Origin of the sequence: Halomonas saccharevitans (assembly GCF_032333995.1) — a bacterium.
GTDB classification, from domain to species: Bacteria; Pseudomonadota; Gammaproteobacteria; order Pseudomonadales; family Halomonadaceae; genus Halomonas; species Halomonas saccharevitans.
In genome coordinates, this window is sequence record NZ_JAVXUR010000004.1 from 112,215 (window position 1) to 169,885 (window position 57,671).

At 67.9% G+C, this 57,671-nt stretch carries 47 protein-coding genes (1 of these 47 only partly in view); 27 read left to right on the plus strand and 20 right to left on the minus strand.

Annotated elements, in window-relative coordinates; genetic code table 11:
- Window positions 1–201 precede the first annotated feature (201 nt).
- Entirely contained in the window at window positions 202–1,155 is a 954-nt protein-coding gene (gene accA / locus RSO68_RS11005; protein ID WP_089850286.1) for an acetyl-CoA carboxylase carboxyl transferase subunit alpha, read from the plus strand.
- A 7-nt stretch (window positions 1,156–1,162) separates the two neighbouring features.
- Window positions 1,163–2,470, plus strand: a complete 1,308-nt coding sequence (tilS, locus tag RSO68_RS11010; protein WP_315586626.1) for a tRNA lysidine(34) synthetase TilS — start codon at window positions 1,163–1,165, stop codon at window positions 2,468–2,470.
- Here the strand turns inward: tilS and ppx are convergent.
- Window positions 2,459–3,997 carry an exopolyphosphatase gene (gene ppx, locus RSO68_RS11015; protein WP_315586627.1) on the minus strand — a complete coding sequence of 513 codons (1,539 nt, stop codon included), beginning with the start codon at window positions 3,995–3,997 and terminating at the stop codon, window positions 2,459–2,461. The genes tilS and ppx overlap by 12 nt on opposite strands.
- 451 nt (window positions 3,998–4,448) lie before the next feature.
- Between ppx and rho the strand changes: the two genes are divergently transcribed.
- The 10 genes from rho (at window position 4,449) to RSO68_RS11065 (ending at window position 15,438) form a co-directional block, all read left to right on the plus strand.
- The gene (rho, locus tag RSO68_RS11020) at window positions 4,449–5,708 is read left to right on the plus strand and encodes a transcription termination factor Rho (protein ID WP_089850291.1); all 1,260 of its coding nucleotides are present in this window, start codon (window positions 4,449–4,451) and stop codon (window positions 5,706–5,708) included.
- An 87-nt stretch (window positions 5,709–5,795) separates the two neighbouring features.
- Entirely contained in the window at window positions 5,796–7,292 is a 1,497-nt protein-coding gene (ubiD, locus tag RSO68_RS11025) for a 4-hydroxy-3-polyprenylbenzoate decarboxylase (RefSeq protein WP_089850293.1), read from the plus strand.
- Window positions 7,289–8,068 (plus strand): NAD(P)H-flavin reductase, encoded by a 780-nt coding sequence (locus RSO68_RS11030; protein ID WP_315586628.1) that lies wholly within the window; start codon window positions 7,289–7,291, stop codon window positions 8,066–8,068. Before ubiD ends, RSO68_RS11030 begins: the two co-directional genes overlap by 4 nt.
- Complete coding sequence (folM, locus tag RSO68_RS11035) at window positions 8,065–8,778, plus strand: dihydromonapterin reductase (RefSeq protein WP_089850298.1); 714 nt, start codon at window positions 8,065–8,067, stop codon at window positions 8,776–8,778. The genes RSO68_RS11030 and folM overlap by 4 nt, the downstream gene beginning before the upstream one ends.
- A gap of 43 nt (window positions 8,779–8,821) precedes the next feature.
- Window positions 8,822–8,950: a hypothetical protein gene (locus tag RSO68_RS11040; RefSeq protein ID WP_281245187.1), complete on the plus strand. Its 129-nt coding sequence runs from the start codon at window positions 8,822–8,824 to the stop codon at window positions 8,948–8,950.
- Window positions 8,951–9,023: 73 nt separating this feature from the next.
- The gene (locus tag RSO68_RS11045; protein ID WP_315586629.1) at window positions 9,024–9,182 is read left to right on the plus strand and encodes a hypothetical protein; all 159 of its coding nucleotides are present in this window, start codon (window positions 9,024–9,026) and stop codon (window positions 9,180–9,182) included.
- Between the two features lie 298 nt (window positions 9,183–9,480).
- A complete protein-coding gene (locus RSO68_RS11050; protein ID WP_315586630.1) occupies window positions 9,481–10,572 on the plus strand; it encodes a 3-deoxy-7-phosphoheptulonate synthase in 1,092 nt (363 codons plus the stop codon).
- Window positions 10,573–10,676: 104 nt separating this feature from the next.
- On the plus strand, window positions 10,677–11,189 hold the full coding sequence (locus tag RSO68_RS11055; RefSeq protein ID WP_089850300.1) for a DUF3087 family protein: 513 nt from the start codon (window positions 10,677–10,679) through the stop codon (window positions 11,187–11,189).
- A gap of 100 nt (window positions 11,190–11,289) precedes the next feature.
- Window positions 11,290–13,413 (plus strand): PhoX family protein, encoded by a 2,124-nt coding sequence (locus RSO68_RS11060; RefSeq protein WP_315586631.1) that lies wholly within the window; start codon window positions 11,290–11,292, stop codon window positions 13,411–13,413.
- Between the two features lie 222 nt (window positions 13,414–13,635).
- On the plus strand, window positions 13,636–15,438 hold the full coding sequence (locus RSO68_RS11065) for a hypothetical protein (RefSeq protein ID WP_315586632.1): 1,803 nt from the start codon (window positions 13,636–13,638) through the stop codon (window positions 15,436–15,438).
- A gap of 237 nt (window positions 15,439–15,675) precedes the next feature.
- Here RSO68_RS11065 and ppk1 read toward each other — a convergent pair whose 3' ends face one another.
- Both ppk1 and hemB read right to left on the minus strand, forming a co-directional pair.
- Window positions 15,676–17,880: a polyphosphate kinase 1 gene (gene ppk1 / locus RSO68_RS11070; protein ID WP_315586633.1), complete on the minus strand. Its 2,205-nt coding sequence runs from the start codon at window positions 17,878–17,880 to the stop codon at window positions 15,676–15,678.
- 46 nt (window positions 17,881–17,926) lie between these two features.
- Window positions 17,927–18,925: a porphobilinogen synthase gene (hemB, locus tag RSO68_RS11075; protein WP_390882404.1), complete on the minus strand. Its 999-nt coding sequence runs from the start codon at window positions 18,923–18,925 to the stop codon at window positions 17,927–17,929.
- Between the two features lie 224 nt (window positions 18,926–19,149).
- On the opposite strand from hemB, the gene elbB reads away from it, so the two are divergent.
- Window positions 19,150–19,812 carry an isoprenoid biosynthesis glyoxalase ElbB gene (gene elbB, locus RSO68_RS11080; RefSeq protein ID WP_315586634.1) on the plus strand — a complete coding sequence of 221 codons (663 nt, stop codon included), beginning with the start codon at window positions 19,150–19,152 and terminating at the stop codon, window positions 19,810–19,812.
- Between the two features lie 108 nt (window positions 19,813–19,920).
- On the opposite strand, the gene tatC is transcribed toward elbB, so the two are convergent.
- From tatC to RSO68_RS11145, 13 genes are all read right to left on the minus strand, one after another.
- Window positions 19,921–20,691, minus strand: coding sequence for a twin-arginine translocase subunit TatC (gene tatC, locus RSO68_RS11085; RefSeq protein ID WP_315586635.1), 771 nt, complete (start codon window positions 20,689–20,691; stop codon window positions 19,921–19,923).
- Entirely contained in the window at window positions 20,688–21,107 is a 420-nt protein-coding gene (gene tatB / locus RSO68_RS11090) for a Sec-independent protein translocase protein TatB (RefSeq protein WP_089850313.1), read from the minus strand. The genes tatC and tatB overlap by 4 nt, the downstream gene beginning before the upstream one ends.
- Window positions 21,108–21,113: 6 nt before the next feature.
- Window positions 21,114–21,386 (minus strand): Sec-independent protein translocase subunit TatA, encoded by a 273-nt coding sequence (gene tatA / locus RSO68_RS11095; RefSeq protein WP_315586636.1) that lies wholly within the window; start codon window positions 21,384–21,386, stop codon window positions 21,114–21,116.
- Between the two features lie 53 nt (window positions 21,387–21,439).
- Window positions 21,440–21,775: a phosphoribosyl-ATP diphosphatase gene (locus tag RSO68_RS11100; protein WP_089850317.1), complete on the minus strand. Its 336-nt coding sequence runs from the start codon at window positions 21,773–21,775 to the stop codon at window positions 21,440–21,442.
- Window positions 21,776–21,799: 24 nt separating this feature from the next.
- Entirely contained in the window at window positions 21,800–23,422 is a 1,623-nt protein-coding gene (gene ubiB / locus RSO68_RS11105) for a ubiquinone biosynthesis regulatory protein kinase UbiB (RefSeq protein ID WP_315586637.1), read from the minus strand.
- Entirely contained in the window at window positions 23,419–24,090 is a 672-nt protein-coding gene (locus RSO68_RS11110; RefSeq protein WP_089850320.1) for a ubiquinone biosynthesis accessory factor UbiJ, read from the minus strand. Before RSO68_RS11110 ends, ubiB begins: the two co-directional genes overlap by 4 nt.
- A gap of 7 nt (window positions 24,091–24,097) precedes the next feature.
- Window positions 24,098–24,853, minus strand: a complete 756-nt coding sequence (gene ubiE, locus RSO68_RS11115) for a bifunctional demethylmenaquinone methyltransferase/2-methoxy-6-polyprenyl-1,4-benzoquinol methylase UbiE (protein ID WP_089850332.1) — start codon at window positions 24,851–24,853, stop codon at window positions 24,098–24,100.
- A gap of 266 nt (window positions 24,854–25,119) precedes the next feature.
- Window positions 25,120–25,503, minus strand: coding sequence for a DUF971 domain-containing protein (locus RSO68_RS11120; protein ID WP_315586638.1), 384 nt, complete (start codon window positions 25,501–25,503; stop codon window positions 25,120–25,122).
- A gap of 172 nt (window positions 25,504–25,675) precedes the next feature.
- A complete protein-coding gene (hslU, locus tag RSO68_RS11125; RefSeq protein WP_315586639.1) occupies window positions 25,676–26,998 on the minus strand; it encodes an ATP-dependent protease ATPase subunit HslU in 1,323 nt (440 codons plus the stop codon).
- A gap of 2 nt (window positions 26,999–27,000) precedes the next feature.
- Complete coding sequence (gene hslV, locus RSO68_RS11130) at window positions 27,001–27,519, minus strand: ATP-dependent protease subunit HslV (protein ID WP_089848480.1); 519 nt, start codon at window positions 27,517–27,519, stop codon at window positions 27,001–27,003.
- Window positions 27,520–27,660: 141 nt separating this feature from the next.
- Window positions 27,661–28,383 carry an SPOR domain-containing protein gene (locus tag RSO68_RS11135; protein WP_089848481.1) on the minus strand — a complete coding sequence of 241 codons (723 nt, stop codon included), beginning with the start codon at window positions 28,381–28,383 and terminating at the stop codon, window positions 27,661–27,663.
- Window positions 28,384–28,386: 3 nt separating this feature from the next.
- Window positions 28,387–30,072, minus strand: coding sequence for an arginine--tRNA ligase (gene argS / locus RSO68_RS11140; protein WP_315586640.1), 1,686 nt, complete (start codon window positions 30,070–30,072; stop codon window positions 28,387–28,389).
- 103 nt (window positions 30,073–30,175) lie between these two features.
- Complete coding sequence (locus RSO68_RS11145; protein ID WP_315586641.1) at window positions 30,176–32,419, minus strand: primosomal protein N'; 2,244 nt, start codon at window positions 32,417–32,419, stop codon at window positions 30,176–30,178.
- A gap of 147 nt (window positions 32,420–32,566) precedes the next feature.
- On the opposite strand from RSO68_RS11145, the gene rpmE reads away from it, so the two are divergent.
- Together rpmE and RSO68_RS11155 are read left to right on the plus strand one after the other, a co-directional pair.
- A complete protein-coding gene (rpmE, locus tag RSO68_RS11150; protein WP_089848581.1) occupies window positions 32,567–32,779 on the plus strand; it encodes a 50S ribosomal protein L31 in 213 nt (70 codons plus the stop codon).
- A 263-nt stretch (window positions 32,780–33,042) separates the two neighbouring features.
- Window positions 33,043–34,314 (plus strand): malic enzyme-like NAD(P)-binding protein, encoded by a 1,272-nt coding sequence (locus RSO68_RS11155; RefSeq protein ID WP_089848484.1) that lies wholly within the window; start codon window positions 33,043–33,045, stop codon window positions 34,312–34,314.
- An 85-nt stretch (window positions 34,315–34,399) separates the two neighbouring features.
- Here RSO68_RS11155 and RSO68_RS11160 read toward each other — a convergent pair whose 3' ends face one another.
- Both RSO68_RS11160 and RSO68_RS11165 read right to left on the minus strand, forming a co-directional pair.
- Window positions 34,400–35,167 carry a DUF481 domain-containing protein gene (locus RSO68_RS11160; protein WP_315586643.1) on the minus strand — a complete coding sequence of 256 codons (768 nt, stop codon included), beginning with the start codon at window positions 35,165–35,167 and terminating at the stop codon, window positions 34,400–34,402.
- A 105-nt stretch (window positions 35,168–35,272) separates the two neighbouring features.
- The gene (locus tag RSO68_RS11165) at window positions 35,273–37,807 is read right to left on the minus strand and encodes a penicillin-binding protein 1A (protein ID WP_315586644.1); all 2,535 of its coding nucleotides are present in this window, start codon (window positions 37,805–37,807) and stop codon (window positions 35,273–35,275) included.
- Between the two features lie 266 nt (window positions 37,808–38,073).
- Between RSO68_RS11165 and pilM the strand changes: the two genes are divergently transcribed.
- The 12 genes from pilM to eno all read left to right on the plus strand — a co-directional run bounded on the left by pilM (window position 38,074) and on the right by eno (window position 55,224).
- Window positions 38,074–39,135 carry a type IV pilus assembly protein PilM gene (gene pilM, locus RSO68_RS11170; RefSeq protein WP_089848487.1) on the plus strand — a complete coding sequence of 354 codons (1,062 nt, stop codon included), beginning with the start codon at window positions 38,074–38,076 and terminating at the stop codon, window positions 39,133–39,135.
- Complete coding sequence (locus RSO68_RS11175; RefSeq protein ID WP_089848488.1) at window positions 39,132–39,707, plus strand: PilN domain-containing protein; 576 nt, start codon at window positions 39,132–39,134, stop codon at window positions 39,705–39,707. The genes pilM and RSO68_RS11175 overlap by 4 nt, the downstream gene beginning before the upstream one ends.
- A complete protein-coding gene (pilO, locus tag RSO68_RS11180; protein WP_315586645.1) occupies window positions 39,704–40,330 on the plus strand; it encodes a type IV pilus inner membrane component PilO in 627 nt (208 codons plus the stop codon). Before RSO68_RS11175 ends, pilO begins: the two co-directional genes overlap by 4 nt.
- Entirely contained in the window at window positions 40,327–40,857 is a 531-nt protein-coding gene (locus RSO68_RS11185; protein WP_245781478.1) for a pilus assembly protein PilP, read from the plus strand. The genes pilO and RSO68_RS11185 overlap by 4 nt, the downstream gene beginning before the upstream one ends.
- A gap of 60 nt (window positions 40,858–40,917) precedes the next feature.
- On the plus strand, window positions 40,918–42,972 hold the full coding sequence (pilQ, locus tag RSO68_RS11190) for a type IV pilus secretin PilQ (RefSeq protein WP_315586646.1): 2,055 nt from the start codon (window positions 40,918–40,920) through the stop codon (window positions 42,970–42,972).
- Window positions 42,972–43,514 carry a shikimate kinase AroK gene (aroK, locus tag RSO68_RS11195; RefSeq protein ID WP_315586647.1) on the plus strand — a complete coding sequence of 181 codons (543 nt, stop codon included), beginning with the start codon at window positions 42,972–42,974 and terminating at the stop codon, window positions 43,512–43,514. Before pilQ ends, aroK begins: the two co-directional genes overlap by 1 nt.
- 4 nt (window positions 43,515–43,518) lie before the next feature.
- A complete protein-coding gene (gene aroB, locus RSO68_RS11200; RefSeq protein ID WP_315586648.1) occupies window positions 43,519–44,625 on the plus strand; it encodes a 3-dehydroquinate synthase in 1,107 nt (368 codons plus the stop codon).
- Between the two features lie 478 nt (window positions 44,626–45,103).
- Window positions 45,104–49,552 (plus strand): glutamate synthase large subunit, encoded by a 4,449-nt coding sequence (gene gltB / locus RSO68_RS11205; RefSeq protein ID WP_315586649.1) that lies wholly within the window; start codon window positions 45,104–45,106, stop codon window positions 49,550–49,552.
- A 76-nt stretch (window positions 49,553–49,628) separates the two neighbouring features.
- Entirely contained in the window at window positions 49,629–51,050 is a 1,422-nt protein-coding gene (locus RSO68_RS11210) for an FAD-dependent oxidoreductase (RefSeq protein WP_089848494.1), read from the plus strand.
- 318 nt (window positions 51,051–51,368) lie between these two features.
- A complete protein-coding gene (locus RSO68_RS11215; RefSeq protein ID WP_089848495.1) occupies window positions 51,369–53,024 on the plus strand; it encodes a CTP synthase in 1,656 nt (551 codons plus the stop codon).
- A gap of 5 nt (window positions 53,025–53,029) precedes the next feature.
- Window positions 53,030–53,896, plus strand: a complete 867-nt coding sequence (gene kdsA, locus RSO68_RS11220; protein ID WP_315586650.1) for a 3-deoxy-8-phosphooctulonate synthase — start codon at window positions 53,030–53,032, stop codon at window positions 53,894–53,896.
- 35 nt (window positions 53,897–53,931) lie between these two features.
- Window positions 53,932–55,224, plus strand: coding sequence for a phosphopyruvate hydratase (gene eno, locus RSO68_RS11225; RefSeq protein WP_089848497.1), 1,293 nt, complete (start codon window positions 53,932–53,934; stop codon window positions 55,222–55,224).
- Between the two features lie 643 nt (window positions 55,225–55,867).
- On the opposite strand, the gene fdxA is transcribed toward eno, so the two are convergent.
- Window positions 55,868–56,191, minus strand: coding sequence for a ferredoxin FdxA (gene fdxA / locus RSO68_RS11230; RefSeq protein ID WP_089848498.1), 324 nt, complete (start codon window positions 56,189–56,191; stop codon window positions 55,868–55,870).
- A gap of 158 nt (window positions 56,192–56,349) precedes the next feature.
- Window positions 56,350–57,671, minus strand: partial view of a DNA mismatch repair protein MutS gene (gene mutS / locus RSO68_RS11235; protein ID WP_315586651.1) — the 3' portion only. Its footprint extends 1,267 nt past the window's final position; only the last 1,322 of its 2,589 coding nucleotides appear in the window; its start codon lies off the right edge, out of view; its stop codon occupies window positions 56,350–56,352.

Consider the following 57,671-nt stretch of genomic DNA (forward strand, 5'->3'; position numbering starts at 1 on the left):
ATGGCCGAGGTAGCGCCCAGGGAGGGGTTTACAGCGCCTCCACGTAAGCCTGTCGCCGGGTTAGCCCTGAGCCGCGCTTGTACCCGCTCGCTGTTGCCTTGCGCCTTGCGTTGAGGGTGCGATAATGCCTGCCACGCTTATTTTTTTGGCATCGCCCTCCCGCGTGGGAGGGGCGGTGAAACACGACAAGGCGTCTGGCCAATGAATCCGAACTATCTCGACTTCGAACAGCCCATTGCCGAGCTCCAGGCCAAGATCGAGGAGCTGCGGCTGGTCGGCAACGACAGCCAGGTCAATCTCAGCGACGAGATCGGTCGTCTCGAGGAGAAGAGCCGCAAGCTCACCGAGTCGATCTTCAGGGATCTCTCTCCCTGGCAGGTCTCCCAGCTGTCGCGGCATCCCCAGCGGCCCTACACCCTGGACTATCTCGAGCACGTCTTCACCGACTTCGACGAGCTCCACGGCGATCGCCACTTCGCCGACGATGCCGCCATCGTCGGGGGCATCGCGCGGCTGGACGACAAGCCGGTGATGGTCATTGGCCACCAGAAGGGCCGCGACGTGAAGGAGAAGGTGCGCCGCAACTTCGGCATGCCGCGCCCCGAGGGGTATCGCAAGGCGTGCCGGCTGATGGAGATGGCCGAGCGCTTCAAGATGCCGGTGCTGACCTTCATCGACACCCCCGGCGCCTATCCCGGCATCGACGCCGAGGAGCGCGGCCAGTCCGAGGCCATCGCCTACAACCTGGCGGTGATGTCGCGGCTCAAGACGCCGATTCTCGCCACCGTGGTGGGCGAGGGCGGCTCCGGCGGGGCGCTCGCCATCGGCGTCTGCGATGAGCTCGCCATGCTGCAGTACTCCACCTACTCGGTGATCTCCCCCGAGGGCTGCGCCTCCATCCTGTGGAAGAGCGCCGAGAAGGCGCCCGATGCGGCCCAGGCCATGGGCATTACCGCCGAGCGCCTCAAGGAGCTGGGCCTGGTCGATACCCTGATCGCGGAGCCGCTGGGCGGCGCCCACCGCCATCCGGTGACCACCGGCGAACGGATCAAGGCCTCGCTGCTGGCGAGTCTCGAGCGTCTCGAGGCAATGGACACGGAGACGATGCTCGAGCGCCGCTATGAGCGCCTGATGAGCTACGGCGCCCCGGTGTAGGCCCTCGATGCGCGACACAGGCGCGCTGCAGCCCCTGATCGACGACGCCCTGGCGGATACCCCGCCGGGGCGTGGTGTCTGGGTCGCCCTGTCGGGAGGCCTGGACTCCTCGCTGCTGCTGACCCTGGCGGCGGCCGCCTGCCGCCGCCACCCCCGCCCGCTGCATGCGCTGCACGTGCATCACGGCCTGCAGGCCGCCGCCGACGACTTCGAGCGCCACTGCCGACGACTCGCCTCGCGGCTCGGCGTGCCGCTGTGGATCGAGCGCGTCGATGTCGATCCGTCCGCCGGCCAGGGCTGCGAAGCGGCGGCCCGCGAGGCGCGCTATGCGGCCTTCGCCCGGCGCCTGGCGCCGGGTGAGACCCTATGGCTGGCCCAGCACGCGGACGATCAGGCCGAGACCCTGCTGCTCGCCGCCCTGCGAGGCAGCGGGGTGCGCGGCCTGGCCGGCATGCCGGCAGGCCGCGACGGGCGAGGGCATCGCCTGGCGCGTCCGCTGCTCGGCGCATCGCGGGCCACGCTCGAGGCCGAGGCGAGGCGCTGCGGGCTCGCCTGGGTGGAGGATCCCACCAACGCCGACGAGAGCCTGGATCGCAACTTCCTGCGCCACCGCGTGCTGCCGCTGCTCGAGACCCGCTGGACCGCGGCTCATCGGAGCCTCGCGCGCAGCGCGGCGCTGGCCGGCGAGGCCGATGGCCTGCTCGACGAGCTCGCCGCACTGGACCTCGAGCGCCTGGGCGACGACCCCGCCCGATTGCCTGTGGCGGGGCTCTCGGCGCTCTCCGCCCCGCGTCGCCGGCTGCTGATCCGCCATGCCTGCCAATGCCTCGGCCTTGCGACCCCGCCCGCCCGGCGCCTCGCGTCGCTGCTCGATCAGCTCGACGCCCGCGCGGACAGCGAGGTTCGGGTGGCCTGGCCCGGCGCCGAGGCGCGCGTCTGGCGGAGTCATCTCTACCTGCTGACCCCGGTCGAGGAGGGAGCGTCTGACGACGGGCGGGGCGGGTGGTTGCTGGAGTGTCCGGTGGCATGGGACGGGCAGACACCGCTCGCCACGTCGCTGGGCGAATGGGACGTCACGCTGCGTCGGGACGACGGCGCCGCGGTTTCCTTGAGAGTGGCGCCGCGCGGCGGCGGCGAGCGCCTGCGCCTGGCCGGTCGCGGGCGACGCGACCTCAAGCGGCTGCTGCAGGAACTCGACGTGCCGCCCTGGGAGCGCGGGCGGCTGCTGGTGGTCCATCACGGCGAGGAGGCGGTGGCGGTCCTGGCGCCGTCGGATGACTGGCGGCTGGTGGCCGAGGGCTGGTCAGTCGCGTGACAGCGTCAGCGTGAAGCCGGCGGCCGCCTGGTAGTCGACCTCCTGCTCCAGATCGTTGAGCAGCAGGGCCGGGTCCTCCTGGGGGGCGAGCGTCAGATGCAGCGCCTCGCCGTTGGCGTCGAGTCGCGGCACGCCGGGCGGCTGCTCGGGACGCGAGTGATTGATCAGCACGGCCAGGCGCAGCAGGCGGGCCAGCCGCGCGTGGGAGCGCTGCTCGCTCGCGGGCAGCGCCTGCCACTCCTTGACCGGGAACTTGCGCCGATGGGCGCGCACCAGGAAGGCCAGCAGCCGCTGCTCCGGGCGCGAGAAGCCGGCCAGGTCGGAGTGCTCCAGCAGGTAGGCGCCGTGGCGATGAAACTGGCTGTGTGAGACGGCCAGGCCGATCTCGTGGAGCCGGCTCGCCCAGTCGAGGAAACGGACCTCGTCGTCGTCCAGCGCCCATTTTTCGCGGACCTGCTCGCAGAGCGCCTGGGCCGTAGCGGCCACATTCTCGGCCTGGCGTGCGTCCACCCGGTAGTTGCGGGCCAGGCCGTCCAGGGTTTTGAACCGTGAATCCTCGGGGCTGTGGCGGCCCACCATGTCGTAGAGCACGCCCTCGCGCAGGGCGCCGTCGGCGTAGCGCATCTGCTCGAGGTCGAAGGCCTCGAAGATGGCGCCGAGGATCGCGATGCCCGCGGGAAAGATCCGCGAGCGGTCGGCCTTGAGCCCGGGCAGGTCGACCCTGTCCAGCTGCTTGCACTTGATCAGCTGGCGGCGCAGGTTCGCCAGTCCGTCGCGGGTGATCACCCCCTCGGGTCCCTGGCCGGCCGCCGCGATCACCGCGGCGGCGGCCTTGATGGTGCCGCTGGAGCCTACGGGGTCGCTCCAGCCCAGGCGCTGGTAGGGCCGCTGGATGTTGGCCAGCTCCGAGAGGGCGGCCAGTTCCGCGCGGCGCATGCGTTTCTCGCTGATCTCGCCGTCGTCGAAGAAGCGCCGCGTGAAGGTCACGCAGCCCATCCGCAGGCTCTCCAGGGCCAGCGGCTCGAAGTGCTCGCCGATGATGAACTCCGTGGAGCCGCCGCCGATATCGACGATCAGTCGGCGGCCGTCCTCGGCTACCGCATGGGCCGCGCCCAGATAGATCAGGCGCGCCTCCTCGCGGCCGGCGATGATCTCGATACGGCTCCCCAGCAGAGCCTCGGCGCGTTCGATCAGCGCCTGGCTGTTGCGCGCATCGCGCAGGGCATTGGTGCCGACGACGCGCAGGTCACGGCGGGCGATGCCCTCGAGGAAGGGGGCGAAGCGGGCCAGACAGTCCAGTGCCCGGGTCATGGCGTCCTCGCGCAGCACGCCGTCCTCGTCGAGTCCGGCGGCCAGCTGCACCTTCTCGCCCAGCCGGGCGACCACCTGCAGCCGGTCGTCCTGGTAGTTGGCGACCAGCAGGTGGAAGCTGTTGGAGCCGAGGTCGATGGCGGCGAGGCGGCGGGGCTCGGCGGCGGTCGCGGGGTCGCTCGCGGTGGCGGAGAACCGGTCCGTTGGCACTGTCATGGCGCGTCCTGATGGGTGATGGAAAAGAGGTTGCGGGCGGTGTCCGGCGTTGTCAATTGCCCCGTGATGGCCGCCGCGGCAGGGCTTGCGTTTGCTGGCGCCCTTGACTAATATCGAGGCGTTCGCCTGTTCCGAATGCTTCACGACCGTTCCACGGCGTTTCCGTCGCGGTCAGTATCCAAGTCGTCAGACAGCCCACTGCTTCAGCCTGCGATCCCGGCCCCGTGCCCGACATCGCTGATCAGGCGAAAACGAACCTGCTTCCTCGCTTCCGATATCGGCCCGGCACCCCTGTTCAAGGCGGCTGCCCGCCCAGGCCATTCGATGCTTCACGACGAGAGGTAGCCTGTCCGGGCTCTGAACGCATCCACAGGGCGTCATCGTCTCGCCTCCTGTCTTTCCTCACGGCGCACTGCCGCCCGGCTTCCACGAGCAAATTCTGAACACACCGATGAATCTTACCGAACTCAAGCAAAAGCCAGTTCCGGAGCTTCTGGAGCTTGCCCGCGAGATGGGCATCGACAATCTGGCGCGCTCCCGCAAGCAGGACATCATCTTCGCCATCCTCAAGAAGCATGCCAAGAGCGGTGAGCCGATCTTCGGTGATGGCGTGCTGGAGATCCTGCAGGACGGATTTGGCTTCCTGCGCAGCGCCGACAGCTCCTACCTGGCCGGCCCCGATGACATCTATGTCTCGCCGTCGCAGATTCGCCGCTTCAACCTGCGCAAGGGCGACTCCATTTCCGGCAAGATTCGTCCGCCGAAGGAGGGGGAGCGCTACTTCGCGCTGTTGAAGGTCAGCGAGATCAACTTCGACAAGCCGGAGAACGCCAAGCACAAGATCCTCTTCGAGAACCTCACGCCGCTGTTCCCTCAGGAGCGGCTGCGCATGGAGATCGGCAACGGCTCCACCGAGGATCTCACCGCCCGGATCATCGACCTCACTGCACCCATCGGCAAGGGTCAGCGCGGCCTGCTGGTCTCCCCGCCCAAGGCGGGCAAGACCCTGATGCTGCAGAACATCGCCACCTCCATCACCCGCAATAATCCCGAGTGCCACCTGATCGTGCTGCTGATCGACGAGCGCCCCGAGGAGGTGACGGAGATGTCGCGCACGGTGCGCGGCGAGGTGGTGGCCTCGACCTTCGACGAGCCGCCGGCCCGTCACGTGCAGGTGGCCGAGATGGTCATCGAGAAGGCCAAGCGCCTGGTCGAGCACAAGAAGGACGTGGTGATCCTGCTCGACTCCATCACGCGTCTGGCTCGCGCCTACAACACCGTGGTGCCGAGCTCCGGCAAGGTGCTGACCGGCGGCGTCGACGCCCACGCCCTGGAGAAGCCCAAGCGCTTCTTCGGCGCGGCGCGTAACATCGAGGAGGGCGGCAGCCTGACCATCATCGCCACGGCGCTGGTCGACACTGGCTCCAAGATGGATGAGGTGATCTTCGAGGAGTTCAAGGGCACCGGCAACATGGAGGCCCACCTCGACCGCAAGCTGGCCGAGCGTCGCGTCTACCCGGCGATGAACATTCGCCGCAGCGGCACCCGCCGCGAGGACCTGATCGCCTCCGAGGACGAGATGCAGCGCATGTGGATCCTGCGCAAGCTGCTCAATCCCATGGAGGATACGGCCGCCACCGAGTTCCTGATCGACCGCCTGAAGGATACCAAGACCAACCTGGAGTTCTTCGAGGCCATGAAGCGCCGCTGAGGTTGCTCGGACCGAGCGGGCCAGGCGGTATCGGGAAGGGGCAGCATGCTATGCTGCCCCTTCCTCGTTTTGGAGCGGGATATCCTAATGAAGTATCAGGACCTTCGCGAGTTCATCGCGGTGCTCGAGGAGCAGGGCGAGCTCACGCGCGTCACCGCCGAGGTGGACCCCTATCTCGAGATCACCGAGATCTGCGATCGCACCCTGCGGGCCGGCGGGCCGGCCCTGCTGTTCGAGAACGTCAAGGGCCACGACATGCCGCTGCTCGGCAATCTGTTCGGCACGCCGAAGCGGGTGGCCATGGGCATGGGGCAGGACTCGGTGGCCGCGCTGCGCGAGGTAGGCGAACTGCTGGCCTTCCTCAAGGAGCCGGAGCCACCCAAGGGCTTCCGCGATGCCTGGAGCAAGCTGCCGATCTTCAAGCAGATAATGAGCATGGGGCCCAAGACGGTGCGCCGGGCCCCGGTCCAGGCGCTCGTCTATGAGGGCGACGAGGTCGACCTCGATCGCCTGCCGATCCAGCACTGCTGGCCCGGGGATGCCGCGCCGCTGGTCACCTGGCCGCTGGTGATCACCCGCGGCCCCCAGAAGACCCGCCAGAACCTCGGCATCTACCGCCAGCAGAAGCTCGGCAAGAACCGGCTGATCATGCGCTGGCTCTCCCACCGCGGCGGGGCGCTCGATTTCCAGGAGTTCCAGAAGGCGCATCCCGGCGAGCCCTTCCCGGTGGCGGTGGCGCTGGGCGCCGATCCGGCCACCATCCTCGGCGCCGTGACCCCGGTACCGGACAGCCTATCCGAGTACGCCTTCGCCGGGCTCTTGCGCGGCTCGCGCACCGAGCTCGTCAAGTGCGGCCACGCCGACCTGCAGGTGCCGGCCTCCGCCGAGATCATCCTCGAGGGCTTCATCTATCCGGACGACAGGGCGCCCGAGGGGCCCTATGGCGACCACACCGGCTACTACAACGAGGTCGAACAGTTCCCGGTGTTCACGGTGACGCGCATGACCATGCGCGAGAACGCCATCTACCACTCCACCTACACCGGCCGGCCGCCCGACGAGCCGGCGATCCTGGGGCTGGCCCTCAACGAGGTGTTCGTGCCGATCCTGCGTCGCCAGTTCCCCGAGATCGTCGACTTCTACCTGCCGCCCGAGGGCTGCTCCTACCGCATGGCGGTGGTGACCATGAAGAAGCAGTACCCAGGGCATGCCAAGCGGGTGATGATGGGCGTGTGGAGCTTCCTGCGCCAGTTCATGTACACCAAGTTCGTGGTGGTGCTCGACGACGACGTCGACGCCCGCGACTGGAAGGACGTGATCTGGGCCATCACCACCCGCATGGATCCCGCCCGGGACACCGTGATGGTGGAGAACACCCCCATCGACTATCTGGATTTCGCCTCTCCCGTGGCCGGCCTGGGCTCCAAGATGGGCCTGGACGCCACCAACAAGTGGCGCGGCGAGACCGATCGCGAGTGGGGCACGCCCATCGTCATGGACGAGGCCGTCAAGGCCCGCGTCAGCGAGCGCTGGAACGACCTGGGCATCACGCTTTCTCCTGATAACGACACGAGGCATTCATGACGCCAAGGACCCTGACCTGCCTGGTCACCGAGGTCGAGGACCTCACCCCGGACGTCTTCCGCGTCCAGCTCGAGGGCCGCGCCGAGGCCGTGGCCCACGACCCCGGCCAGTACCTGGAGCTCAAACTCGCCGAGGACATCTGGGTGCCGTTCTCCATCGCCAACGCCCACGCCGGCGATGGCACGATCGAGCTGCACATCCAGCACTGGCCGGAGCGCGACAACTCCGCGCGGCTGCGCGAGCTGATGCAGGTCGCCGAGCGGCTGACCGTGCGCCTGCCCGGTGGCGATTGCGTGCTGGACCCGGACAGCACGCGCCCGCTGCTGCTGGTCGCCGCCGGCACCGGCTTCTCGCAGATGAAGGCAATCGCCGAGGCGGCCCTGCACCAGGACCCCGATCGGGAGATCGATCTCTGGTGGGCGGCCCGTGAGCGCCGTGACCTCTACCTGGAGCGCCTGCCCCGCGAGTGGGCGGAGGGGCATGCCAACCTGCGCTTCCACGTCGTGACCGAGGTCCCGCCGGAGCAGGCCATCGAAGGAGCGCACGTTCACGCCCATCATGACCGCATCGATCGGGCGTTGGCGACCGGCCTCGAGGACGTCTCCGGCCACGATGTCTACGTCTCCGGTTCGCCGGGCATGGTCTACGCCTGCGTCGACGTGCTGGCCTCATTGGGCCTCGAGGCCTCGCGAGTCTTCTCGGACGTCTTCGCCTACGCCCCCCGCGATCCCATCGTGCCCACCGCGGGCAGCCTGTTGCGAGAGGGCGGTTCATGAGCGCCTCGCCGATCCTGATTACCGGCGGGGCCCAGCGCCTGGGGCGCCACTGCGCGGAGCGCCTGCGCGACGACGGCCATCCGGTGATCATCAGCTATCGGCGTGAGCGCGAGGAACTCGAGGCGCTGCGCGCCCAGGGCATCGTTACCCTGCCGGCAGACTTCTCGAGCGAGGCGGGCATCATGGATTTCCTCGAGCGGCTCAAGGCCGAGACCTCCTCGCTGCGCGCCATCGTCCACAACGCCAGCGACTGGGCGCCGGACAGCAGCGGCGACGATGCCGGCGCCAACTTCGAGCGGCTGTTTCGCGTGCACATGCTGGCGCCCTACCTGATCAACCTGCACGCCCGCGAGCTGCTCGAGGCGTGCAGCGAGCCCCAGCGCGACATCGTGCACCTGACCGACTACGTGGTGCAGAAGGGCTCTCGCAAGCACGCCGCCTACGCCGCCACCAAGGCGGGGCTGGATAACCTGACGCTCTCCTTTGCGGCCATGTTCGCGCCGAAGGTCCAGGTCAACGCCATCGCCCCGGCGATGATCATGCTCAACCAGGGCGACGACGAGGCCTACGCCGAGAAGGCGCGCGCCAAGTCGGCCATGGAGATGATTCCCGGGCCCGGCGTGATCTATCAGAGCCTGCGCTACCTGCTCGACAACCGCTTCGTGACGGGCATCACCCTGCCAGTCGATGGCGGGCGGCATCTTCGCTAGAATGGCCGACACCCCTGATGACAACCCCGAAGAGGATAACGACATGGCGGGACACGACGAGAACTTCAAGGATGACAGCGGCCTGCTGGCCGTCTTCCTGGGCCTGGCGGTGCTGCTGGGCATGAGCGCTCTGCCGGCCACCATCGGCTGGGTCCAGCTCGCGACCGGCTGATCGCCGTCGCGCGCCGCCCCTTGCCGAGGCCGCCCCGATACGGCACGATGGCAATATCGCTCAGGAGATGACCATGACACCCGCCCCGTACCCGACCCTTCGCTGCCTCGACGACGCCCCGCGTCGCGACGGTGCGTGCGAGGGCGCCCGGGTCGGCGAGGCGGAGCTGCAGGGCTTCCAGGGCTGGTATGGCTACTGGTTTATCACCGGTGTGCCGGTGGCCATGTCCTGAGCCGCACCAAGGACAGCGTCACGAGGCACGCCCACCGGGTTGCCTCCTCCCAGAACCCCCGGACGGCAACCCCGCCCGGGGGTTCTGCGTTTCACGGCATTCGACACCATCGACGACAGACAAGGAGAGAGATCATGACCGCATCCATCGCCATTCGCCTGACCCGGGGCTTCGTGGGCTATTACGGCTATTGGCGATTTAGCGAGCTGCGGTCGGCTCACTCTGCCACGCCCGACCGTAGCGAGATCGGTGGCTCCCGACAGACACGATGTACGATCGCTACCCGGAGTTGATGACCATGAATGCCCCCGTTTCGCTGGACCCCGCCCCGCACCAGGCCGCCCCGACGTCCGATGCCGGGACGCCCGCCGCCTCGCTGCCCACCCCGGGCGAGCTGCGCCACACGCTTCCGCTCGCCCCCGCGCTCGCCGAGCAGGTGGCGGCTCACCGTCGGGCGATCCGCGCCATTCTCGACGGTCACGATGACCGCCTGCTGGTGGTGGTCGGGCCCTGTTCCGTTGACGACCCCGAGGCCGCGCTGGACTATGCGCGCCGCCTGGCCGAGCTGGCGCCGAGGGTCGCCGATCGGCTGCTGATCGTGATGCGCGTCTACGTCGAGAAGCCGCGCACCACCGTGGGCTGGAAGGGGCTCGCCTACGACCCCGACCTGGACGGCAGCGGCGACATGGCGCGTGGCCTGCACGCTTCTCGCAAGCTGATGCGCGACATCGCCGCGCTCGGCCTGCCGGTGGCCACCGAGCTGCTGCAGCCGATGCTGGCGCCCTACCTGGACGACCTGCTCGCCTGGGTGGCGATCGGCGCCCGCACCACCGAGTCGCAGCTGCACCGCGAGGTGTCCAGCGGCCTGGAGGCCGTGGTCGGCTTCAAGAACGGTACCGGCGGTGAGCTGCAGGTCGCCCTGGATGCCATGCAGTCCGCCGCGCATCCCCATCGCCACTTCGCGATGGCCGAGGATGGCCGGCCCATGGTCCGCGAGACCGACGGCAATCCCCACACCCACCTGGTGCTGCGTGGCGGCCATGGCGAGCCCAACTACTCGGCCGCCCATGTCCGCTCGGCGCGGCGCACCCTTGAGGCGGCCGGCCTCGCCCCGCGGATCATGGTCGACTGCAGCCATGCCAACGCCCGCAAGGATCACCGCCGTCAGAGCGAGGTGCTGCTCGACGTGCTGGGTCAGCGCGAGGCCGGCGACGCCTCGCTGGTGGGCCTGATGATCGAGAGCCACCTCCACGAGGGCAAGCAGCCGCTCGCCCCGGGGCGCCAGCGCTACGGCGTCTCGGTGACCGACGCCTGCATCGGCTGGGAGACCACCGAGCACCTGCTGACGACCGCGGCGCAGCGCCTGCGGCGAGCGGCGCCGGGCGAGTAAAGAAAGCCGAGCGGCCCCGGGCGATTGCAAGAAGGGCCGCGCCTGTACCCGGGGAGGCGATGTGCGGATAATCGCCGCATCGTCTCTCTTCGCACAGGTCCTCCATGACGTTTCGCTTCGAACACCATGATCCCGCCACCTACCGCCGCCTCTCCCGCCTGACGGGCCTGGCCATGGCCGGCCAGCTGATCGTCTTCGGGCTGCTGTTCTCGCAGCTGCTCGTCGCGGCCTTCGGCGGCAGCCTCTGGATCAATGCCCTGGGCGTGCTGCTGGGCCTGGCCGCCACCAGCCTGGTCTTTGCCGTGCTGCGACAGCGGCCTTGGATGGCCGGCATCCGCTACGTCTGGCGCCTCAAGCATCATCTGGCGCGGGTCAGCGCCTACCTGCCGGCCCTGCGCCGCGGCATGGGCGAGGGTGACGAGGCGGCGCTGGCGGTGCTGGCCTTCTACCACCAGGGCATGGCCCAGCTCTCCGAGCTCGAGGGGCGCACCCTCGACGACGATGCCGAGCTGCTCGCCGAGCGCGAGGTGGTCCGTCACGCCCGCCGCGAGAGGGGACTTTCCGAGCGCGTCGAGGGCTTCGAGCTCGAGGACCTGAGCGCCTTCCGCAAGGGCTAGGGCGTGGCTGGGGTCATCGCCCTGTCACCTTCTCGATCTAGGCTCGACTCGTCGACCCGAAGGCGCCCGCGGCGCCTCGCCCCCTGACGAGGAGAGCAGCATGAGCAAGGAAATCGAGGAACATCGTGTCTTGAACCCCAGCAGCAATGAGCCCTTTGACGCAGTGCTCGCTCGTCATGTCTCCCGGCGCAGCGTGATGCGCGGCGGCCTGGGGCTGGCGGCCGCCTCGATGTTGGGGTTCGGCGGCGCTGCCCAGGCGCTGGCGTCGGGCGGCGCGAAGAAGACGCCGCTGAGCCTCGCCTTCGAGTCGGTGCGCGGCTCGCGCACCGATGCCGTGGTGGTCCCCGCCGGCTATACCGCCCAGGTGCTGGTGCCCTGGGGCACGCCGCTGCATGATCAGGCGTCGGCGTGGCACGATGGGCTGGCCATGACCCCGAAGCGCCAGGCGGAGAGCGTCGGCATGCACCACGACGGCATGCACGGCTTCGCGCTCGAGTCGTCGAGCGCCTCGCGTCGCTTCGTGCTGGCGCTCAACAACGAGTACATCGATCAGCAGGCGCTCTGGGCGCCTCAGGGTGGGCCCACCAACGCCGAGGAAGGCGCTCGTCCCGCCGACGAGTCGCGCACCGAGATCAACGCCCACGGCGTGACCCTGGTCGAGGTGGTGCGCTCCGCCGATGGCCACTGGAGTCATGTGGCCGACTCGCCCTACAACCGCCGCTTCACCAGCGCGAGCGACATGCAGCTGTCCGGCCCCGTCGCCGGCAGCGACTATGTGCGCACGCCGTTCTCGCCGGAGGGCGTGCTTTGCCGTGGCACCAACAACAACTGCGGTAACGGCTACACCCCATGGGGCACCTACCTGGCCTGCGAGGAGAACTGGCCCAACGTCTTCGTCAACACGGGAACACGCTTCCGCGACGATGCCCGCATCGGCATACCCACCGTGCGGGGCCGTTATGGGTGGGAGACCTCCGCCGGCGATGCCTCCGAACGCGAAGGGGAATTTGCGCGGTTCGACATTACCCCGCGGGGCGCGAGTGCGCTCGATGACTACCGCAACGAGGCGCGCACCTTCGGCTACCAGGTGGAGATCGACCCCTATAGCGGCGAGCGTGCCGTGAAGCGCACTGCCCTGGGGCGCTTTCGTCACGAGGGCTGCTGGCTGGGCAAGCTCGTGCCGGGCAAGCCGGTGGTCTTCTACTCCGGCCACGATGCGCGCAACGAGTACGTCTACAAGTTCGTCTCCGACGCCGCCTGGGCCCCGGCCGATGCCAATCGCCCCGGCGAGGCCTACGATCGCCTGGCCATCGGCGCGAAGTATCTGGACGAAGGCACCCTCTACGCCGCCCGCTTCGAGGCCGACGGCCGCGGCGAATGGCTGCCGCTGACGCCGCAGGCCCGCACGCGCGATGGTCGCTGCCTGCACGAGGCGCTGGGGTTGGCCGCCGATGATCTGGCCGGCATCATCGTCAACACCTGCGACGCCGCCGATCTGATGGGCGCCACGCCCATGGACCGCCCGGAGTGGGCCAGCGTAGACCCGGCCTCCGGCGAGGTTTACCTCACGCTGACCAATAACAGTAAGCGCACCGGCGACGGCAGCACGGCGACCTATACCAACGATGGCGGCTCGCTCGACGAGCCGGGCGTGGGCTTCGCCACCGCGCCGGTGAACGCCGCCAACCCGCGTGCCGAGAACGGTGCCGGGCACATCATCCGCTGGCGAGAGCGTGACGACGTGGCGGCCTTCGACTGGGAGGTGTTCGTCTTCGGCGCGGCGGCCGACGATGCCGACAACCTCTCCGGTCTGACCGAGGCCAACCAGTTCGCCAGCCCCGACGGCCTGTGGTTCGATGACCGCGGCGAGGGCGAGGGCATCCTGTGGATCCAGACCGACAACGGCTATGAAGGCGTCGCCGAGCACACCAACGACCAGGTGCTGGCGGTGGTGCCCGGCGTCCTGGGGGCAGGTGAGGATGCGCCTTCGGTGGTGAATACGGGCAACCAGCAGGGGCTCCAGCGCTTCGCCGTGGGGCCCAACGGCGCCGAGGTGACCGGCATCTTCGCCACCCCGGATCGCACGGCGCTGTTCATTAACATCCAGCACCCGGGCAACTGGCCGGCATCTCAGGACGCGACCGAGCCGGCGTCGGGCAGCGTGCGTCCGCGGGCGGCGACCGTGGTGATCCAGAAACGCGATGGCGGGCCGATCGGCGTCTGATCCTCGCCGCCTCCGTTCGCAAGCAGGCCCCTGCCATCGGCAGGGGCCTTTCTCGTTCAGGGGCCCGCCAGGTCGCTGCCGCGACGCCAGTGCGACATCGCCCACGGCCTCTTTCTCGCTGCCTGCTAATCTGTCAGAGATGATCGGTTGGCGTCGGGGCGGTGGTGCTCCGTGGAGTGCGCTCGCCGAGCATCCCCTCTTGCCAAGCGCCGCGAGGTCATCATGAACCAAACACGCTGTGTTCCTTTGTTGCGTGCCGGCATTGGCGCTGTTCTTCTCTTCGTACTGGAGCCCCATGGCGTCCTTGCTCAGGAGCTCACCGTCACCGATCTCGGTACGCTCGGCGGCAGCGAGTCCTTCGCCGTCGATGTCTCCCAAGGAGGAGCCGTCGTCGTCGGCGATAGCGACACGGGGATGGGGACACGGGCCTTCCGCTGGACGAAAGACGGCATGATGCAGGATCTGGGCACGTTGCCGGGCGGAACGTCCTCCTCGGCAGAAGGGGTCTCTGCCGACGGTGCCGTGATTGTCGGAACGAGCCGGAATGCCGACGGGAGTCAGGCCTTCCGCTGGACGGCTACCGGCGGCCTGGAAGACCTGGGCAGTCTCGGCGGCGATTTCACCGCGGCCAGCGGCGTCTCGGCCGACGGCAGCGTGGTCGTGGGGTTCAGCGGCACACCTGCCAACGTCGACCGCGCGTACCGCTGGACCGCTGCCAGCGGCATGGTGGATCTTGGCACTCTGGGGGGAGCGTTCTCCTTCGCCAACGATGTATCGGCCAACGGCGCCGTGATCGTTGGCCAAAGCGAGCGGGCGAATGGCGATTTCATCGGGTTTCGCTGGACGGCCTCCGAGGGCATGCAAGACCTCGGTTCCCTGGGCGGCAGCTTCTCGTCGGCAACGGCTGTGTCCGGCGACGGCATCGTGATCGTCGGTTTCAGCCTGACGGCCAGCGATGACGATCGCGCTTTCCGCTGGACCGAGGCGCAGGGCATGCAGAGCCTCGGCGTCTTGCCCGGCGACACCGACTCCCTCTCTTTTGGCGTGTCGGACGACGGCGCGGTCATCGTTGGTGAGAGCTTTTCCTCGGGCAGTGATAGCCGCGCCTTTCGTTGGACGGAAGCGGAGGGCATGCAGGATATCGGAACCCTCGGCGGGGATACCGCCGTCGCCAGTGCCGTCTCCGGCGATGGTTCCGTCATCGTTGGCCGCAGCACCACCGCGAGCGGCGACGAGCGTGCCGCGCTGTGGAAGTTCAGCGATGAGCCTCCGGAGTCACCGGTGATCATCGATGTCGCCAGTACGCTCCGAAGCGTAGCGGCGCTGGCGAATGACGCCTTTGCGGTGATGGAGTTGCGCCGGCGTGATCTCAACACGCTGCAAAATAGTTGCCGTGTCTCCCGCGCCGGGGACGTCTGCTATTCGGCGGCGACGGACGTGAGCGGTGTCGACGGCAATACCGATGCGCTAGGCAGCGTGACGGTCGGCTACGGGCTTACGGATCGGCTGTCGGCAGGCGTCACCCTGGGCCATGCCCTGTGGGAGGATCTGCCCAGCAGTGTCGATCGCGGTGACGGCAATATCGGTGGCGGCGTATACGTGCAGTGGCACGACACCGGGGCAGCGGCGGCTCGGTACCTTCGCGGCAGTCTCTCGTCGAACCGTTACGACGTGGACACCGCCCGTCAGGACTTAGGCTTTACCGAAGCCGCGACGGGCGATAGCCGTATCGAAGGCTGGAGCGCCGCCGTTGAGCTTGGTCAGTCGCATCCGCTCGACGGCCGGTCGCACGTTGGCTATTACGGCGGTCTGCGGCATGGCGACCTGAAGATGCGCGCCTTTACCGAGCGCAAGGCGGCGTTTCCGTTTCGCTACGCCGAGACGACGCAAGCGCCTTCGCGGGAGCTCGGTACGCCATGCCGCTGTCAGATGCGGTGCAGTGGTCGGTCGATGCCGAAATCGAGCAGGATCTGGCGCACGATGATCCCACCCTCATCGCCTCCGCGGACTACATCGGCACCGTGACGTTCGACGCGGATACCGAGCAAACGCGAGGCGTGCTATCCACCCGCGTGACCTATGCCGTCAACGATCGCCTCCACCTGTCAGTCACGCCCTATGTGGCGCGCACAGCGTTGGACGATACCGCCGTGGGCAGCGTGTTCGCCATCGAAGGACGGTTCTGATGCGCGATGGGTATCCCTTCGGCCTTAGCCTGCCGCACAGGGGCCCTGTCGGCGTTTGGGCCAGAGGGCGCGGGCATCATGCCCGGGCGGCGTAGGCGAAGAGCAGGGTCTCCTGGGCGCTGATCGGCGCGGCACCGCCGGCCTGCTGCTTGACGTAGAGGCCGTCGCTGCCGAGCAGCCAGCTCTGGCAGTTGTCCACCAGGTAGGTCTCGAGGTCCTTGCGGACCCGGGCGGCGAGTTTATTGTCCAGCAGCGGAAAGCAGGTCTCCACCCGGTGGAACATGTTGCGCGCCATGAAGTCGGCGCTGGAGCCCCAGGTCTCGGACTTGCCGTCGTTGTGGAAGTGGAAGACGCGCGTGTGCTCCAGGAAACGACCGATCACCGAACGCACCCGGATGGTCTCGGAGATGCCCGGCAGCCCCGGGCGCAGGCAGCACATGCCGCGGATGATCAGATCGCACTCCACCCCCGCCCGGGACGCTCGGTAGAGCGCCTGGATCAGCTTGGGTTCGGTGAGCGAGTTGCACTTGATGATCAGGTGGGCGCGCTTGCCCTTGCGGGCATGTTCGGCCTCGCGGTCGATGCGCGCCACCATCTGCTCGTGCAGGGTGAAGGGCGCGTGCAGCAGCTTTTCGATATGCCGGGCCCGGCCCATGCCGGTGAGCTGCTGGAAGACCTTGTGCACGTCGGCGCAGAGCACCGGGTCGGCGGTGAGCAGGCTGTAGTCGGTGTAGAGCCGGGCGGTCTTGGAGTGGTAGTTGCCGGTGCCCAAGTGGGCGTAGTGGCGCAGCCGGCCCCGTTCGCGGCGCACGATGTGCATCATCTTGGCGTGGGTCTTGTAGGCCATCACGCCGTAGATGACGATGGCGCCGGCCTCCTGCAGACGCGAGGCCAGCGCCAGGTTGTCGGCCTCGTCGAAGCGCGCCCGCAGTTCGATCACTACCGTGACTTCCTTGCCGTTGCCGGCGGCCTCCACCAGGGCGTTGACGATGGGGGAGTCGGCGCCGGTGCGATAGAGGGTCTGCTTGATGGCCAGCACGTCCGGGTCGCGGGCGGCCTCGCCGAGCATCTTCTCCACCGGCGTGAAGGACTGGAAGGGGTGGTGCAGCAGGATGTCGCCCTCGGCGATCACGCCGAGCAGGCTGTCGGCCTTGAGCAGCGACTTGGGCAGGCCCGGCGTGAAGGGGCGGTAGAGCAGCTCGGGGCGCTCCACGGCATCGAGCACCGACATCATGCGCGTCAGGTTCACCGGGCCATCGACCCGATACAGATCGGTCTCCTCGAGCTGGAACTGGCGCAGCAGGAAGTCGGCGAGATCGTCGGGGCAGTTGTCGGCCACTTCCAGGCGCACCCCGCTGCCGTAGCGGCGCGACAGCAGCTCGCCGCGCAGCGCCGAGGCGAGGTCGGAGACCTCCTCGGGGTCCACGGACAGGTCGGCGTTGCGGGTCAGGCGGAACTGGTAGCAGCCGAGCACCGTCATGCCGGGGAAGACCTCCTCGGCGTGAGCATGCATCATCGACGACAGGAAGACGTATTCACTGAAGCCCTCCGCGCAAAGCGTCTCGGGCAGGGCGATCACCCGCGGCAGCGAGCGCGGCGCCGGCAGGATGGCCAGGCCCCCCTCGCGGCCGAAGGCGTCCTTGCCCTCGAGCTGGACGATGAAGTTGAGGCTCTTGTTGACCAGCCGCGGGAAGGGGTGAGAGGGGTCCAGGCCGATGGGGCTGACCACCGGGATGATCTCGGTGGCGAAATACTCCTGCACCCAGGCGCGCTGGGCCTCGGTCCAGTCGCCGCGGCGGCGAAAGCGCAGCCGCTGGGCCTCCAGGGCGGGGATCAGGACCTCGTTGAGGATCTGGTACTGGCGCGTCACCTGCTCGTGGGCGATCCGCGCGATCTCGGCCAGCACCGAGCGGGGCGAGCGGCCGTCGGCGCCGGTGGATTCGTCGCCCAGCAGCACCTGGTGCTTCAGGCCGGCCACGCGGATCTCGAAGAACTCGTCCAGGTTCGACGAGAAGATCAGCAGAAACATCAGCCGGTTGAGCAGCGGGTGGGCCTCGTCGAGGGCCTGCTCCAGCACCCGGACGTTGAACTGCAGGTGCGAGAGCTCCCGGTTGAAGTAGAGGCCGGGGTCGGTGAGGTCAGCCTCCGGGTCCGGCAGGGCCTTGGGCTTGATGCCGGTGCGGGTCTGGTTCAGGCGCGGGGCGGGCGGCTCGGGCAGTTCGCCGCCCTGGGCAGGATGGTCCGCATCGTGGCGGGGGATGGGGTCGCGCGTCTCTTCCATGGGAGCTCCCTGTCAGCGTGCGGAAGGGGCGCGACCCTCCCGTTGACTAGCGTGCGAGCAGCCGCGCTGCCCGCTTGGCGAAGTAGGTGAGCACGCCGTCGGCGCCGGCGCGCTTGAAGCAGAGCAGCGACTCGAGGATGACCGCGTCCGCCTCCAGCCAGCCGTTCTCGAAGGCGGCCATGTGCATGGCGTACTCGCCGCTCACCTGGTAGGCGAAGGTGGGCACCTTCAGTTCGTCCTTCACCCGACGCACCACGTCCAGGTAGGGCATGCCGGGCTTGATCATCACCATGTCGGCGCCCTCGGCCAGGTCCAAAGCCACCTCGTGCAGCGCCTCGTCACCGTTGCCCGGATCCATCTGGTAGGTGGTCTTGTCCGCCTTGCCCAGGTTGCCGGCGGAGCCCACGGCGTCGCGGAAGGGGCCGTAGTAGCGCGAGGCATACTTGGCGCTATAGGCCATGATTCGCGTGTTGACCAGCGCTTCCTGCTCCAGCACCCGGCGGATCGAGCCGATGCGCCCATCCATCATGTCCGAGGGGGCCACCACGTCGGCGCCGGCCTCGGCGTGGGAGAGCGCCTGCTTGATCAGGGTGGCCACGGTGCGATCGTTGTGCACGTAGCCGGCCTCGTCGAGGATCCCGTCCTGGCCGTGGCTGGTGTAGGGGTCCAGCGCCACGTCGGTGATGACGCCGAGCTCGGGAAGCGCCGCCTTGAGGGCCCGCACGCTGCGTTGCACCAGGCCCGCGGCGTTGTAGGACTCCTCGGCAAGCTCGCTCTTGAGCTCGGTGCCGACCACCGGGAACAGCGCGATGGCCGGAATGCCGAGCTCATGGGCCTCGCGGGCCTCCTCGATCAGCAGATCGATCGAGAGGCGCTCCACCCCGGGCATCGAGGGCACCGCCTCGCGCTGGCCCTCACCCTCCAGCACGAAGACCGGCCAGATCAGGTCGGCGGCGGTCAGGGTGTGCTCGCGCATCAAGCGGCGCGAGAAGTCGTCGCGGCGCATGCGGCGCGGGCGGGAGGTCGGGAACTGGCGTGGGGTCATGAAACTCAAGGCGTCTCTCCGGCAGTGGGATCTGGGCCGCCACGCTACGATAGTGGCGGCGCAAGATGACGAAACGATGACATGGGGTCGACTGCCTCCGAGTATATCAGTGTCGACAGGCGTCGAAAGTCGCGCCTTGTCGCACCCCCGCCGACTCTCTAAAGTGAAGGCCTTGTGATTTCAGGGCCTGGCGTCGCCAGGCGCCTACCTTCAAGGAGACAGGCATGAGCAAACAGGTGGCGGTGATCCTCTCGGGGTGTGGAGTGCAGGACGGGTCCGAGATCTACGAGACCACCCTGACCCTGCTGCGCCTCGATCAGCTGGGCCTGGGCTATCGCTGCTTCGCCCCGGACATCGAGCAGCACCACGTCATCGATCATCGTCACGGCGCACCGGTCGAGGGTGAGACCCGCAACGTGCTGACCGAGTCGGCGCGCCTGGCGCGCGGCGAGATATTTCCTCTCGATGAGCTCGAGGCCGACGAGTTCGACGCGGTGATCCTGCCCGGCGGCTTCGGCGTCGCCAAGAACCTCTCGGACTTCGCCGTGGCCGGCGATGGCCTGCAGGTGATCGAGGCGCTGACCGAGGCGCTGGCCGGCTTCCACCAGTCGCGCAAGCCGATCGGCCTGATGTGCATCAGCCCGGTGCTGGTGCCGCGCCTGCTCGGCCCGGGCATCGCCGTAACCGTGGGCAGCGATCCCGGCGTCGCCGGCGCGATCAGCGCCATGGGCGGCCTGCACCGCAGCTGCGGGGTGGGGGACATCGTGCTGGACTTCGAGAACCGGGTGGTGACCACCCCGGCCTACATGCTGGCGACCCGCATCAGCGAGGCCGCGACCGGCATCTTCAAGCTGGTCGATCGTATCGACGAGCTGATGGACCTGTAAGCGCCGAGCATCAAGCGCCGAGCGCCAAGGAAAACCCCCAGTCGGCGAAGTGCCGCTGGGGGTTTTTGCTGGAGTCATCATGCTGTGATGGCCGCTTGGCCGCGACGCTTACGGCTCGTCTTCTTCCCCGGTCTCCTTTTCCCGCTTGCGGCGCACCAGCCGGCCGAACAGCAGGCCGACCTCATAGAGCAGGTACATCGGCACCGCCAGCAGGCTCTGGGAGACGACGTCCGGCGGCGTCAGCAGCATGCCGATGACGAAACAGCCAAGCACCACGTAGGGGCGCTTCTTCGACAGGCTCTCCACCGTGGTGGCGCCCGAGAGGATCAGCAGGAAGGTGGCGATGGGGATCTCGAAGGCCACGCCGAAGGCGAAGAACAGCTTGAGGACGAAGTTCAGGTACTGGTTGATGTCGGTCATCACCGCCACGTTCTCCGGCCCGGTCTGGGTGAAGAACTGGAACAGCAGCGGGAAGACCACGTAGTAGGCGAAGGCGGCGCCGCCGTAGAAGAGCGCAATGCTGGAGGCCAGGATCGGCAGGGCCAGCGCCTTCTCGTTGTCATAGAGCCCCGGCGCCACGAAGGCCCAGGCCTGATGCAGCACGTAGGGGATGGCGGCGAACACCGCCACCACCAGGGTCAGCTTGAAGGGCGCGAGGAAGGGCGAGGCGACCTCGGTGGCGATCATCTGCGAGCCTTCCGGCAGCAGCGCCATCAGCGGTTGGGCGACGAACGAGTAGATGTCGTTGGCGAAGGCATAGAGCCCGAGAAAGATCACCAGGATCGCAACCACCGCGCGCATCAGCCGCGAGCGCAGCTCGATGAGGTGCTCGATCAGCGGGGCCTGGTTCTGTTCCTGGGGATCACCGGTCTTGCTCATCGGGAGGCGGAATCCTTGTCGGCGGTGGAGGCATCGGCGGAGCGCGGGTGATCATCGTCTTCGCTGCCCGAGCGGGCCCGGGCCAGGGCGTCGTCGAGGCGCTTCTCGGCGGGCGCGGCCTTGCTGTGCGAGCTCGAGGTGGACGTACCGCCGTCGTCCTCGGCGATGCTCTCCACGCCCCGCTTGACCTGCTGGACGCCCTCGTCGAGCTTCTTCTGCTGCTCGTTGAGCTTCTGGCGCAGCTCCTCGGCCTCGAGCTGGGCGCTGATCTCGCTCTGCATGCCCGAGACCGTGCGCTTGATCTTGCCGATCCACAGCCCCAGGGTGCGCGCGGCCTTGGGCAGGCGCTCGGGACCGAGCACCAGCAGGCCCACCACGCCGATGATCATCAGTTCGAGAAAGCCCATATCGAACATGGCGGTTTACTTGCGCTCTTCCGAGTCCTCGGCCTTCTTCTCGGCCTTGACGTCGTAGGTGTTGACCCCCTCGTCGTCATGGCTGACGCGGGCCTGGGGATCGTCCGCCTGCTCGTCCTCGTCTTTCTCGCCCTTCTCCTCGTCGTGCATGGCCTTCTTGAAGCCCTTCACGGCGCCGCCCAGGTCGCCGCCGACGTTGCGCAGCTTCTTGGTGCCGAAGATCAGGATGATGATGCCGAGAACGATCAGCAGCTGCCAGATACTGATACCACCTAACATAGTTGCTTCCTCAGGTTGGGGCTCCGGGGGAGGCCCGGAAGGGCCAGTTGACGCTATGGTTGCCGTGCGGCCTTCTCGTCGTGTCCCGAGACACCGAAGCGGCGGGCCAGCTCATCCAGGACCGTCCCGTGGTCGAGGCCCAGGTGCGAGAGCATCACCAGGCTATGAAACCACAAGTCGGCCGTTTCGGCGATCAACGCCTGTTGCGCCGCCGCGTCGCCGCGCTCGGCATCCTTGGCCGCCAGCAGCGTCTCGGTGGCTTCCTCGCCAAGCTTCTCGAGGATCTTGTTGAGCCCCTTGTGATGCAGGGCGGCCACGTAGGAGCTGTCGGGATCGGCCTGGCGGCGCTGTTCGAGCACGTCGTGCAGTCGGTCCAGTATATCGCTCATGGGGCAGGGTTCCATTGCTTGAGGTCAGTTCCAGGCCAGTAGCAGCACGCCGAGGCCGGCGGCGGCGAGCGCCGGCCAGGGCTGGCCGGCGGCCCACTCGTAAAGCGGCTGCCAGGCCAGCGCGGCGACGATCAGCAGTAGGCCCAGGCGCAGCCGCCGATGACGACCGCCCTGGCGCGTCAGCTGGCGGGAGATATCGCCCATCGCGGCCGACTGGCGACGGCGCTGGCGATGTTCCTGCTCGGCGCGAGACAGCGCCTGGTGGGCAAGCACCGGCAGCTCGGGCAGGTGGCGGGCAAGCTCGGGCGCCTGGCGCTTGAAGGACTCCAGTAGGCCGCGGGCTCCAGCGCGCTCCTTCATCCAGCGCTCCAGGAAGGGCTTGGCGGTGCTCCAGAGGTCGAGGTCGGGATAGAGCTGGCGCCCCAGTCCCTCGATGTTGAGCAGGGTCTTCTGCAGCAGCACCAGCTGGGGCTGGACCTCCATGTTGAAGCGGCGTGCGGTCTGGAAGAGCCCCAGCAGCACCTGGCCGAAGGAGATGTCCTTGAGCGGCTTCTCGAGGATCGGCTCGCACACCGTGCGCACCGCCGCGGCGAACTCGTTGGCGCGGGTCTCCTCGCCCACCCAGCCTGACTCGATGTGCAGGGCGGCCACCTCGTAGTAGTCCTGATGGAAGAAGGCCAGCAGGTTGCGTGCCAGGTAGTCCTGGTCCTCGCGGGTGAGGCTGCCGACGATGCCGCAGTCGATGGCGATGTACTGGGGATCTTCGGGGTGCTCGTAGGAGATGAAGATGTTGCCCGGGTGCATGTCGGCATGAAAGAAGTTATCGCGGAACACCTGGGTGAAGAAGATCTCCACGCCGCGCTCGGCGAGCTTCTTGAGGTCGGTGCCCTGGGCGATCAGCGCCGCGGTATCGGCCACCGGCACGCCGTAGATCCGCTCCTGGACCATCACCCGGCGGCGGGTCAGCTCCCAGTGGATGGCCGGCACGTAGAGCAGCGGCGAATTCTTGAAGTTGCGCTTGAGCTGGGAGGTGTTGGCGGCCTCCTTGGTCAGGTCGAGCTCGTCGAACAGCGTGGATTCGTAGTCGCGGACCACCTCCACGGGGCGCAGCCGGCGCGCCTCGGGGATCCGCGCCAGCACGCTGGCGAAGCGATACATCAGCGCCATGTCCTGGCGCATCACCCGCTCGATGCCCGGGCGGATGATCTTGACCACCACGGCCTCGCCGCCGTGCAGCCGCGCGGCATGCACCTGGGCGACGGAGGCCGAGGCCAGCGGCTCGGGCTCGAAGTTGGCGAAGGCCTCCTCCAGCGACATCTCGAGCTCCTCCTCGACCAGCGCCATGGCCTGGTGGCCGGGGAAGGGCGGCACCTGATCCTGGAGGCGCTTCAGCTCGTCGGCGATGTCCTCGGGCAGCAGGTCGCGCCGGGTCGAGAGCATCTGGCCGAACTTGACGAAAATCGGGCCCAGCGACTCCAGGGCCAGGCGCAGCCGCTCGCCCCGGGAGCGCTCGCCGATCGGCACCAGTCGCAGCGGCGAGATCGTGAACAGGGCTCTGAGCCACCAGGGCAGGCGCGCCAGGGGCAGCAGGGTATCGAGCCGGAAGCGGGTGATCACCCAGACGATGCGCGCCAGTCGCAGGATCATGAGGGCGCCTCCGCGGCGGCCAGGCGACGGCGCAGCCGGGCCAGGCGGGCCTCGAGGCGGTCGGTGGCGATCTCCAGTTCGGTCATGTGATCGCGCAGCGCCTCGAGCTGGTGGCGCCCCGGCAGCAGGCGCGCCTCCTCGAAGACGTACTCGCCGACGTCGGCGCAGAGCTCCTGGCGGGTGCGCAGCCCCCACTGGGAGAGGCTGCGCACGCCTTCGGCCAGGCTATGGGCGGGCATGTCGCCAAGCCAGCGGGCGAGCTCGCCCTCCCAGTCGAGATCGAGATCGAACAGCAGGTCGCGGGTCGCCTCGAGCAGGTGGGTGCGTCCGCGCACGGCGAGCTTGCCCTGGAACATCAGACGCTCGATGGAGGCGCCGCCGAGCAGCTCGCCGAGGGTCTCGGCATCCAGCTCGACCACCGCGTCGAAGCCCGCTTCGTCGAAGGCGGTCTCGTCGCTGTCTGTTTCGTCGGGCAGGTCGGGGCGCAGCAGGTCGATCCCCGCTGGATGGAAGTGCAGGGCCAGCGCCAGGGCGGGCCGCTCCAGGCGCAGCAGGATGCGCTGGCCGGCCAGCCGGGCCAGCCGCCCCGGGGCCGCGGGATCCCGGGCGAGCAGGGCGTTGAGGGTGCGTTCGAGACCGGCCAGCAGCAGAGTGGGAGATAGCGACATCATGCCCTCACAGCTTGATGCCGCGATGCAGGGCGACGATGCCCCCGGTGAGGTTGGTGTACTCGACCCGCTCGAGTCCCGCGCTCTCCATCATGGCCTTGAGGGTTTCCTGGTCGGGATGCATGCGGATCGACTCGGCCAGATAGCGGTAGCTCTCGCCGTCGCTTGCCACCAGCTCGCCGATCCTCGGCAGCAGGCGGAAGGAGTACTGGTCGTAGGCCTTGGAGAACAGCGGATTGCCCGGCTTGGAGAACTCCAGCACCAAAAGGCGCCCGCCCGGCTTGAGCACCCGCGCCATGGAGCGCAGGGCGGCATCCTTGTCGGTGACGTTGCGCAGGCCGAAGGCGATGGTGATGCAGTCGAAGCTGTTGTCGGGGAAGGGCAGGCACTCGGCGTTGGCCTGCACGTACTCGACGTTGCCACCGACGCCGTGGTCGATCAGCTTATCGCGACCGACCCGCAGCATGGATTCGTTGATGTCGGCCAGCACCACCCGGCCGCGCGGCCCCACCATGCGCGAGAACTTCTGCGTCAGGTCGCCGGTGCCGCCGGCGATGTCGAGCACGCTGTGGCCGGGGCGCACGCCGGAGCGTTCGATGGCCAGGCGCTTCCACAGGCGGTGGATGCCCAGCGACATCAGGTCGTTCATGATGTCGTAGCGCGCCGCGACCGAATGGAAGACATCGGCCACGCGAGAGGCCTTCTCCTCGACCGGGACGTCCTGATAGCCGAAGTGGGTGGTGTGCTTGTCACTGGCGCTCATGCCGTGGGGCTCCCGAATCGCTGCGGTGGGGGCGGGCCTGGCGGCCTCGCCGATGGGCGCCATTGTAGCCCTCCCCGATGACGATTGTCTTGACGGAGGCGGCTCCTGATGGAGACACGAGGGGCGCCGGGGGCAGGTCGTAGCGGAGGTCATTCGCCATGGATGGCGAATGTAGCGCCCAGGGAGGGGTTCACAGCGCCTCCGCGACGGTCCGGCGCCCCGGGGCCTGCCGCCGGATCAGCCCCGAGGGGCCGACGACCTTGGCCTCAGAGCTGCTTGATCTCGATGCCCAGCGGCTCCCGCGAGGCGCCCGCTTCCTCGAGCCGACGCAGGTAGTCGGCCCAGTTGGCCTCGCGGCGCCGGATCAGGTCGTAGAAATAATCCCAGCTGAACAGGCCGCTGTCGTGGCCGTCGTCGAAGTGCAGCTTCAGCGCGTAGCGCCCGGCCGGAGTGATGTTCGCAAGGCCGACGTCCTTCTTGCCCACCTGCAGGGTGGCGGAGTCCGGGCCGTGGCCGCGCACCTCGGCGGAGGGCGAGAAGACGCGCAGGTACTCCACCGAGAGCCGGTAGGACTCGCCCTCGGCATAGGTGAGTTCGAGCTCGCGCTCCTTGCGGTGGTAGTGCACGTTGGTGGGGATCGGGGCTGTCATGGCAAGGCTCCGCAGCAGCGTTGGCGGTGAGCGGCTGTACCGGTCACCGTTCGTGTCGGAGGCGCTGTGAACCCATCCTTGGGCGCTACATTTGCCTTCCCTGGCAAATGACCTCCTCGACGAGCGGTTCCCGGCGCCGCGCTACCCGTTGGCCCTCAGCGTAGGGCCGGGCTTACAGGATATACCGCGACAGGTCCTCGTCCATCGCCAGCTCGCCGAGCTGGGAGTCGACGTAGGCGGCATCGATCGAGAGCGGGCTGCCGAAGTCGCCGCCCGCGTAGGAGGCCTCCTCGAGCAGGCGCTCCATCACGGTGTGCAGGCGGCGCGCGCCGATGTTCTCGGTGCCCTCGTTGACCTTCCAGGCGATCTCGGCGATGCGCGCGATGCCGTCCTCGGTGAAGGCGACCTCGAGCCCCTCGGTGGCGAGCAGCGCCTGGTACTGCTTGGTCAGCGCGGCGGACGGCTCGGTCAGGATGCGCTGGAAGTCGTCCGGTGTCAGGGCGTTGAGCTCGACGCGGATCGGCAGGCGGCCCTGCAGCTCGGGGATCAGGTCCGACGGGCGCGACAGGTGGAAGGCGCCGGAGGCGATGAAGAGGATGTGGTCGGTCTTGACCATGCCGTACTTGGTGGAGACCGTGGAGCCCTCGATCAGCGGCAGCAGGTCGCGCTGCACCCCCTCGCGGGAGACCTCGCCGCCGCTGGACTGGCCGCTGCCCTTCGACACCTTGTCGATCTCGTCGAGGAAGACGATGCCGTTCTGCTCCACCGCCTCGATGGCGCGGCTCTTGATGTCGTCCTCGTTGACCAGCTTGCCGGCCTCCTCGTCACGCAGCAGGCCGAGGGCGTCCTTCACCGCGACGCGGCGTGTCTCGCTCTTCTGCTTGCCCATGCCGGCGAACAGGTTCTGCAGCTGGCTGGTCATCTCCTCCATGCCCGGCGGGGTGTTGATGTCCACGCCGGGGCCCTGGGGCGTGACCTCGATGTCGATCTCCTTGTCGTCGAGCTGGCCTTCGCGCAGCTTCTTGCGGAACAGCTGGCGGGTCGAGCTGTCCTGGCGCGGCTCGTCTTCCTGGCCGCGGGGCGGCGGCAGCAGGGCGTCGAGGACGCGCTCCTCGGCGGCGTCCTCGGCGCGATGCCCGACCTCTTCCTTGGCCTGCTCGCGGACCAGCTTGATGGCGGCCTCGGTCAGGTCGCGGATGATCGACTCGACGTCGCGGCCCACGTAGCCCACCTCGGTGAACTTGGTGGCCTCCACCTTGATGAAGGGGGCGCCGGCCAGCTTGGCCAGGCGGCGGGCGATCTCGGTCTTGCCAACGCCCGTGGGGCCGATCATCAGGATGTTCTTGGGCGTCACCTCGTGGCGCAGCTCGCCGTCGAGTTGCATGCGCCGCCAGCGGTTGCGCAGGGCCACGGCTACGGCGCGCTTGGCGTCCTGCTGGCCGACGATGTACTGGTCCAGGGCGTGGACGATCTCGCGGGGGGTCATCCGGGTCATGATCAGAGCTCTTCCAGCGTGACGTTGTGGTTGGTGAACACGCAGATGTCGCCGGCGATGGCCAGGGACTTCTCGGTGATCTCGCGGGCGGGCAGGTCGGTGTTCTCCAGCAGGGCGCGGGCCGAGGCCAGGGCGTAGTTGCCGCCGGAACCGATGGCGATGATGCCGCGCTCGGGCTCCACCACGTCGCCGTTGCCGGTGATGATCAGCGAGGCGTCCTTGTTGGCCACGGCGAGCAGAGCCTCGAGACGGCGCAGGGCGCGGTCGGTGCGCCAGTCCTTGGCCAGCTCCACGGCGGCCTTGACCAGGTTGCCCTGGTACTTCTCGAGCTGGGCCTCGAAGCGTTCGAAGAGGGTGAAGGCATCGGCGGTGCCGCCGGCGAAACCGGCCAGTACCTGGCCATGGTAGAGGCGACGCACCTTGCTGGCGTTGCCCTTCATCACGGTGTTGCCCAGCGAGACCTGGCCGTCACCGGCCAGCGCCACCTGGTCGCCGCGGCGCACGGAAACGATCGTGGTCATGGAGGGGACTCCTTGGGGGAGGGAAAAACTCCCGATGACTGGCGGCGCCTCGGTCGGACCGAGGCGCCGGGGTGAACTCAGGGGGAAGTGCGGGCGGGGGGCGCGGAATTCAACCTTGGTCGTGCCTCCGCGGCGGGCGCGTCAGTTCTGCAGCTGGATCAGCAGCGGCTCGATGCCCTGGGTGGTCATCAGGTCCTGGGCGCGGTTGAGCTCGCGCCGATCGCTGTAGGGGCCGACCTGGACGCGGTGCCAGGTGTCGCCGCCGCCGGTCTTGACCTCGCTGATCTTGGCCAGCAGGCCGAAGTCCTTGAGGCGACCGGCCAGCCGGTCGGCGTCGCTGGCCGCACGGAAGGAGGCGGCCTGCAATACGAAGCGGGCATCGCCGTCCGCGCTCGCTGTGGCCGGCTGCGATGCGCCATCGGCCTCCATGTTGGCGGCGATCACCCGGGCGATGGGGTCGTCGTCGGAGGTCTCTGCGGTCGGCTCGGGGGCCGTCGGCTCGGGGCGCGGTGGCGGGGTCGCCGTGGAGCTCGGCACCTTGCCGCCCGGGGCGATCACCTCGGATTCCGGCAGCAGGGTGTAGAACTCGAAGGTCGGCATCGGCGGCTCGTCGGGCGTCTCGGCGCTCGCCTCTTCCTTGGGCGCCTGGCGGCCCTCCGGTTGGGAGAGCACTTCCGCCAGCGGCGAATCGCCGTCCTGCCAGGGCGCGGTGCCGTGCTGATGCTGGGCCAGCAGGAAGCCGGCCACCAGGCCGATGAGTCCCCACAGCCATCCCGGCACGCCGCGGCGCGGGGGCGGAGCGGCGCGGCGGCGGGGCGTGCTGGTGGCGCCGCGCTTCTTGGCGGGCTGCTTCCGGGTGGCCATGGCTTACATCTCCTCGGGCGCGCCGACACCCATCAGGTCCAGGCCGTTGCGCAGTACCTGGCGGGTGGCCAGGCCCAGCGCCAGGCGGGCGTTGCGCGCGTCGTCGTCGTCGACCATCACCTTCACCGCGTTGTAACAGGTGTGGAAGTCGGCGGCGAGGTCGAGCAGGTACTGGGCGATCTGCTGCGGCTCGTGGGCGGCGGCGGCGTGGGCGACCACCTCGGGGTAGCGGGCCAGACGGTTGAGCACCGCCTTCTCCTGATCGCTGTCGAGCAGGGCGAGATGGGCCATGGCGAGCTCATGGTCGAACGCCTGGTCCTCGGCGTCGGCCTTGCGCAGCATGCTGCAGACTCGGGCGTGGGCGTACTGCACGTAGTAGACCGGGTTGTCGTTGGACTGCGAACGGGCCAGGTCGATGTCGAAGGTCAGCTGCGAGTCGGCGCGACGGGCGGCGAGGAAGAAGCGCGTGGCGTCGCGCCCCACTTCGTCGATCAGGTCGCGCACGGTGACGTAGCTGCCGGCGCGCTTGGAGAGCTTCACCTCGACGCCGGAGCGGGTGACCATCACCATCTGGTGCAGCACATAGTCGGGCCAGCCCTTCGGGATGCCGGCCTCGAGGGCCTGGAGGCCGGCGCGCACCCGGGTCACGGTGGAGTGGTGGTCGGCGCCCTGCTCGTTGATCACCGTCGTGAAGCCGCGCTGCCACTTGTCGAGGTGGTAGGCGACGTCGGGCAGGAAGTAGGTGTACTGGCCGTCGGACTTGCGCATCACGCGGTCCTTGTCGTCACCGAAGTCGGTGGTGCGCAGCCACAGGGCGCCGTCCTGTTCATAGGTGTGGCCCTTGTCGATCAGACGCTCGACCGTTTCCTCGACCTTGCCCTGCTCGTAGAGCGAGGATTCAAGGAAGTAGACGTCGAACTCGACGCCGAAGGCCTTGAGGTCCAGGTCCTGCTCGCGGCGCAGGTAGGCCACGGCGAAATCGCGGATGGCCTCGAGGTCGTCCGGGTCGCCTGAGCCGGTGACGTGGCGGTCGTCGGCATGAACGGTCTCGCCGGCCAGATAGCTGTTGGCGACGTCGATGATGTAGCCGCCGCGGTAGCCGTCCTCGGGCCAGCCTGCGTCGCTGGGATCGATGCCCTGCACCCGCGCCTGCACCGAGCGCGCCAGGTTGGCGATCTGGGCACCGGCGTCGTTGTAGTAGAACTCGCGGGTAACGTCATAGCCGGTGGCTTCCAGCAGCCGGCAGATGCAGTCGCCGATCGCCGCCCCGCGGCCGTGGCCGACGTGCAGTGGCCCGGTGGGGTTGGCGGAGACAAACTCGACCTGCACCTTCTGGCCCTTACCCGCCAGGTTTCGGCCGAAGGCGTCGCCGGCCTCGAGTACCTGGCGCACTACCTGGGCGGCGGCGTCGGTGGCGGCGAAGAAGTTGACGAAGCCGGGGCCGGCGATCTCGACCTTCTGCACGGCGTCGCTCTCGGGCAGCGCGGCGACCAGCGTCTCGGCCAGCTCGCGGGGCTTCTTCCCGGCCGGCTTCGCCAGCATCAGCGCCAGGTTGGTGGCGTAGTCGCCATGCGCCTTGTCGCGGGTCGGATCGACCTTGATGGTGGGGGCGATCTCGGCGGGCACGACGCCCTGTTGCCGGAGGTTGTCCAGGGCGCCCTCGAGCAGCGCGATGATGGTCTCTTTCATGGAAGTGTCCGGTGTCCTGTGGCGTGGGCGATGCGAAGCGACCGCCCGGGCGAGTCTGGGGCGCCATTATCGGCAATCGGCGCCGGGCTTTAAAGGTGTGGCGTCAGGCCAGTGTCTGCGGATCGATATCCAGCGACCATCTCACCCTCCGGGCCTCGGGGCGGGCCTCCAGCCAGGCGATCAACCAGGCCCCGGCCTCGTGGAGCCGACTGCGGCGCTCGGCGGAGAGCATCAGCTGCAGGTGATAGCGGTTCTGGCGGCGCTCCATGGGCGCCGGCACCGGTCCCAGGCAGTCGACCTCGAGGCCGCGCTCGACGAGCCAGGCGCGCAGCGCCTCAGCCGCCAGGCCGCCGAGCTCGACCACGGCCGCCTCGTTGGGCGCCTCCAGGCGCAGCAGGGCCAGGAAGCGGAAGGGTGGCAGCTGGGCGGCCCGGCGCTCGTCGAGCAGCTGGGCGGCCAGGGCGTCGTAGCCGGCATCGGCGAGCAGGCGCAGGTGCGGGTCGTCGGTATGCATCGTCTGCACCAGCACCCGGCCGGGATGGGCGGCGCGGCCGGCGCGTCCCGCCACCTGCTCGAGCAGCTGGGCGCTGTGCTCGAGTGCCCGGAAGTCGCTGGCATAGAGGCCGGCGTCGGCGTTGACCACCACGACCAGGGTGACATGGGGCAGATGATGGCCCTTGGCCAGCATCTGGGTGCCCACCAGCAGGCAGGGCTCGCCGCGGCGCACCTCGGCGAGCACCTGCTCCAGGGCGTCGCGTCGCCGGGTGCTGTCGCGGTCGATGCGGTGCACCGGCGTTTCGGGGAAGAGCGCCGCCAGGGTCTCCTCGGTGCGCTCGGTGCCGCTGCCCAGCGGGCGCAGGTCGATGCTCTGGCACTCGGGGCAGGCGTCAGGCAGGGCGCGGCGGCGGTCGCAGTGGTGGCAGGCCAGCAGCGGCGGCTGGCGGTGCAGAGTCATGCGGGCATCGCAGTGGTCGCACTCGGCCAGCCAGCCGCAGGCGTGGCAGGCGAGCGTCGGGGCGAAGCCGCGGCGGTTGATGAAGACCAGCACCTGATGGCCGGCGGCCAGCGTCTCGCCGATGGTCTCGATTACCGGCGGGATCAGCCCGGCCCGGCGCTGGCGCCCGCGCAGGTCGGTAAGTTCGAGGCGTGCCGGGGCATAGCGGCTGGCGCGCCGCGTCAGGCGCAGGTGACGGTAATCGCCGGCCTGGGCGCGCTGCAGGGTCTCCAGCGACGGCGTGGCCGTGCCCAGCAGCAGCGGGATGCGGTGATGGTGGGCGCGGGCCACGGCGAGGTCGCGGGCGTGGTAGCGCAGCCCGTCCTGCTGCTTGAAGGAGCCGTCATGCTCCTCGTCGACGATGATCACTCCCGGGCGTGCCAGCGGCGTGAAGATCGCCGAGCGGGTGCCGATGACGATCGGGGCCCGGCCGCTGGCGGCCGCCTCCCAGGCATCCAGGCGCTCGTGGTCGGTGAGCCCCGAGTGCAGCGCCACCACCGGCACCCGAAAGCGGCTGCGAAAGCGCGCCAGGGTCTGGGGCGTCAGGCCGATCTCGGGGACCAGCACCAGCGCCTGGCGGTGACGCCCGATGACGGCCTCGATGAGCTGCAGGTAGACCTCGGTCTTGCCGCTGCCGGTGACGCCATGCAGCAGGCAGGGGTGGAAGGCGTCGAGGCGCTCGTGCAGGGCGCCCAGCGCCGCGGCCTGTTCACCGTTGAGGGGGAGGGCGGGCTCGGCCAGCAGCTGGCCGTCGTCGCTCGGCGCGCTGGCCGAGAGCGGCTCCTCATGGCGCACCACCAGGCCCTTGTCGACCAGCGCGCGCAGCTGCTCGCGGGTGAACGACTGGGCGAGGATCGCCTGACTGGCCAGGCCGTGGGGGTGCTGGCGCAGCATGGCGAGCAGCTCGGCCTGGCGAGGCGCCCGGGCGAGGCCCGGCGGTTCGTGCTGCTCGCCCGCCGATGTCACGCACCAGCGCTCGCGGGTGCGTGAGGCCAGCGCGCGCCCCTGGCGCAGCAGCACTGGCATGGCCTGCTGCAGGGTGTCGCCGAGGGCGTGCTGATAGTAGCGGGCGGTGAAGCGGCACAGCCACAGCCAGTCGGCCGGCAGCGGCGCCTCGTCGAGGCAGGCGTCCACCGGCTTGAGGCGCGAGAGCGGCAGCTCGCTGGTGTGGCGGCACTCCGCCACGACGCCGACGACGCTGCGCCGGCCGAACGGTACCCGCACCCGCAACCCTGGCTGCCAGCCGCCGGGGGGCGCGGCGCGGCCGGGGAGGTAGTCGAACAGGCGGCGCAGCGGCGAGGGCACCGCCACGCCGAGCACCCGGGGCGCGGGGGGATGGGGGGAATCGGGCAATTGGCCTCCGGCGTCGGCTCTGCTAGAATACTTCGCCGCTGCGGACACCTTGGGTGCCTGGCGGTAACCGGTTCGCATGTACAGACAACCCGTATGCGGTGCCTGGCAGAAGATCAGGTGGCGGCATACAGCTTCGTGAGGCTCAAGATGAAACAAGGTATCCACCCGGATTACAAGGCAGTCAACGTGACCTGCTCCTGCGGCGCCTCCTTCGAGGTCGGCTCCACCTCTGGCCACGACTTCTCGCTGGACGTCTGCTCGCAGTGCCATCCGTTCTACACCGGCAAGCAGAAGCAGGCGACCACCGGCGGTCGCGTCGAGCGCTTCAACAAGCGCTTCGGTGCCGCTATCAAGCGCTGAGCCGACCGGCACATCGCTGACTCGAGAAACCCGCCCGCCGAGGCGGGTTTCTTCGTGTCTGGCCCTGCCAACGGCGGCAGCTGCCCGTGCCGTCGCCACGATAAGGAAAACGTTATGGTTGGAGCGTTCAGCCATAAGTTTCGACAAATGGCCGGAAACGTCTTCAAACGAGGCGGGAACGGGTTGGATATTGTGTGAGTTGAGGGCTCCGGAATTCTTGTATACACTAGCTGGCCCATCATCGGCTACCGGATACTCTCAGCATGACGGACGCGAAGAAGCAGGCGGCGCTGGATTACCACGCGAAACCTTTCCCCGGGAAGCTCTCGGTGGAGCTCACCAAGCCCACCGCCAGCGCTCGGGACCTGTCCCTGGCCTACAGCCCCGGGGTCGCAGAGCCGGTGCGCGAGATCGCCAATGATCCGGAGAACGCCTATCTCTATACCGGCAAGGGCAACCTGGTCGCGGTGATCTCCGATGGCAGCGCCATCCTCGGGCTCGGCAACCTGGGTCCCCTGGCGAGCAAGCCGGTGATGGAGGGCAAGGGCGTGCTGTTCAAGCGCTTCGCCGGCATCAACTCGGTGGACGTCGAGGTCAATGCCGAGAGCCCGCAGGCCTTCATCGACACCGTGGCGCGCATCGCCGATACCTGGGGTGGCATCAACCTCGAGGACATCAAGGCGCCCGAGTGCTTCGAGATCGAGCAGGCGCTGGTCGAGCAGTGCAGCATCCCGGTCTTCCATGATGACCAGCACGGCACCGCCATCGTCACCGCCGCGGGCATGCTCAACGCCCTGGATATCGCCGGCAAGTCGCTGGACAGCGCCCGCATCGTCTGCCTGGGCGCCGGCGCGGCCGCCATTGCCTGCATGAAGTTGCTGGTCGCCTGCGGCGCGCATCCCGAGAACATCGTGATGCTCGACCGCAAGGGCGTGATCCACAGCGGCCGCGAGGACCTGAACCAGTACAAGGCGATGTTCGCCGTGGAGACGGACAAGCGCACCCTGACCGATGCCATCGACGGCGCCGACGTCTTCGTCGGCCTCTCCGGCCCCGGCCTGATGAGCGCCGAGCATATCCGCAGCATGGCCCCCAACCCGGTGGTCTTCGCCTGCACCAACCCGGATCCCGAGATCCATCCCGACCTGGCCCGCGAGATTCGCCCGGATGTGATCATGGCCACCGGTCGCTCCGACTATCCGAACCAGGTCAACAACGTGCTGGGCTTCCCATTCATCTTCCGCGGGGCGCTCGACGTGCGCGCCACCCGCATCAACGAGGAGATGAAGGTCGCCGCCGTCCATGCGCTGAAGGATCTGGCCCGCGAGCCGGTGCCCCAGGCGGTGCTGGAGGCCTACGAGATGGACGAGATGACCTTCGGGCCGAACTACATCATCCCCACCCCGGTAGACATCCGCCTGCTGGAGCGGGTGCCGGCGGCCGTGGCCCAGGCGGCGGTCGACTCCGGGGTGGCGCGCAAGCCCTATCCCTCCCACTATCCGCTGCGCTCCGCTGAGGACGTCTACGGCATCTGAGCCGCCGACGCTTCCGCGCTGCATGACGACGCCGGCCCTCGGGCCGGCGTCGTCGTTTCTGGGCAATGGGCTGCCGGGATGCGGTCTACCAGTTGTAGAGCAGGGAGGCCGAGGTGGTGCGATCGGTGCGAGCCTCGGCGTCCTCGGGCGGGCGCGAGGTGTCCTTGATCTCGTGGGAAAGCTTCAGGGCCAGGTGGGCGTTGAGGCGCGCGGTGAGCGAAGTCAGCGAGCGAGAGGTGACGTTGGCGTCGGTGGCTTCCACCGAGAGCTCCTGCCCGAGACTGGCGGTCTCCGAGAAGTCCCAGGCATAGGCCAGGGCGCCGTAGACCACGCCCAGCGACTCGTCTTCCCTGTCCACGATGCGATCGTAGCGATAGCCCGGTCCGGCCTCCAGCGAGAGCTGCTGACGTGCGTCGTCGAGCAGGTCGCGGCCATAGCCACCGATGGCGGTGAACTGCTGCTCGTAGCCGCTGAAGCGATCGCGGTCCCAGCGGGCGAAGCCGAACGCGTAGTGGGGCCCCTCGAGCTCAAAGCGCTCGCGGCCGGCGACCAGGTACTGTTCGGCGCTGGTCTCGCCGTCGCGGGAGACGTTGCGCACCTCGCCGCGCAGGGTGTGCGTCCATCTTCCCGTCAGCCAGGTGAGTCGGCCCTTGGCGATCAAGGTCTGACTGTTGGTGTTGCCCGACAGGTGGGTATAGCCCAGCTCGGCGCTGCCGGTGAGTCCCTCAGGGTGCTCCTCGGGCGGGGGTGGCGGCGCGTAGAAGGGGCTGGCCTGAGCGGCGCCGGCGATCGCCAGCAGCCCACCGAAGGCTAGCCAACGAGGCAGCCGGAAGGAGGAGGATGGGTACGACATGGTCAATCTCTGGGGGTGCCGCTGTCGGCGTCTGCCGACAGGGCGGCATCGATGCAAAGGGTGGGGCGGCCTGGCGGCCGCCCGAAGCGGAGAGGCGGTGGCGGCCTAGAAGATGGCCTCGTAGGCGCCAGTGCCCTGGGAGCCGCTCTCGCGCTCGACCTCCTGCTCGACCCGGCGTGGCTGGAAGCCAGGCAGGTGGTCGACCATGAACAGTTCCTCGATGCCGCCGCTCTGTCCTTCGCGCAGGCGACGACCGGTGTCGGGGTCGATTCGCTCGCTCACCACGCCCCTGGGCCGCTCTGGCCAGCTTTCGGGCTGCCCGTTCAGGGCCTGGCCCATGAAATCCATCCAGATCGGCAGGGCGACCTGCGAGCCGTACTCGGCGGTGCTCTCGTTGTTGTCCTTGCCCACCCAGGTGGTGGCCACGAGATCGCTGTTGAAGCCGGCGAACCAGGCGTCCCGCTGATCGTTGGTGGTGCCGGTCTTGCCGACGATATCGCCACGCTCCAGGGCCAGGGCGCGGCGCGCGGTGCCGCGCTCGACCACGTCGCGCAGCATGTCGCGCAGGATATAGACGGCCGCCGGGTCGGCCACGCGGGGCGCTACCTCGTAGGTCTCGCCGTCGCGCTCGACCATGATCTGACCGTCGCTGCAGTCGCGGCAGGCGACGCGCGGCGAGGCCTCGTCGACGACGGAGGTGTCCTCGTCATCGCCACGGGTCACCCGGTCGATGAACCAGGGGGAGACCTGAAAGCCGCCGTTGGCCAGCACCGCATAGGCGTTGGTCATCTCCAGCGGCGTCAGGCTGGCGCTGCCCAGCGCCAGCGAGAGGCCGCGCGGCAGCTGGTCGGGATCGAGGCCGAAGCCCTCGAGGAATTCGATGGTGCGCTCCAGGCCCAGCGACTGCAGCACGCGAATGGTGACCAGGTTGCGCGAGCGTGCCAGGGCGGTCCTGAGTCGGGTCGGGCCGAGGAAGTCGCCGCTGGAGTTGGAGGGGCGCCACAGCTCGTCGCTGCCGTCCTGCAGTACCACCGGGGCGTCGTTGACCACGCTCGCCGGGTTCATCTCGCCGCTGTTGATCGCCGCGAGGTAGACGAACGGCTTGAAGATCGAGCCGGCCTGTCGGCGCGCCTGGGTGGCGCGGTTGAACTTGCTGGCGTCGAAGTCGAAGCCGCCCTGAAGGGCCAGGATGGCGCCGGTGTCGGGCTCCATCACCACCAGCGAGCCCTCGGCCTCGGGGCGCTGGGAGAGCCGCCAGCTGTCGTCCTCGTTCTCGAGGATGCGCACCAGCGAACCGCGCTCGGCGATGTCGTCGGCCGAATTCGGTGGCGTGCCGCGGCTGTAGGGGCTCAAGTAGGGATCCGCCCACTCCAGACCGTTCCAGGGCAGGGTGATGAGCCTGCCGCCGCGCGCCAGGACGCGCATCTCGCGGCCCTCGCTCTCGACCACGATGGCGGGCTTGAGCGGACCAAAGGCGGGCGTGCGCTCGAGCACCTGCAGCCAGTTGCTGACGTCGCCCTCGATGCCCTCGATCTCGGTCTGGCTGCGTTCGGCGGCGCGCCGTGCGGTCTGCATGATCTCCGGCGACTCGGCTAGCTCCTCCTCGAGCCCCTCGCGGTCGGTGCGCTCCTGGGCCTCGGCCAGGCTGCGCGGAATGTCGGTCTGCTCCGGGCCGCGCCAGCCGTGGCGGGTATCGTACTCGATCAGGCCGTTCGCCAGGGCGCGCCCGGCCAGCGGCTGCAGCTCGCTGTCCAGGGTGGTGTGGATGCGATAGCCGCCGGTATAGGCCCGGTCGCCATAGCGTTCGATGGCGAACTGGCGCGCCATTTCGGCCACGTAGTCGGCCTCCACCTCGACCTGGGCCAGGTGGCGGCGGGCGGTGACCGGCGCCTGTACGGCCTCCTCGTAGGCGGCCTCGTCGATGTAGCCCAGCTCGCGCATCCGAAACAGGATCCAGTTGCGGCGAATCAGCGCGCGTTCGGCGTTGGCCAGCGGATTGAAGGCCGACGGCGCCTTGGGCAGGCCGGCGATCATCGCCTTCTCGGCCAGGGTCAGTTCGCTCAGTGGCCGGTCGTAGTAGACCTCGGAGGCCGCCGCGATACCGTAGGCCCGATTGCCGAGATAGATCTTGTTGACGTAGAGCTCGAGGATCTCCGGCTTGGAGAGGATCTGCTCCATCTGCAGCGCCAGCAGGATCTCGCGGATCTTGCGGGTGAAGGTCTGATCCAGCGTGAGCAGATAGTTGCGCGCCACCTGCATGGTGATCGTCGAGCCGCCGGACTGAATATCGCCGCCACTCGCCGCCAGCTCCACCGCGGCCCGCAGCAGGCCCTTCGGGTCGACGCCGGCATGGTCGAAGTAGGTCGCGTCCTCGGCCGCCAGCAGGGCGTCGATCAGCTCCTCGGGGATCTCGGCATATTCCACCGGGGTACGGCGCTCCTCGCCGAACTCGCCGATCAGCTTGCCGTCGCGGGTGAAGATACGCAGCGGCGTCTGCAGCTCGAAGCCCTGCAGCTGGCGCACGTCGGGCAGGCCGGGGGCGAAGTAGAGCGCGGCACCCACCACGCCCAGCACGCCGGCGGCGGACAGTGAGACCAGCAGCCAGAGGACGGAAACGACCAGGGTTCTAAGAAACTTCATGAAAATGCGGTATCCATGCTGGGAACGGGGGCGGAGTGGTGGCGATGCAATGGGCCTTCCCTCGCGGCGGCCATTATAGGAAGACGAGGGAGAGGTCACCAGCGTTGACGCCTGGCGACACCGCTGATCGTGTGAGATTCGGCAATATCATGTAATGTGCGATTACGCACTTGGGCATGACGATTATCATGCGTGATGGCCCGGTTTGAAATGAATCATCATAGTAAGCGGAAGAACGCACGGATCAGGCAGGGGCATGGCACACGATGCGACTAAGAGCACCCGGTAAGGGACTGATCGGTGTCGATATCACCTCGGCTACCGTCAAGGTCATCGAGCTGAAGCGCGCGGGTGGCCACTATCAGGTGGAAAGCTACGCCGTGCGGCCTCTGCGCGAGGGCGCCGTGATCGAGCGGCGGATCCGCGACATGCCGGCCGTGGTGGACGCCCTCAGACGGGCCGTGGATCATGCCCGGCCCGGCAGCCGCAACGCCGCCGTGGCCGTGCCGGCCGGTGCCGCGATCACCAAGGTGCTGTCCTTTCCCGCCTCGCTGGACGATGGCGAGATCGAGACGCGCATCCAGCTCGAGTCGGACCGACACATTCCGTTTCCGTTCAATGAAGTCGCCTTCGATTTCCAGCGCCTCGGCCTCAATTCACGCTACGGTGATCAGCAGGACGTCCTGCTGGTGGCCTGTCGCCAGCAGGACGTCAACCAGTTGACCGACGCGGTGCTGCAGGCGGGACTCACCCCGGCGGCCGTCGACGTCGAGACCTTCGCCGTGGAGCGCGCCTTTCAGGAGCTTCGCCATCAGCTGCCGTCGGAGGGTGGCGAGCAAGAGTGCGTGGCGCTGGTCGACATCGGTGCCACCATGAACGCCTTTCAGGTGCTGCGCGACGGGCGCGTCACCTACAGCCGCGACACCGTCTTCGGCGGCCGCCAGCTGACCGACGAGATCCAGAACCGCTATGGGCTGACCCTCGAGGAGGCGGGGCTCGCCAAGAAGCGTGGCGGCCTGCCCGACGACTACCAGCGCAGCGTACTCGATCCCTTCCTCGATACCCTGGTTCAGCAGGTGGGACGCTCGCTGCAGCTCTACTATACCGCCGGGCGCAAGCAGGAGGTGCGCCACATGATCCTGGCCGGCGGCACCAGCGTGCTGCCGGGCCTGGCCGAGCGGCTGGCCGAAGAGAGTGGTATGGAGGTGGTGATCGCCAATCCCTTTCGCCGCATGAAGGTCAACGCCCGGATCGACGTGCCGACCCTGGCCGGTGATGCCCCGGCCATGCTGACCGCCTGCGGCCTGGCGATGAGGGTGGGTAAATGACCACCATCGAGATCAATCTGCTCCCTTGGCGGGAGGAGATGCGCGCTCGTCGCGGCAAGCGATTCACCCTGGCATTGGCGCTGAGCGCGCTGGTCGGCCTGGGCGGCGGCTACGGCATGACCTGGCACTACGATCAGCGCTTGAGTGCTCAGCAGGAGCGCAATCGGTTCGTCGCGGCCGAAGCCCAGAAGCTCGACGCCGCGATACGCGAAATCAGCGAGCTGGAGCAGATTCGACAAACCATGGAGTCCCAGGTGCGGGTCTTCACGGCGCTCCAGACCGGGCGCGCGCAGACCGTTCACGTCTTCAACGACCTGGTGGATAGCCTTGTCGACGGGGTGCATTACACCGGGCTCGATCGACAGGGAGACACGCTACGAATGACCGGCGTGGCCGAGAACAATCGGCAAGTCTCCGACCAGCTGCGGGCGCTGGATGCGGCGGCCTCCCTCTCTCGGCCAGTGCTGTCCGAGGTCGAAGTCGAGCAGGAGGGAGCGCTTCGGCGTTTCAGCTTGAGCCTCACTCAGCACCTGCCGTCTGCGCCCGATGACGCGCCGGGGGGAGAGCCATGAGGTGGGCAGATGAGTGGCGCCGACTGAAAAGCGTCGACTGGGGCGAGTTGGATATCAAGGAGGCCGGTAGCTGGCCCTTCTTGCTGCAGCTGATCTGCTGCGTGCTGACGCTGAGTCTGACCCTGGCCGGCATGTACTGGTATCTGGGGGCGCCCAAGGCCGAGGCGCTGGAGCAGGCCAGGGCGGAAGAGGCGCGGCTGATCGGGAATTATCGAAGCAAGGCGGCGCAGGCGGCGCATCTAGACGTCATGCGTGAAGAGATGGCCGTGCTCGATGAGCGCATGGGCGATCTTCGCGAGATGCTGCCCACGGATGCCGAGGTGCCGTCGTTGATCGATAACATCAGCGAAGCGGCGATCAGTAACCAGCTTTCCATCGAATTCATCCGCCTGCGCAGTCCCGTCGCCCAGGAGTTCTACCTTGAGCAGCCGTTCGATATCCGCGTGCAGGGCGGCTATCACAGCATCGCGAAATTTCTGGCCACGGTCGCCGGCTTGCCGCGCATCGTCACCCAGCATGATCTGACGCTCGAGCCCGTCGAGGAAGCGCAGGGCCAGCAACTGCAGCTCTCCATGCTCGCCCGCACCTACAGCTACCGCCAGCCCGACGAGGAGGCCCCGTGACCCGTATCAGTCTGCGATACGCGTTTCTCGCCGTCGGCATGGGGCTGTTAGTTGGCTGCGCGGATCCTGAGTTGCGCCAACTCGAACAGCGGCTGGTCGAGGTGCGAGCGAATCCGGGGGAGGTGCCCCAGCTGGACCTCCCGGACATTCCGCCGATCGATCGGGTGTCGTACGTTGGCAACGAGGCTCGCAGCCCCTTCGTCCCGCATCGCATGCAGGATCGGCGAGTGGCTCCGCAGGCCGGCGACCTGGCACCCTCTTCGGATCGCCCGCGAGCGCCGCTCGAGGCCTACGATCTCGCCGAGCTGGATCTGGTGGGGATATTGACGGTGGGCGGTAAGCCGTCGGCGCTGGTGCGCGGGCCCGGCGGCAAGGTCCATCGAGTGGGGGTCGGCGACTACATGGGCCACGATCACGGGCGCATCGTGAGCATCACCGAGTCCTCTCTGGTGCTGGTGGAGACCGTGCTGGAAAACAATACCTGGCAGGAGCGCTCCAGGCAGATCGCCCTGGGTGAGGGCGCATAACACATTCATGCCATGCCACCGGACGGGTGGCTGGCCGGGGTCCGCAGGGAGAAGGGAACAATGCATGCGATGATTCGTGGTCTCGCCATCGTGGCGCTGCTGGCGGTCTCCACGGTTGCCGTGGCGGCCTCCACCCTCACCGATCTGGCCTTTCACCAAGCCAGCGACGGAGGCGTAGAGATAGCGCTCGACTTCAGCGGACCGGTGCCCGAGGTGCGTGGCTATCGTCTCGACGAGCCGGCTCGCCTGACCATCGACCTGATGGGCACGGCCAGCGCCCTGGAGCGCCGCCGCGAGGAGCTCGGCATGGGTGGCGTCCAGCGAGTCACGGCCCTGGAGGCGGGGTCGCGCACGCGGCTGGTCTTCGAGCTGGAGGGGCCCCTGCCCTACGACACCCGTCAGCAGGGCGATCGCCTGCTGCTCTCCATCGGCGGCGGGGCCGCTCAGCCGGCCGAGGCTCCCTCCACGCGGCCTACGGCGTCGTCGACCCAGCCATCGACCCAGCCATCGAGCCAGGCGTACCGCGAGCCCAGTATTCAGGACATCGACTTTCGCCGCGGCGATGGCGGCGCGGGACGGCTGGTCGTCACCTTCGATCGCTCCGGCGTGGATGCGCGTGTGCGCGAGAGCGGCCAGCGCATCATCGCCGACCTGCGCGATGTTCGGCTGCCGGCCTCGCTGGATCAGGTCTATGACGTCAGCGACTTCGGCACGCCGCTCAAGCGCGTCGTCCCGCGCGTCGGGCGCGACGGCGTGACCCTGGAGATCGAGGGCGAGGGGCGATTCGCCATGCTCTCCACTCTGACCGGCCGCCAGCTGGTGATCGAGGCCGAGCCGGTCACCCAGGCGCAGCAGGAGGAGCGCGTCCGCGAGCAGTTTCCTTATACTGGCGAGCGCATCACCCTCAATTTCCAGGACATCGAGGTACGCTCGGTGCTGGCGATCATCGCCGATTTCACCGGCCTCAACCTGGTGGCCAGCGACAGCGTCACCGGCAGCGTCACCCTCAATCTGCAGAACGTGCCCTGGGATCAGGCCCTGGATCTGGTGCTCAAGAGTCACGGCCTGGCCAGCCGTCAGCAGGGCAACGTCATCGTGGTGGCGCCGGCCGCGGAGCTGGCGCAGCGTGAACAGATCGAGCTGCAGACGCGTGAGCAGCTCGAGACGCTAGCGCCGCTGGAGTCAGAGTACGTCCAGGTCAAGTACGCCAAGGCCGAGAATCTGGCGCGCCTGCTGCGCGGAGGCGATCAGGGCTTCGGCCTGCTCTCCGAGCGCGGCAAGGTGGCGGTCGATGCGCGCACCAATACCCTGCTGATTCAGGATACCGCCGAGAATATCGACGACGTCCTCGCGACCTTCGAGACCCTGGACGTGGCGGTGCGTCAGGTGCAGATCGAGGCGCGTATCGTCATCGCGCGCGATAGCGCCACCCGCGAGCTGGGCGTCAACTGGGGGCTCTCCAATAACGAGGTTGATCCAACCAATGGGCTCAACGCCGACGGCGCCTCTAGTGGCAGTGCCGACAACGGCGGCCTGGCCGTTGACCTGGGGGGCGATCGCGATCCCGCCACGTCCTTCGCCTTTGGTTACCTGTCCGGCGATGTCCTGCTCGATCTCGAGCTGCGTGCCCTGGAGAGCGAGGGCAAGAGCCAGACCATCTCCCAGCCGCGGGTGATCACCGCCGATCAGCGTACCGCGGTGATCAAGCAGGGCACCGAGATCCCCTATCAGGAGGCCTCCTCCAGCGGCGCCACCAACGTCGAGTTCAAGGAGGCCGTGCTGGCGCTGGAGGTGACGCCGCAGATCACCCCGGATAATCGCATCATCATGGACCTGGTGATCAACAACGACACCGTGGGCGAGCTCTTCAACGGCGTGCCCTCCATCGACACCAACGAGATCGAGACGCAGGTGCTGGTCGATAGCGGCGAGACCGTGGTGCTGGGCGGCATCCTCAAGACCGACGAGGTGCGCAATCTCTTCAAGACGCCTTTCCTTGGCGACCTGCCGGTGCTGGGTAACCTCTTCCGCTATACCGAGAGCACCAATGATAAGGTAGAGTTGCTGGTATTCATCACGCCCCGAATACTGGACGACAACCTGGCCATTCGCTGATGCAGGGACTACCGAACCTGATACTGATCGGCCCCATGGGGGCCGGCAAGAGCACCATCGGCCGCCTTCTGGCGGCCGAACTGTCACGCGAGTTCTACGATAGCGACCACGAGATCCAGGCGCGCTGCGGCGCCGATATCCCCTGGATCTTCGACGTCGAGGGCGAGGCGGGCTTTCGCGATCGCGAGTCGCAGATGATCCGTGAGCTGACGCACTACGAAAACGTGGTCATCGCCACCGGCGGAGGTGCCGTGCTGCGGGAAGAGAATCGTCGGGTGCTGCGCGAGAGCGGCACCGTGATCTACCTGCTCACCACCGTGGATCAGCAGCTGCGGCGTACCGCGAAGGATCGCAATCGACCGCTGCTGCAGCGCCCCGACAAGGAGGCCGTGCTGCGCGACATGTTCGCGCTGCGTGACCCCCTCTACCGCGCCACCGCCGATGTGGTGATCCGCACCGACCGTCGCGGCCCGCGTGCCGTGGTCAACGAGATCGTGCGGCGCGTGTCGCGCCTGGTCGATCCCCTGCAATGCAAGGCCTGAGTCCATGATCGAGACCCCCGCAGCCCCGTCCACCCTCGAGGTGGCGCTTGGCGATCGCAGCTACCCCATCCATATCGGCCCCGGCCTGCTGGGCGACCCGCAGTGGCTGACGCCGCACCTGGCCGGGCGCCAGGTCATGGTGGTCACCAACGAGACGGTGGCCCCGCTCTATCTCGACAAGCTGACCCAGGGGCTTTCCGACGACCTCGAGGTGCGCACCCTGGTGCTGCCCGACGGCGAGGCCACCAAGACGCTGGCTCACGTGGAGCGGATCTGGGATGCCCTGCTCGACGCCGGCTTCAATCGCCGCTGCACCCTGATCGCGCTCGGCGGCGGAGTGACCGGGGATATGGTCGGCTTCGCCGCCGCCTGCTACCAGCGCGGGGTGGCCTTCGTACAGGTGCCGACCACGCTGCTCGCCCAGGTCGACTCCTCGGTGGGCGGCAAGACCGGTGTGAACCATCCGCGTGGCAAGAACATGATTGGCGCCTTCTGGCAGCCCCGCGCGGTGCTGATCGACACCGACACTCTGGCGACGCTGCCGCCGCGCGAGCTCTCGGCGGGGCTCGCCGAGGTGCTCAAGTATGGGCTGATCCGCGACGCCGACTTCCTGGCCTGGCTCGAGGCCGAGATGCCCCTGCTGCGGGGTCTCGACGCCGCCGCCCTGACCCGGGCCATCGAGCGCAGCTGCACGCTCAAGGCCGAGATCGTCGCCGAGGATGAGACCGAGCAGGGCGTCAGGGCGCTGCTCAACCTGGGTCACACCTTCGGCCACGCCATCGAGGCGCATCAGGGCTATGGGCACTGGCTGCACGGCGAGGCCGTCGGTACCGGCATGCTGATGGCCGCCGAGCTCTCGTGCCGCCTGGGGTGGCTCAGCGAGGCCGAGGTGGCCCGCGTGCGCACGCTCATCGAGGCCGCCGGCCTGCCGCTGGCGGCCCCTGCCGAGATGGTGGTGGAGGACTTTCTCGCCATCATGAGCCTGGACAAGAAAAACCTCGACAGCCGCCTGCGGTTGATCCTGCTGCGCACGCTGGGCGATGCCTGTATCCATGACGAGACGCCGCCACAGATCCTGGCCTCGCTCATCGAGGCCTTCCCTCGTCGCTGAGCGTTTGACGGTGCTCGGTGCCTTTCTTCGGTGCCTTGGTGCATCGACTCAATAGCCGTTCTATTCGACGCCCGCCCTTGCGCGGGCGTCGTCGTGTCTGGGGTGCGTCGGCGTCCTGGGTGGCGCTTCCTTTAAGCCATTCGCATGCCTCATGCCGGATCGGCATGGCCAAATCGCGGGCTGTTGGACTAAAGTCTAACGGTCTTTGCTTGGCGTTTAAGAATCGTTGTTCGGCTTTGCAAGCTATTGAGTTAGCGAGTTTTTTTGCCTGAGGCATCGTGCAAGTAGCGGATTTGGCGGCGGTTTTTCATGGGGGTGTCGGGTGGGGTCGATTGCGCGGTGGGCGCGCCTCTGGCTATGCTGGTCGGCCTTTTACAGAGCAGTCCCCGCTCCCGTCGGGAGCGACATGGAAAAAGAAAAACCGAAAACAATACCATGCGATGACTGCCAAAGAAACCACTCAACCCGAGGCACGCCCATGAACAGAGGTCTCCATCAGCCCGGCGAGTTCCGTGACAACTGCGGCTTCGGCCTGATCGCCCATATGGAGGGCCAGGCCAGTCACGATCTGCTCAAGACCGCCATCGAGTCACTGACCTGCATGACCCACCGTGGCGGCATCGCCGCCGACGGCAAGACCGGCGATGGCTGCGGGCTGCTGCTGCAGATGCCGGATGCCTTCATGCGCGAGGTGGCGAAGGAAGCGCTGGGCGTGGCCCTGGGCGAGCGCTATGCCGTAGGGGCCATCTTCCTCCCCGACGACGACGCTCGCGAGGCCCACGGGCGCGAGATCCTCGTCGCCGAGCTCGAGGCGCGTGGCCTTAAGGTGGCGGGCTGGCGCGAGGTCCCGGTGGATTCCAGCGTCTGCGGCCCCATGGCGCTGGACTGCCTGCCGCGCATCCGCCAGCTGTTCGTGGAACCGGGTGCCGAGGGGCATGAGCGCTTCGACGTCGATCTCTTCATGGCCCGCCGCCGCGCCGAGGAGAAGCTTCGCGACGAGCCGGACTTTTACGTCTGCTCGCTCTCCGCCGAGGTGCTCTCCTACAAGGGTCTGGTGATGCCGGTGGACCTGCCGGCCTTCTATCGCGACCTGGGCGATGCGCGCCTGCAGACCGCGATCTGCGTCTTCCACCAGCGCTTCTCCACCAACACCGCGCCGCGCTGGCCGCTGGCCCAGCCGTTCCGCCTGCTGGCCCACAACGGCGAGATCAACACCGTCGAGGCCAACCGGGGCTGGGCGAACTCCCGCAAGGAGAACTTCCTGAGCGAGCGGCTGCCCGAGATCGCCGGCCTCGACGAGATCGTCAATACCAGCGGCTCCGATTCCTCGAGCATGGACAACATGCTCGAGGTGCTGCTGACCGGCGGCATGGAGCTGCATCGCGCGGTGCGCATGATGGTGCCGCCGGCCTGGCAGAACGTTGAGCTCATGGACGCCGACCTGCGCGCCTTCTATGAGTACAACTCCATGCACATGGAGCCCTGGGACGGCCCGGCCGGGGTGGTAATGACCGACGGCCGCCAGGCGGTCTGCATGCTCGACCGCAACGGCCTTCGCCCGGCGCGCTGGGTGATCACCCGGAACGGCTATATCACCCTGGCCTCCGAGATCGGCACCTACGATTACGCGCCCGAGGATGTGGTCGCCAAGGGGCGGGTCGGCCCCGGCCAGATCCTCGCCGTCGACACCCACACCGGTGAGGTGCTGCATACCCCCGACATCGATCAGCGCCTGAAGGCCGCCTACCCCTACAAGCGCTGGCTGAAGCAGGAGGCCCAGTACCTCGAATCGGCGCTGACCGAGCTCGCCAACTTCCATTCCATGGACTCGGACGCGCTGCTCGTCCAGCAGAAGATGTTCCAGGTCAGCTTCGAGGAGCGCGACCAGGTGCTGCGCCCGCTGGCCGAGAGCGGCCAGGAGGCCGTCGGCTCCATGGGCGACGACACGCCCATGGCGGTGCTCTCCGGCAAGCAGCGCCTGCTCAGCGACTATTTCCGCCAGAAGTTCGCCCAGGTCACCAATCCCGCCATCGACCCGCTGCGCGAGGCGATCGTGATGTCGCTGGAGACCTGCATCGGCGCCGAGCTCAACGTCTTCAAGGCGACCCCGGAGCACGCCCACCGCATCATCCTGACCACCCCAGTGCTCTCGCCGCGCAAGTTCGCCGCGCTGATGCACCAGGACGACCCGGCCTTTACGAGCCACGTCCTGCCGCTTGGCTACGATCCCCAGGAGATCGGCCTCAAGGGCGCGATTCATGCGCTCTGCCGCCGTGCCGAGCAGGCCGTCCATGACGGCAAGGTGATCCTGGTGCTCTCGGACGCCGAGCTGAGCAAGGGGCAGGTGCCGATTCATGCGGCGCTGGCCGTAGGCGCCGTCCACCACCATCTGGGCCGCCTGGCGCTGCGCCCGCGCTGTAACCTCGTGGTCGAGACCGGCTACGCCCGGGACGCCCACCAGATGGCGGTGCTGTTCGGCGTGGGCGCCACCGCGGTCTTCCCGTGGCTGGCCTACCAGGTGATGGCCGACATGCACCAGGCAGGTGAGCTGGTCGGCAACCCCGCCGACGCGCGCGAGAACTACCGCAAGGGCCTGCAGAAGGGGCTCTACAAGATCCTCTCCAAGATGGGCATCTCGACCCTGGCCTCCTATCGCGGCTCCCAGCTGTTCGAGGCGGTGGGTCTCTCCTCGGAGGTGGTCGATCTCTGCTTCACCGGCATGGCGTCACGCATCGAGGGCACCGGGTTCAGCGAACTGCAGCTGCAGCAGGAGCTGCTGGGACGCGAGGCCTGGACGCCGCGCAAGGGCATCGCCCAGGGCGGCCTGATGAAGTACGTCCACGGCCACGAGTATCACGCCTATAATCCCGACGTGGTCACGGCGCTCCAGGAGGCGGTTCAGGAGGGCGACTACGCCAAGTGGAAGAAGTTTGCCCGGCTGGTCAACGAGCGCGATCCGGCCACCCTGCGTGACCTGCTCGCCCTCAAGCCGGCCGCCAAGCCGCTGCCCCTCGAGGAGGTCGAGGCCGTCGAGGACCTGCTGCCGCGCTTCGACAGTGCCGGCATGAGCCTCGGGGCGCTCTCACCGGAGGCCCACGAGGCGCTGGCCCAGGCCATGAACGAGGCCGGCGGGCGCTCCAACTCCGGCGAGGGCGGCGAGGATCCGGCCCGTTACGGCACCATCCGAAGCTCCAAGATCAAGCAGATCGCCTCCGGGCGCTTCGGTGTGACGCCGGCCTACCTGGTCAACGCCGAGGTGCTGCAGATCAAGGTGGCCCAGGGCGCTAAGCCCGGCGAGGGCGGCCAGCTGCCCGGTGGCAAGGTCAACGAGCTGATCGCCCGGCTGCGCTACTCGGTGCCCGGCGTGACCCTGATCTCGCCGCCGCCGCACCACGACATCTACTCCATCGAGGACCTGGCGCAGCTGATCTTCGACCTGAAGCAGGTCAACCCGGACGCCCAGGTCTCGGTGAAGCTGGTCTCCGAGCCCGGCATCGGCACCATCGCCACCGGCGTGGCCAAGGCCTATGCCGACCTGATCACCGTCTCCGGCTACGATGGCGGCACCGCGGCGAGCCCGCTGACCTCCATCAAGCATGCCGGCAGCCCCTGGGAGTTGGGTCTGCCAGAGGTGCACCAGGCGCTGCGCATCAACGGCCTGCGCGACAAGATTCGACTGCAGACCGACGGCGGCCTGAAGACCGGCCTCGACGTGGTCAAGGCGGCGATCCTCGGCGCCGAGAGCTTCGGCTTCGGCACCGCGCCGATGGTCGCACTGGGCTGCAAGTACCTGCGCATCTGCCACCTCAACAACTGCGCCACCGGTGTGGCCACTCAGATGCAGTACCTGCGCGACGAGCACTTCCGCGGCACCGTCGACATGGTCAAGCACTACTTCCGCTTCATCGCCGAGGACGTGCGCGAGCTGATGGCCCTGCTCGGGGTACGCCAGCTGACCGACCTGATCGGCCGCACCGACCTGCTCGAGGCGATCGAGGGCGTCACCGCCTCCCAGCGCAAGCTCGACCTGTCGGGCCTGTTGGGCAACGACTTCGTGCCCGAGGATGCGCCGCAGTTCTGTCGGGTGAATCGCAACGTGCCCCACGATCCGGGCGCCAAGAACCAGGAGGTCCTTAAGGCCCTCGAGGCGGCCATCGAGGCCAAGTCCGGCGGCGAGTTCGACTTCACCATCACCAACTGCGACCGCTCGGTGGGCGCGCTGATCTCCGGCGCCATCGCCAAGCGCTACGGTGAGGCGGGGCTCGAGGATGCCCCGGTCATCGCCCGCTTCGCCGGCGTGGCCGGCCAGAGCTTCGGGGTGTTCAACGCCCGCGGCCTGCACCTTTATCTGGAGGGCGATGCCAACGACTACGTGGGCAAGGGCATGAACGGCGGCAGGGTGGTGATCGTGCCGCCGGCCGGCAGTGCCTTCGAGAGTCACGAGACGGCGATCATCGGCAACACCTGCCTTTATGGCGCCACCGGCGGCAAGTTGTTCGCCGCCGGCACCGCCGGCGAGCGCTTCGCCGTGCGCAACTCCGGCGCCCATGCGGTGATCGAGGGCGCCGGCGACCACTGCGGCGAGTACATGACCGGCGGTATGGTCTGCGTGCTGGGCGAGGTGGGCGTCAACTTCGGCGCGGGCATGACCGGCGGCTTCGCCTACGTGCTCGACGAGGACCGCACCTTCGTCGACAAGTACAACCACGAACTGGTGGAGATCCATCGGGTGAACACCGAGGCCATGGAGGCCTACCGGCGGCACCTGCGGGAGGTCATCGAGGAATTCGTCGCCGAGACCGGCTCCGAGCGCGGCCGCGCGATCCTCGAGGATTTCAGCGACTTCACTCGCCACTTCTGGCTGGTGAAGCCCAAGGCGGCGAGCCTGAGCAGCCTGCTGGCCGAGTCTCGGCGCAGGCCGGAGTGAGTGAGGCGGCGTCAGCCGGAATGAGTAAGCCGTCGGCGTCCCGATCAGGTTCGTGTTCGTATAGAGGAAGAGTTTCATGGCCAACCGTTTGAGCAACGATTTCCAGTTTATCGACGTGGGTCGCCAGGACCCCGAGAAGAAGGCGGCGCGGACCCGGGCACGGGAGTTCGCCGAGATCTATGAGCCCTACAAGCCCCAGGAGGCGGCCGGGCAGGCGCATCGCTGCCTGCACTGCGGCAACCCCTACTGCGAGTGGAAGTGTCCGGTCCACAACTACATTCCCAACTGGCTGCAGCTGGTCAGCGAGGGCAACATCCTCGAGGCGGTGGAGCTGTGCCACAAGACCAACTCGCTGCCCGAGGTGTGCGGGCGAGTCTGTCCCCAGGATCGCCTCTGCGAAGGTGCCTGCACCCTCAACGACGGCTTCGGCGCCGTGACCATCGGTTCGGTGGAGAAGTACATCACCGACACCGCCTTCGCCATGGGCTGGCGTCCGGATCTCTCCAAGGTCACCGCGACCGGTCGCAAGGTGGCGGTGATCGGCGCCGGCCCGGCGGGCCTGGGCTGCGCCGACATCCTGGTGCGCAACGGCGTCAAGCCGGTGGTGTTCGACAAGTACCCCGAGATCGGCGGGCTGCTGACCTTCGGCATCCCGGAGTTCAAGCTCGACAAGACGGTGATGGAGCGTCGCCGCGCGGTCTTCGAGGAGATGGGCATCGAGTTCTGCCTCGGCGTCGAGGTGGGCAAGGACATCGCCTTCGATGCCCTGCTCGAGGAGTACGATGCCGTCTTCCTGGGCATGGGTACCTACAAGTACATGGAGGGCGGCTTCCCCGGCGAGGATCTGCCCGGGGTGCACAAGGCGCTCGACTACCTGATCGCCAACGTCAACCACTGCCTGGGCTTCGAGAAGGAGCCCCACGAGTACACCTCGCTGAAGGGCCAGCGCGTGGTGGTACTGGGCGGCGGCGACACCGCCATGGACTGCAACCGCACGGCTATCCGCCAGGGGGCGGCAAGCGTGACCTGCGCCTATCGCCGCGACGAGGAGAACATGCCGGGCTCCAAGCGCGAGGTGGCCAACGCCCGCGAGGAGGGCGTGGAGTTCCTGTTCAACCGTCAGCCGGTGGCGGTGGTCGGCGAGGGCAAGGTCGAGGGCGTGAAGGTGGTGCGCACCCGGCTCGGCGAGCCCGACGAGAACGGTCGCCAGCGCCCGGAGGTGGTGCCCGGCTCCGAGGAGGTGATTCCCGCGGACGCCGTGGTGGTGGCCTTCGGCTTCCAGCCGAGCCCGGCCCCCTGGTTCGAGACCGTGGGCATCGAGATCGACGAGCGCGGCCGGGTCACGGCACCGGAGGCGGGGCGTGCCCACCCGTTCCAGACCACCAACGAGAAGATCTTCGCCGGTGGCGACATGGTGCGCGGCTCCGACCTGGTGGTCACCGCCATCTACGAGGGACGTCAGGCCGGCGAGGGCATCCTCGACTATCTGCAGGTGTAAATAGCGGGTGACGCTCGAAGCCGCCGGTTTCGGTGGCTTTTTCCCCCGCGGCTTTCCCGGCGGCAGGTCTATGAAGGGGCGCTGTGAACCCCTCCTTGGGCGCTACCGACGCCGTCCCTGGCGTAGGGCCCCTTCACCGACCTGCCCCCGGCGCCGCTAGCCTCGTCGGCACCGCTTGTCGGGTGCCAGCAGAAGAGCCTCCATGCCGCTTGGCGCGCGGCGCTGAAATTGAGCCTTTGGTCGCATTCTGCTAGTCTGTCGTCCCATCCTGGCCCGGCTTCCTGCCGTGCCTACCGATCACGTTTCGACAGGTTCTCCATGACACGATATATCTTCGTGACCGGCGGCGTTGTGTCCTCTCTCGGCAAGGGCATCGCGTCGGCCTCGCTGGCGGCGATTCTCGAGGCACGCGGCCTCAAGGTCACCATGCTCAAGCTCGATCCCTACATCAATGTGGATCCGGGCACCATGAGCCCCTTCCAGCACGGCGAGGTGTTCGTCACCGAGGATGGGGCCGAGACCGACCTGGACCTGGGCCACTACGAGCGCTTCATTCGTACGAAGATGACCCAGGCCAACAACTTCACCACCGGCCGCGTCTACGAGCACGTGCTGCGCAAGGAGCGTCGCGGCGACTACCTGGGCGGCACCGTGCAGGTCATCCCGCACATCACCGACGAGATCAAGCGTCGGGTCTATGAGGGCGGCAAGGGCTTCGACGTGGCGCTGGTCGAGATCGGCGGCACCGTAGGCGACATCGAATCGCTGCCGTTTTTGGAATCGATCCGCCAGATCAGAAGCGAGCTGGGCGCGAGCCGGGCGATCTTCATGCACCTGACCCTGGTGCCCTACATCAAGACGGCCGGCGAGACCAAGACCAAGCCGACCCAGCACAGCGTCAAGGAGCTGCGCTCGATCGGTATCCAGCCGGACATCCTGATCTGTCGCAGCGAGGTGGAGCTCGAGGAGACCGAGTGTCGCAAGATCGCGCTGTTCACTAACGTCGAGGAGCGGGCGGTCATCCCGCTGCAGGATGCCGACACCATCTACCGCATCCCGCTGATGCTCCATGAGCGCGGCCTCGATGACATCGTCTGCGACAAGCTGCGCCTGGAGCCCGGCGAGGCGGACCTCGGCGAGTGGGTGAAGGTGCTCGATGCCAAGCTCAACCCGCTGAAGTCGGTCAACATCGCCATGGTCGGCAAGTACATGGAGCTGCTCGACGCTTACAAGTCGCTCAACGAGGCGCTGATCCATGCCGGCATCCAGTCGCGCATCAAGGTCAACGTCGACTACATCGACTCCGAGGACATCGAGCACCACGGCGCTGAGCGCCTGGCCGGCAAGGATGCCATCCTGGTGCCCGGCGGCTTCGGCGAGCGCGGCGTCGAGGGCAAGATCGCCACGGCCCGCTACGCCCGCGAGAACGGCATTCCCTACCTCGGCATCTGCCTCGGCATGCAGGTGGCGGTGATCGAGTTCGCGCGCCACGTGGCCGGCTGGAACGACGCCGACTCCACTGAGTTCACCCACGATACCCAGCACCCGGTCGTGGGTCTGATCACCGAGTGGCTGAGCCCCGAGGGCAAGGTCGAGCTGCGCGACGAGGCCTCCGATCTGGGCGGCACCATGCGCCTGGGCGGCCAGGTCTGTCAGCTCAAGGCCGGCAGCAAGGCCCGCGAGGCCTACGGCAGCGACGAGATCGTCGAGCGCCACCGCCATCGCTTCGAGGTCAACAACCAGTTCATCGGTGAGCTCGAGCAGGCCGGCCTGGTGGTCTCCGGCAAGAGCGTCGACAACTCTCTGGTGGAAGTGGTCGAGCTGGCGGATCACCCCTGGTACGTCGCCTGCCAGTTCCACCCCGAGTTCACCTCCACGCCCCGCGACGGCCACCCGCTGTTCACCGGCTTCGTCAGCGCGGCGCTGGAGCACAAGACGGCGCGCACGCGCGCCCAGTCCGCCCACCAGGAGTGAGCCCGATGTCGGCATCGAAAGGCGAGACCCCGGAGCGTCACATCGGCATTGCCGGCCTCGAGGCCGGCAACTCCCTGCCGTTGATGCTGCTCGGCGGCATGAACGTGCTGGAGTCCCGTGAGCTGGCCCTCGAGGTGGCCCAGACCTATGCCGAGGTGACCGCTCGCCTCGGCATGCCCTACGTCTTCAAGGCCAGCTTCGACAAGGCCAACCGCAGCTCCATCCACTCCTTCCGCGGCCCGGGCCTCGACAAGGGCCTGGAAATACTGGCCGAGGTGAAGGAGCGCTTCGGGGTGCCGATCATCACCGATGTGCACGAGCCCTGGCAGGCCGCGCCGGTGGCCGAGGTGGCCGACATCATCCAGCTGCCGGCCTTCCTGGCGCGCCAGACCGATCTCGTCGTGGCCATGGCCGAGACCGGGGCGGTGATCAACATCAAGAAGCCGCAGTTCCTGGCCCCCCACGAGATGCGCCATATCCTGCGCAAGTGCGAGGAGGCCGGTAACGACAAGCTGCTGCTCTGCGAGCGCGGGTCCAGCTTCGGCTACAACAACCTGATCGTCGACATGCTGGGCTTCGGCGACATGAAGCAGACGGGCTATCCCGTCTTCTTCGATGTCACCCACGCCCTGCAGCGCCCGGGCGGCCGGGCCGACAGTGCCGATGGTCGGCGTGCTCAGGTCGCCGAGCTGGCCCGCGCCGGTGTGGCGGTGGGCCTGGCGGGACTCTTCCTCGAGGCCCACCCCGACCCGGACAACGCCAAGTGCGACGGCCCCTGCGCCCTGCCGCTGGATCGCCTGGAACCCTTCCTGGCCCAGCTGAAGGCCCTCGATGACCTGGTCAAGGGATTCGCGCCGCTCGAGATTTCCTGATTCTTCCCAACGCTGACACGACAAGGACCAACAAGATGACCCATATCGTCGATATCCGCGCCCTCGAGGTGCTGGACTCACGCGGCAATCCAACCGTCCAGGCCGAAGTGCGCCTGGAGAGCGGCGCCATCGGCGTGGCGTGCGCCCCGAGTGGCGCCTCCACCGGCTCCCGCGAGGCCCTGGAGCTGCGTGACGGCGACAAGAGTCGCTACCTGGGCAAGGGCGTGCTGAAGGCCGTGGAGGCCATCAACGGCGCGATTCGCGAGCGCCTGATCGGCATGGATGCCTGCGATCAGAGCGGCCTGGACGATGCCATGCGCGTGCTCGACGGCACCGACAACAAGGCCACGCTCGGCGCCAATGCCATCCTGGCCGTCTCCCTGGCCGCCGCCAAGGCCGCCGCCACCGCTAAGGGCGTGCCGCTCTACGCCCATATCGCCGAGCTCTTCGGTCAGCCGGGCCGCTACCTGATGCCGGTACCCATGATGAACATCCTCAACGGCGGCGAGCATGCCGACAACAACGTCGACATCCAGGAGTTCATGATCCAGCCGGTAGGCGCGCCGAGCTTCCGCGAAGGCCTGCGCATGGGCGCCGAGATCTTCCACGCCCTGAAGAAGGTGCTCTCCGCCCGTGGCCTCTCCACCGCGGTGGGCGACGAGGGCGGCTTCGCGCCGAACCTCGCCTCCAACGCCGAGGCGCTGGCGGTGATCAAGGAGGCCGTCTCCAATGCCGGCTACGGGCTCGACAGCGACGTGACCCTGGCGCTGGACTGCGCCTCCTCCGAATTCTTTAAGGACGGCGAGTACAACCTGTCCGGCGAGGGAAAGACCTACGACGCCGCGGGCTTCACCGACTACCTGGCCGGGCTTTGCGACCAGTACCCCATCGTCTCCATCGAGGACGGCATGGACGAGTCTGACTGGGATGGCTGGCAGGCCCTGACCGACAAGCTCGGCGACAAGGTCCAGTTGGTGGGCGATGATCTCTTCGTCACTAACACCCGGATCCTCAAGCGCGGCATCGACGAGCAGATCGGCAACTCCATCCTGATCAAGTTCAACCAGATCGGCTCGCTCTCCGAGACCCTGGAGGCCGTGCGCATGGCCCAGGATGCCGGCTTCACCGCGGTGATCTCCCATCGCAGCGGCGAGACCGAGGACACCACCATCGCCGATCTCGCGGTGGGCACCTGTGCCGGTCAGATCAAGACCGGCTCGCTGTGCCGCTCGGATCGCGTCGCCAAGTACAACCGTCTGCTGGTGATCGAGCAGGAACTGGGCGACGGGGTCGACTACCCGGGACGCGCCGCGATCAAGGGCCAGTAAGCACCTCGAGTAAGTGTTTCAAGTAAGTGTTTCAAGTAAGTGCTTCGAGTAAGCGAACAGCGTTGCCTTTGGCGTGATCTCGTGTAGGAGATCGCTTACACGGTGACGAAGACATTCGCTATTCGTGCATCAGACAGGGCCGACCCCGCAGGGGGTTGGCCCTTTTTATTTTGTTGTTTTTAAAGGATTTTTTTGGTTTTTGGTCGCGAAGGGTAGGGTGCCGGGGAGTCTCGCAAGCCGCCGTTGGTGAGCTTGTGTGATCGGGCTGGCGTGTCACAATGCCTCAGGGATTAGGGAGAGCGGTAACGATTTCCGGCAGGATGCATTGGGATGCAAGTAAGAGTGATGCGCTCGGCGCGGCAGGACGCCGCCCCCGGGCAGGGACGTCATCACGGGAGTCGAGCGGAGGGAGCCGCTCAAGGATTGGCTGGGAGCGGGCGGCCTGCGGGCCGCCTTTTTTGTGGCCGAGAGTTTTTGTGGCCGAGAGTTTTTGTGGCCGGGAGTTTTTTTGATCGAGCGCTTTTTGATCGAAGGCTTATTTGACCGAGCGGTTGGCGGCTTGGCCCAGGACACTGCGACTACGCCGGATGTCGAGAGACATCCGGCGTAGTCGTGTCTGGCGGGCCCGCTCAGGCCGTGATCCTCAGCGCTCGAGCAGCTCCAGCTTGCCCGGCTTGCCGTCCCAGGTCTCCGCGTCTTCCGGCGGGTCCTGCTTTTCGCTGATGTTGGGCCACACCTCGGAGAGTTCGGCATTGATCTCGATGAACGCCTCCTGGCCCTCCGGCAGCTCATCCTCCGAGAAGATCGCCTCGGCGGGACACTCCGGCTCGCAGAGCGCGCAGTCGATGCACTCATCGGGATGGATCACCAGAAAATTGGGACCCTCGTAGAAGCAGTCCACCGGGCAGACCTCGACACAGTCGGTGTACTTGCACTTGATGCAGTTCTCGGTGACGACGAATGTCATGCCAGTCTCCCATTCTCCGGCCGGGGCGTGGCCGATAGTCATTGATTCGATATTGGTTATAAGAAAATCATTTCTTATAATTTCAAGGCTTTTGGTCGAGCCATTCTAGTCGCGGCACGGGGCCCCCGCAAGCGCGTCGGGCCGTCATTGTCGGCCATTCACAGCGCCTCTTTCCAGCGGTAGAGCAGCTCTAGGGCCTCGCGTGGCGACAGCGCGTCGGGATTGAGTTCGCCCAGCTGCTCGACCAGCGGATGGGGCGTGCTGGCGAAGAGGTCGGCCTGACGGGGTGCGCCGGTAGCTCGCTCGTCACTGGCCGCGGTCGTCGGCAGCCGGCTGCCCTGGTCGATCTCCTGCTGCTCGAGGATGGCCAGCTTCTCACGGGCGCGGGCGATCACCGCCTGTGGCACGCCGGCGAGCTGGGCCACCTGCAGGCCGTAGCTCTGGCTGGCCGGGCCATCCTCCACCCGGTGCATGAAGACGATGCCGTCGCGGTGCTCCGCGGCCGTCAGGTGCACGTTGGTCACCCCCTCGGCCTGCTCGGGCAGGGCCGTCATCTCGAAGTAGTGGGTGGCAAACAGAGTGAAGGCTCGGCTGCGCGTCAGGTGTTCGGCGCTGGCCCAGGCCAGCGACAGGCCGTCGAAGGTGCTGGTGCCGCGGCCGATCTCGTCCATCAGCACCAGGCTCTGGTCGGTGGCGTTGTGCAGGATGCTGGCGGTCTCGGTCATCTCGACCATGAAGGTGGAGCGCCCGCCGGCCAGGTCGTCCGAGGAGCCGATGCGGGTGAAGATGCGATCCACCGGGCCGATGGCGGCCGCATCCGCCGGCACGAAGCTGCCGGTATGGGCGAGCAGGGTGATCAGCGCCGCCTGGCGCATGTAGGTCGACTTGCCGCCCATGTTGGGGCCGGTGATGACCAGCATCCTGCGCGCGTCGTCCATGACCAGGTCGTTGGGCACGAAGGGCGCCTCGCTGACCTGCTCGACCACCGGGTGGCGCCCGCCGCGGATGTCGATGCCCGGCGCCTCGGGCAGCGACGGTCGCACGAACCCAAGCGCCTGGGCGCGCTCGGCGAAGGCGCACAGCACGTCGAGCCCCGCCAGCGCCCGGCCGGTGCCCTGCAGCGCGGCGAGCTCGGCGTTCAGGGTGTCGAGCAGACCGTCGTAGAGCAGCTTCTCCCGGGCCAGGGCTCGGGACTTGGCTGACAGCGCCTTGTCCTCAAACTCCTTGAGTTCGGGGATGATGAAGCGCTCGGCGTTCTTGAGGGTCTGGCGGCGCACGTAGTCCACCGGGGCGTCCCGGGCCTGGGCGCGGGGGATCTCGATGTAGTAGCCGTGGACCCGGTTGTAGCCGACCTTGAGGCCGGCGAGCCCGGTGCGCTCGCGCTCCCGGGTCTCCAGGGCCACCAGGTAGTCGCCGGCGTGCTCGGCGAGCCCGCGATGCTCGTCGAGCTCGGCATCGAAGCCCTCGGCGATCACCCCGC

Coding starts and splice junctions, on each gene's coding strand:
- accA (WP_089850286.1), top strand. CDS start 202: ATGAATCCGAACTATCTCGACTTCGAACAGCCCATTGCCGAGCTCCAG.
- tilS (WP_315586626.1), top strand. CDS start 1,163: ATGCGCGACACAGGCGCGCTGCAGCCCCTGATCGACGACGCCCTGGCG.
- ppx (WP_315586627.1), bottom strand. CDS start 3,997: ATGACAGTGCCAACGGACCGGTTCTCCGCCACCGCGAGCGACCCCGCG.
- rho (WP_089850291.1), top strand. CDS start 4,449: ATGAATCTTACCGAACTCAAGCAAAAGCCAGTTCCGGAGCTTCTGGAG.
- ubiD (WP_089850293.1), top strand. CDS start 5,796: ATGAAGTATCAGGACCTTCGCGAGTTCATCGCGGTGCTCGAGGAGCAG.
- RSO68_RS11030 (WP_315586628.1), top strand. CDS start 7,289: ATGACGCCAAGGACCCTGACCTGCCTGGTCACCGAGGTCGAGGACCTC.
- folM (WP_089850298.1), top strand. CDS start 8,065: ATGAGCGCCTCGCCGATCCTGATTACCGGCGGGGCCCAGCGCCTGGGG.
- RSO68_RS11040 (WP_281245187.1), top strand. CDS start 8,822: ATGGCGGGACACGACGAGAACTTCAAGGATGACAGCGGCCTGCTGGCC.
- RSO68_RS11045 (WP_315586629.1), top strand. CDS start 9,024: ATGACACCCGCCCCGTACCCGACCCTTCGCTGCCTCGACGACGCCCCG.
- RSO68_RS11050 (WP_315586630.1), top strand. CDS start 9,481: ATGAATGCCCCCGTTTCGCTGGACCCCGCCCCGCACCAGGCCGCCCCG.
- RSO68_RS11055 (WP_089850300.1), top strand. CDS start 10,677: ATGACGTTTCGCTTCGAACACCATGATCCCGCCACCTACCGCCGCCTC.
- RSO68_RS11060 (WP_315586631.1), top strand. CDS start 11,290: ATGAGCAAGGAAATCGAGGAACATCGTGTCTTGAACCCCAGCAGCAAT.
- RSO68_RS11065 (WP_315586632.1), top strand. CDS start 13,636: ATGAACCAAACACGCTGTGTTCCTTTGTTGCGTGCCGGCATTGGCGCT.
- ppk1 (WP_315586633.1), bottom strand. CDS start 17,880: ATGGAAGAGACGCGCGACCCCATCCCCCGCCACGATGCGGACCATCCT.
- hemB (WP_390882404.1), bottom strand. CDS start 18,925: ATGACCCCACGCCAGTTCCCGACCTCCCGCCCGCGCCGCATGCGCCGC.
- elbB (WP_315586634.1), top strand. CDS start 19,150: ATGAGCAAACAGGTGGCGGTGATCCTCTCGGGGTGTGGAGTGCAGGAC.
- tatC (WP_315586635.1), bottom strand. CDS start 20,691: ATGAGCAAGACCGGTGATCCCCAGGAACAGAACCAGGCCCCGCTGATC.
- tatB (WP_089850313.1), bottom strand. CDS start 21,107: ATGTTCGATATGGGCTTTCTCGAACTGATGATCATCGGCGTGGTGGGC.
- tatA (WP_315586636.1), bottom strand. CDS start 21,386: ATGTTAGGTGGTATCAGTATCTGGCAGCTGCTGATCGTTCTCGGCATC.
- RSO68_RS11100 (WP_089850317.1), bottom strand. CDS start 21,775: ATGAGCGATATACTGGACCGACTGCACGACGTGCTCGAACAGCGCCGC.
- ubiB (WP_315586637.1), bottom strand. CDS start 23,422: ATGATCCTGCGACTGGCGCGCATCGTCTGGGTGATCACCCGCTTCCGG.
- RSO68_RS11110 (WP_089850320.1), bottom strand. CDS start 24,090: ATGTCGCTATCTCCCACTCTGCTGCTGGCCGGTCTCGAACGCACCCTC.
- ubiE (WP_089850332.1), bottom strand. CDS start 24,853: ATGAGCGCCAGTGACAAGCACACCACCCACTTCGGCTATCAGGACGTC.
- RSO68_RS11120 (WP_315586638.1), bottom strand. CDS start 25,503: ATGACAGCCCCGATCCCCACCAACGTGCACTACCACCGCAAGGAGCGC.
- hslU (WP_315586639.1), bottom strand. CDS start 26,998: ATGACCCGGATGACCCCCCGCGAGATCGTCCACGCCCTGGACCAGTAC.
- hslV (WP_089848480.1), bottom strand. CDS start 27,519: ATGACCACGATCGTTTCCGTGCGCCGCGGCGACCAGGTGGCGCTGGCC.
- RSO68_RS11135 (WP_089848481.1), bottom strand. CDS start 28,383: ATGGCCACCCGGAAGCAGCCCGCCAAGAAGCGCGGCGCCACCAGCACG.
- argS (WP_315586640.1), bottom strand. CDS start 30,072: ATGAAAGAGACCATCATCGCGCTGCTCGAGGGCGCCCTGGACAACCTC.
- rpmE (WP_089848581.1), top strand. CDS start 32,567: ATGAAACAAGGTATCCACCCGGATTACAAGGCAGTCAACGTGACCTGC.
- RSO68_RS11155 (WP_089848484.1), top strand. CDS start 33,043: ATGACGGACGCGAAGAAGCAGGCGGCGCTGGATTACCACGCGAAACCT.
- RSO68_RS11160 (WP_315586643.1), bottom strand. CDS start 35,167: ATGTCGTACCCATCCTCCTCCTTCCGGCTGCCTCGTTGGCTAGCCTTC.
- RSO68_RS11165 (WP_315586644.1), bottom strand. CDS start 37,807: ATGAAGTTTCTTAGAACCCTGGTCGTTTCCGTCCTCTGGCTGCTGGTC.
- pilM (WP_089848487.1), top strand. CDS start 38,074: ATGCGACTAAGAGCACCCGGTAAGGGACTGATCGGTGTCGATATCACC.
- RSO68_RS11175 (WP_089848488.1), top strand. CDS start 39,132: ATGACCACCATCGAGATCAATCTGCTCCCTTGGCGGGAGGAGATGCGC.
- pilO (WP_315586645.1), top strand. CDS start 39,704: ATGAGGTGGGCAGATGAGTGGCGCCGACTGAAAAGCGTCGACTGGGGC.
- pilQ (WP_315586646.1), top strand. CDS start 40,918: ATGCATGCGATGATTCGTGGTCTCGCCATCGTGGCGCTGCTGGCGGTC.
- aroK (WP_315586647.1), top strand. CDS start 42,972: ATGCAGGGACTACCGAACCTGATACTGATCGGCCCCATGGGGGCCGGC.
- aroB (WP_315586648.1), top strand. CDS start 43,519: ATGATCGAGACCCCCGCAGCCCCGTCCACCCTCGAGGTGGCGCTTGGC.
- gltB (WP_315586649.1), top strand. CDS start 45,104: ATGAACAGAGGTCTCCATCAGCCCGGCGAGTTCCGTGACAACTGCGGC.
- RSO68_RS11210 (WP_089848494.1), top strand. CDS start 49,629: ATGGCCAACCGTTTGAGCAACGATTTCCAGTTTATCGACGTGGGTCGC.
- RSO68_RS11215 (WP_089848495.1), top strand. CDS start 51,369: ATGACACGATATATCTTCGTGACCGGCGGCGTTGTGTCCTCTCTCGGC.
- kdsA (WP_315586650.1), top strand. CDS start 53,030: ATGTCGGCATCGAAAGGCGAGACCCCGGAGCGTCACATCGGCATTGCC.
- eno (WP_089848497.1), top strand. CDS start 53,932: ATGACCCATATCGTCGATATCCGCGCCCTCGAGGTGCTGGACTCACGC.
- fdxA (WP_089848498.1), bottom strand. CDS start 56,191: ATGACATTCGTCGTCACCGAGAACTGCATCAAGTGCAAGTACACCGAC.